A 41,652-nucleotide genomic window follows, 5' to 3' on the forward strand; every position below is an offset into this window, starting at 1 on the left:
CGCGGGGACCAGCGGTACGTGGATGTGCCGGATCGCCAGCGCCCGTGCCACCTCCCACACACCGACGGCGGCGAAGAGCGCCACCACGGCCACGAAGGCCACCGGGAAGAACAGCAGGCCCACCAGCACCGGTGCCAGGAGGGCCGCGCCCACGCCGATCGCGGCCGGGAGGTTCCGGCCGGCCCGGGACGGCGCACCGGGTTCCCGGCGGGGGCGGCGGCGCAGGGGCCACCGGCGGGCGGGGGCGGTCGGGGGGGGGAGGGGGGGGGATGCGGGGCGGGGGCCGAGGCGGGACCGGCCGTTCCCGCGGGGACCCGGCCGGCCGTCGGCGCCCCGCCGGGCCGGGCCTGCACCCCCCCGGGGGGGTCGAGATCCGGCATCAGACCTCGAGCAGCTCGGCTTCCTTGCGCTTCAGCAGATCGTCGATCAGCTCGACCCGCGACTTCGTGAGGGCGTCGAGCTCCTTCTCGGCACGCGAACCCTCGTCCTCACCGGAGTCACCGTCCTTGACCGTCCTGTCGATCCCGTCCTTCGCCTTCCGGCGGATGTTGCGGATCGAGATCTTGGCGTCCTCGGCCTTGGTCTTGACGAGCTTCACGTACTCCCGGCGGCGTTCCTGGGTGAGCTCGGGCAGCACCACCCTGATCACGTTGCCGTCGTTCGAGGGATTGGCACCGAGATCCGAGTCGCGGAGCGCCTTCTCGATGTCGTTGAGGGACGCGCGGTCGAACGGGGTGATGAGCAGGGTGCGGGCCTCGGGGTTCTGGAAGGACGCCAGCTGCTGCAGCGGCGTCGGCGCGCCGTAGTACATCACCACGACCTTCGAGAACAGGGAGGCGTTGGCCCGGCCGGTGCGCACCGTGGCGAAATCGTCCTTCGCGACCTCCACGGCCTTGTCCATCTTGTCGGTGGCTTCCAGCAAGGTCTCTTCGATCACAATGTCTCCTTCGCTCCGCTGTCGGCTGCCCGGCAACCGTTCCAGTGTTCAATGTCCCGCGGTCAATCCTAGTTCAACCGCAGGGAGCCGCCCCGCGGTGGGCGGAGGACCGTCCGCCCACCGCGCGGTGCGTGCTATCTGCTGACCACGGTGCCAAGTCTCTCGCCGCGGATGGCCCGGGTCACGTTGCCCTCGCCCTCCATGCCGAACACCACCATGGTGAGATCGTTGTCCTTGCACATGGTCATGGCCGTCTGGTCCATGACCCGGATGTCGCGCCGCAGTGCCTCGTCGTAGGAGAGGGTGTCGAGCTTCTGCGCCGTCGGGTCCTTATGGGGGTCCGCCGTGTACACGCCGTCCACGCCGCTCTTGGCCATCAGCACCTCGTCCGCGTGCACCTCGAGCGCCCGCTGCGCCGCGACGGTGTCGGTGGAGAAGTACGGCAGACCGGCCCCGGCACCGAAGATCACCACGCGGCCCTTCTCCAGGTGCCGGATGGCCCGCCGCGGGATGTACGCCTCGGCAACCTGACCCATGGTGATGGCGCTCTGCACGCGCGTCTCCACCCCGGCCTGCTCCAGGAAGTCCTGGAGGGCGAGGCAGTTCATCACCGTCCCGAGCATGCCCATGTAGTCCGCCCGCGAGCGGTCCATCCCGCTCTGCGACAGCTCGGCGCCGCGGAAGAAGTTGCCACCGCCCACCACCACGGCCACCTCGACGTCCTCCACGGTGGCCGCGATCTGCCGGGCCACGGAGCGCACGGTCTCGGGATCCACACCGAGCTTGCCCCCGCCGAAGACCTCGCCCGAGAGCTTCAGCAGTACGCGGCGTCGGCCGGTGTGGCCCGTCGGAGCAGTGGAAGTGGTGTCCATGAGATGCCTCCCGGGCATAGAGCTGTCGGCCGTCCAGGATGGGCGGCCGGTGGTGCGGGTGTGGGTCGGTGCCGGACCCGAGAGCCAGGATACGGCGCGCCTCCCGGGCGCGGAAAAGGGCGGCCACCTCATCGGCGGCCGCCCTTCACCTTGGTGCTGTGGCCCTGGCGGGAACCTATGCTCCTACGCGGAACCGTGCGAAGGCGGTCGCCGTGGCGCCGGCCTCCTGGAGCACGGCGGCCACGGACTTCTTCGCGTCCTTCGCGAACGCCTGGTCCACCAGGACGCCCTCCTTGAAGAACCCGGTGAGTCGTCCCTCGACGATCTTCGCGAGCGCCTGCTCGGGCTTGCCCTCGGCGCGGGCGGTCTCGTCGGCGATGCGACGCTCCGACTCCACGAGCTCGGCGGGGACGTCCTCGCGGGTCAGGTAGGTGGGCGAGTACGCGGCGATGTGCACGGCGACGTCGTGGGCGGTGGAGCTCACGGCCTCCCCGGAACCCTCGACGGCGAAGAGGACACCCACCTGCGCGGGGAGGTCCTTGGAGGTCTTGTGCAGGTACGCGTCCACCACCGGACCCTCGACGCGGGCGATCCGGCGGACGTCGACCTTCTCGCCGAGCAGGGCACCGGCTTCGATGACGTGCTCGGAGACGGGCTTGCCGTCGAGCTCGAAGGCGAGCAGGGTCTCGACGTCGGCAGCACCGGACTCGATGGCTGCGCCGAGCACCTTGTTGGAGAACTCGATGAAGGGGCCGGCCTTCGCCACGAAGTCGGTCTCGCAGTTGACCTCGACCATGACACCCACGTTGCCCTCGACGCGAGCGGCGACGAGGCCCTCGGCGGTCGAGCGGCCCTCGCGCTTGGTGGCGCCCTTGAGACCCTTGATACGGATCAGTTCCAGGGCCTTGTCGGCATTGCCGTCGGCTTCGTCGAGGGCCTTCTTGACGTCCATCATGCCGGCACCCGTGCGCTCGCGCAGGGCCTTGATGTCAGCGGCAGTGAAATTTGCCATGTGAACTCCTAAGTTGAGGTGGATCTACGAGAGGGGTCGTGGGCCGGGCCCACGACACGGGATCACCCGGTGACCACGTGCAGGAGGAGCGCGGGAACACCCACGCTCCTCCTGTCACGGGTACTACTGGGCGTCGGGCGCGGGAACGTCCTCGGCGGGCACGTCCGCTGCCGCGGGCGTCTCGGCTGCCAGTTCCTCGGCCTCGGCAGGTGCCTGGTCCGCGGCGGGGGACTCCGAGGTGGCGGGTGCGGCCGCCTCGGTGGTGCTGCCCTGGAGCAGTTCGCGCTCCCACTCGGCCATGGGCTCCTCGGCCGCTGCGGCGTCGTTCCCATTGGCGCGGTTGTGGCGCTCCATCAGGCCCTCGGCGACGGCGTCGGCCACCACGCGGGTCAGCAGGTTGACGGCGCGGATGGCGTCGTCGTTGCCCGGGATGGGGAAGTCGACCTCGTCGGGGTCGCAGTTGGTGTCCAGGATGGCGACCACGGGGATGTTGAGCTTCTTCGCCTCGTCGATGGCGAGGTGCTCCTTCTTGGTGTCCACGACCCAGATCGCCGAGGGCGCCTTGGTCAGGTTGCGGATACCACCGAGGTTGCCCTGGAGCTTGGTGAGCTCACGCTTCAGGAGCAGGAGCTCCTTCTTGGTGTGACCGGATCCGGCGACGTCGTCGAAGTCGATCTCCTCGAGCTCCTTCATACGCTGGATGCGCTTGGAGACCGTCTGGAAGTTGGTGAGCATCCCGCCGAGCCAGCGCTGGTTGACGTAGGGCTGGTTCACGCGGTTGGCCTGGTCGGCGATCGCTTCCTGCGCCTGCTTCTTGGTTCCCACGAAGAGCACCGTTCCGCCGTGGGCCACGGTGGCCTTGACGAACTCGTAGGCGCGGTCGATGTAGGACAGCGACTGCTGCAGGTCGATGATGTAGATGCCGTTGCGCTCGGTGAAGATGTAGCGCTTCATCTTCGGGTTCCAGCGGCGGGTCTGGTGGCCGAAGTGGACGCCGCTGTCGAGCAGCTGGCGCATGGTTACGACTGGCATGTTCTGCCTTTCTTCAGCTCCGGTTCCGGCGCAGCGCGCCACCCGGGGCTTGTTGACGGTTGTCTTCGTACCCATCGGGGTGGTGGGTACGTCCTGGCACCTGGTCGTCGCGGTGGACACCCCCTCCCCACCGGATGGGTCCGGACCGCGGGGTGGGTGCTCGGGCGTCCGTGGAGGACGCTCGATCGCAGGCACGCGTAGTCAGCCCACCGGCTCCACGACCCGGCGACGCCGAGAGCGTGCGGAGCGGGAAGCAGCGGACTGCTCGTGCCAGTGTACTACAGCGGTGATGCCTGCTCCTGCGCCTGAGTGGATCACGGGAGTGGATCACGGCGGCGGCCGGGGGTTGTCCACATGGTCCTCCCCCGGAGGTGAACCTGCCCCGCGGCGAGGAAGACTCGGGCCATGGACAGCGACAGCGCACGACCCCGCCGGGACGGGGTCCCGATCCCCTGCTCCCACGCCCACCGTGTCCGGGCGGGCCGACGGGCGGGGGCGCGCCGTCGGGCAGCCGCCGGACGCGGCGGCGCCCGTGCACGGCCGTCACCGATCACGGAGGCTCCGGACCGCGGAGCCGGTCGGCGTGCCGGTCGGCGTGCCGGGCGGCTTCTCCGGTTGCTTGTCGTACTGGCACTCCTCCAGCCGGGAGCCACCGCGCCGTCGGCAGCGGGGCTCCCGGAGGGTGGGGGGCCGTCCACGGGTGGGGAGTACCGGAACGCCGCAGCGGGCACCGGCTTCGTCGCGCCCTGGTCCTGGCCGCTCGAGCCGGTGCCGGAGGTCCTCCGGCCCTTCGACAAACCTGCGCAGGACTGGAGACCGGGGCACCGCGGTGTGGATCTCGCACCGGCCGGGGCGGTTCCCGGGATCGTCTCGAGTCCCGCCGCCGGGGTGGTCTCGTTCGCCGGGACGGTGGTGGACCGGGGCGTGGTCTCGATCGACCACGGCGACGGGCGGATCAGCAGCTTCGAACCCGTGGACCCCTCGGTGACCCGGGGTCAGCGCGTCGAGGAGGGTCAGGCCGTGGCCACGGTGGCGCGCCCTTCCACGGAGGGCACCCGGTCACCCCACTGCACGGCCTGCCTGCACTGGGGCGTCCGGGTGGACGGTGAGTACGTGGACCCGCTGGGATTCGTGACGGATCGCCGGCCCTCGGTGCTGCTGCCGCTGCACGGGTGAGATCCACCCGTACCCGACGGAGAGGTCGGGTACAGGTCAGACGAAGGCGGCGATACCGGTGATCGCCCGGCCGGTCACCAGCGTGTTGATCTCCTGCGTGCCCTCGTAGGAGTAGACGGCCTCGGCGTCGGCGAAGATCTTCGCCATCTCGTAGTCGGCCACGATCCCGTTGCCGCCGAGCACGTTCCGTCCCGCGGCCACGCTCTCGCGCATGCGCGCGGTGGTGAACGCCTTGGCGAGCGCCGAGTGCTCGTCCTTGGCCCGGCCGGCGTCCTCCAGCTGGGAGAGGCGGACCATCATGCCCATCGAGCTCATCGCGTTCCCGAGGATCTGGACGAGCTGCTGCTGGACGAGCTGGAAGCTCGCGATGGGGCGGCCGAACTGCTCGCGTTCCACGGCGTAGCGCCGTGCCACGTCGAAGGCGGCCAGCTGCTGGCCGACGGCCTGCCAGCCGACGGCGAGGCGCGTGACCTTGAGCACCTTGTTGGTGTCACGGAAGCTGTTCGCGCCGGCGAGGTGGTGGTCGTCGGGGACCACGACGTCCTCGAGGACGATGTCCGCGTTCTCCACCGTGCGCAGGGCGATCTTGTTCTCGATCTTGGTGGCGCTGTACCCGGGGGTGGTCGTGTCCACCAGGAACCCCTTGACCTGGTCGTCCGCGAGATCGCGTGCGTAGACGACCACCCAGTCGGAGAAGGTGGCGTTGCCTATCCAGCGCTTGGCGCCGTTGAGCACCCAGCTGTTGCCGTCGCGGCGGGCCGTGGTGCGCGTGCCCCCGGCCACGTCGGAGCCGCCGAGGGGTTCGGTCAGGCCGAAGGCACCGATCTTCCTCATCGCGTAGATGTCGGGCAGCCATTCCTCCTGCTGCTCCTTCGAGGCCAGCGCCTCGATGGAGCCGGTGAACAGTCCGTCGTGCACCCCGAGGAAAGTGGCGATCGAGGTGTCCGCGCGGCTGAACTCGGCGTGCGCCATCCCGGCGAAGAGGTTCGAGTAGCCCTGCCGGCGCACGGGGCTCATGGGATCCAGCTCGGCCACCTTGGGGATCAGCTCCTGGGGGAAGCTGCCCTGGTTCCACCAGGTCACCGCGTGGGGGCGTACCTCACGGGTGAGCCAGGTCCGCATCTCCTCGAGCCTGGAGCGTTCCTTGTCGGAGAGGAGTTCCTCGAAGGCGTAGAAGTCCCCGTCCGGGTACGGGAGGTCGTTGACATCGATCGACGTCCTGCTCATCGGTTCCGCCTCACTCCGGTCATCGGCGACCGGCCATCACTGGATCACATTCTCGAGGAGGGCTGGAGCACCCTCCCCCACTATGTTACCCACCGGTAACTTAGCGCGCCAGAGGCGATCGGCGGAGATGTCCACCTCCGTACCACTCGCACGGGAGGCATCCGGGTCAAGACCACGGAGACGCTCGCGCGGATCGGTGGAGGGTCGAGGCAGGGGTGATCGATCGTCCGGGACGCATCAGGCGCCACCCGCGCTGCGGATGACGCCTGATGCCGGATCGCCACGGACCCCGGGGGTAGGGCTGCTGGGGCTTGAACCCAGGACAAACGGATTATGAGTCCGCTGCTCTAACCGGCTGAGCTACAGCCCCGCAGGGTCACCCCTGGCACACGCTCGCCCTCCTCCCCGGAACCGCTCGGGAGGGCCGTGCGCAGCTCCCAGTGTAGACGGACATCCCCCGCGGGATCACGAGCGCTGCGCGGCCCCCGTATTCCCGGTCGACCCCTGCCGCACCGGACGGGAGCCGTAGTACAGGGCCTCGAAGGTGTCCAGCGTGGTGCGGATGTCGTGGTGGTCCACCAGGGCCCTGCTCGCACGGCCCATCGCCTCCCGGCGCTCCTCGGGCAGTTCGAGGATCTGCGTGATGCGCCGTGCGAGTTCCGCGGCGTCGCCGGGCCGGAACAGGAAGCCGTTCTCCCCCTCCACCACCAGGTGGGGAAGCGCCATGGCATCGGCGAGGAGCACGGGCGTCGAGGCGGACATGGCCTCCAGGGTCACGAGGGACTGCAGTTCGGCGGTCCCGGGCTGGCAGAACACCGAGGCGCGGAGGTAGCTCAGGCGGAGTTCGGTATCGTCGATCAGCCCGCGGAACCTCACGCGGTCCGCGATGCCGAGCCGGGCGGCCTGTGCCTGCAGTGCCGCTTTCACTTCGCCCCCGCCCACGATCTCCAGGTGGACACCCAGGTGCTCCGGTGTGCGTGCCACGGCGTCGATCAGCACATCCACGTGCTTCTCCTCGGCAAGCCGCCCCACGAAGAGCACGGTGGGGTGCTCGGGGTCCTCCAGCACCTCCCCGGGCCGGGGTTCGTAGCCGGCCGAGTCGATCCCGTTGGAGACGGGCAGCACGCCGTCGAGTCTCGCGTGCGTGCGCATCGCTTCGGCGGCGAGCGGCGTCGGGGTGGTCACCGCGGCCGCCCGTCCCATGATCTTGCCCATGTCGCGCCAGGAGTTCCGTGCGATGACGCGCTTGAACCACTCCGGGAAGGGCAGGAAGGGGTTGATGTTCTCGGGCATGAGATGGTTGGTGGCCACCACGCGGATACCCCGCCGCACGGCCTCGTCCAGGGTGTACTGCCCCACCATGTAGTGGCACTGGATGTGCACCACGTCCGGGCGCACCCGGTCGAAGAGCATGCTGATGTCACGCCTGATCTCCCAGGGATAGCACAGGCGCCAGTAGTCGTGGGTGGGGACGCCGTGGGAGCGGAGGCGGTGCACGGTCCACGCGGCGCGGCCCTCCGTGAAGCTCGGGCCGTCGGAGGCGCGGGGGGCCAGCACGTGGACCTCGTGCCCCCGGCCCGTCATGCCGCGCGCCAGCCGGTAGCCGAACTGGGCTGCACCGTTCACGTTGGGCGGGTAGGTGTCCGCGGCGATCAGGATGGTCAGTGGCTCGGTGTCAGCCGGGTAACTCACGCGTTGCTTCCCTACGTCGATGTGCTGGACTCGTGCCGGGTGTCAGCGCGTCCGCCCGGCGATGTCCGGGTGGTGGCGCGAGAGCGCGACGACCCCCACGATAGCAATGAGCGCAGCCCCTCCCATGGTGAGGGCGATCGCGGTGCCGACCGCCGGCTGGAGCTCGTCGAGGATGGTGATTCCCACGGCGATGCCCACGATCGGGTCGATGACCGTGAGGCCGGCGATCACGAGATCGGGGGGACCCGTGGCGTAGGCGCTCTGCACGAACCATGCGCCGAGTGCAGCGGCGGCGGCCAGGGCCAGGAGCGTGGGGACCGGGACGTTGAGGAGGAAGCGACCATTGGGGTCCAGGAGGTGCCCGACCACGATCTTGGTGAGCACGGCGACGAACCCGAAGAGCACCCCGGCGCCCAGGATGTAGGCGAAGGCATTCAATCTGCGCCTGCCGATCAGGGCCAGTGAACCGAACAGGACGACGGCGGCCGTCAGCAGGAGCACCACGGAGAGCTCCTGCCGGGGATCGATGAGATGGTTCTCCCTGGTCACCCGGACGGCGAGCAGGACGAACAGCGCACTGCCGCTGACGCACGCGGTGATCGCCCCGACGGTGAGGCGATTGAGCCGGATGCCCTGGTCGCGGGAGTTCACGACCGTGGTGATCACCAGGGCGATCGCCCCGACGGGCTGGATCACGGTCAGGCTCGCCAGGTTCAGTGCCATGACGTTCAGCACGGTGCCCACACCGAGGAGCGCGAGCCCGACGAGCCAGCGCGCATTGGTGAGTAGCTTCCTGAATCCGGCGGAATCCAGCGACCGGCCGCCGGTGCCTGCACGGACGGCGGTTCCCTGCCGTTGCGCGCCGAACGCCAGGAAGACCGCGCCCAGCAATGCCAGCCCGATCGCTACGAAGGACACGACTGCTGCTCGAGGGGATCTGCGGGGACGGAGGTGAGGGCGGGGACGGAGGCGACGACCGATGTGCGGCGCTCACCGCCGGGCCGTACTGCACCCCTGATCGATCCCATGCTCTCCGCCTCCCCACTCATTATGCAGTACGGCGGCCGCCCTCCCGTGGCACGCACCGGCGAGCGGTGGGGATCACGGGCGGACGGCCGCCGGGAGGTGGTGCTACTTGGTCAGGAGCCTGCGCAGCATCACAATCATCGCCGCGACGGAGGCCACGAGGACGCTGAGCGGCTTCCAGCGATCCACCACGGTGGTGTTCAGCGGGACCTCACGCCGCACCGCGACGGCGGCGACGTCCTGCTGTCCGCGTGCACTCTGCTTCGACGACCCGTGACCGCCGGAACGGTTCCTGGACTTCTCGAGACGGGTCTTGACGTCCACGCGGCCCCCCAGGGAGTCCCTGGCGTCCGCGATGTGGGTGCGGCGCTCGCCCGTGCGTCCGCGCAGCTCCTCGTAGGAAGGCTTCGGCTCCTTGGGCTTGCCGTCCTTGTCCTTGCCGTCCTTGTCCTTGCCGTCCTTGTCCTTGTCCTTCGGCTTCTCGTCGAGGGTGGCCGGGTCGAAGCTGCGACCCTCCTTCAGCACACCGAGGTCGTAGCGGAGTCCGCGGATGGCGTCCTGCGGTACCAGCGGGAGCTGCTTCTTGAGCCGGGAGACCCCGATCAGGGCGAGCACGCCGCCGATCACGAGGAAGAGGACGGCCACCGCCAGTGCCGCCAACCAGCCGGGCATGACCTCCGCGAGGCCCAGGACGGCCGCCACCACGAGGGCGACGGCGAAGAACAGCACCAGGATGAGCGCGACGACGAGGAAGGCCGCGGCGATGCCGGCCTTGATGCCCTTCTGCTTCATCTGGTCCAGGGCGATCGAGAACTCGTCGCTGATCTGACGCGGGGTCAGGCGTGCGAGGAGTTTGATGAGTCCGAGGAGCGAGAGCGAGCCCGTGGACCGCTTACCGCGTGTACTAGCCGAGCTGTTCATAGGCCCTGCCTCCATTCGTGAGTTTCTGCTGTGAAGTCGCTGGATCAAAATTACCATCGGGCGCTGTCCCGGGTTCCGCTTCCCCTCGGGAGCAGAATGGCGTAGCGCGCCGTCGTCGTTCCTGGTGTGTGCGCGGATCAGGACCGGTCGGCGCCGCTCAGCTGTGCATTGTCCTCGAGGTCCCGGCCCGCGAACTCCGGCAGCTTGGTCCGGACGAACACGAAGGACAGCACGGCGAACACGGTGAAGGCCGCGTACATGATCCACAGCCCGAGGTTCTCGCTCACCCAGGGGAAGCTGACGGTGACCACGAAGTTGAAGATCCAGTTGACCATGGTGGCCACGCCGAGGGCGATCGAGCGGATGCGGTTCGGGAACATCTCGCCGAGGGTGACCCACATGACGGGGCCCCAGGTCGCGGCGAAGAAGATCACGAAGAGGTTCGCACCCACGAGGGCGATCGGGCCCCACGCGCCGGGCAGGGCGATGTCCGCACCCGTGCCGTCCGCCTGGGCGAACGCCAGGGTGGCGGCCGCCAATCCGACGGTCATGCCGATCGACCCGGCCAGCAGCAGCTTGCGGCGACCGATGCGGTCCACGAAGAAGATGGCCACGAAGGTCATCACGAGGTTGATGACGGAGGTGATCACGGAGGTGGTGAAGGAATCGCTCTCGCTGAACCCGACCGACTGCCAGAGGGTGGTGGAGTAGTAGAAGATGGCGTTGATGCCCACCAGCTGCTGCAGTGCGGCGATCGCCATCCCCACCCACAGGATGGGCTGCAGCCCGAAGGCCGGGCCGCGCAGGTCACGGTAGCTCGCGCGGTCCTCACGCTCGAAGCTCGCCCGGATCTGGCCGATCTTGGCCGAGGTGTCCCGGACGCCGGAGACCCGCGACAGCACGCCCGCGGCCTCCTCGTCCCGACCGGCCCGGATGAGGAACTGGGGGGACTCGGGGATGATCAGGGCCAGGACGCCGTAGATGACGGCGGGGGCCACGCCGACGAGCAGCATCCAGCGCCAGGCCGTCAGCCCCCACCAGAACTCGTTGCCCGCACCGCCGGCCGCGTCCGCGAAGGAGGCGTCGGAGAGCAGCGCTGCGAAGATCCCCACCGTGATGGCGAGCTGCTGCACGGATGCGAGGGCGCCCCGCCACTTGGAGGGCGCGATCTCCGCGATGTACCCGGGGACGATCACGGAGGCGAGCCCGATGGCGAATCCGCCCACCAGGCGCCAGAGCATGAGGTCCCACTCGGAGAAGGCGTAGCCGGAGCCCACGGAGTTGACGGCGAAGAGGATCGCCGCCAGGACCATCACCTTCTTGCGTCCCCACCGGTCGGCCAGGCCCCCGGCGAACCAGGCACCCGCGGCACACCCGAGCAGGGTGATGGCCACCGTGAACCCGAGCACGCCGGCACTGAGCCCGAAGTCGGCCTGGATGGAGTCCACCGCACCGTTGATCACCGCCGTGTCGAACCCGAAGAGCAGACCACCCACGGCCGCCGCGATGGTGATGCCGATCACCTTCGCGAGGTGACGGGGCGGTCGGGTCCCTCCCGGGACGGCGTCGGTTCCACTCATGGTTCTCTCCCTGCTCCAGTACGACTTCGATCACCCTACGTCCATCGGAAGCATGCTGAGCAACGGGATCCCCCACCACCTCCCCGGTCCCGGGGTTGACGCCGCCCGTAGGATGGGATCGGCTTTGATTCACTCCAGCAACCATCTGCTCACGCACCTGCATGCGGGCGGCGCTGCTGACGTCCCGCCGCCGTCGCCGGGACCACCCGGAGCACCGCCCCTGCGGCCTCCGGACGACGATTACCACCACCCCACGTCCCGTTAGGCAGCACCGTGAGCACCAGCACCCACCCCGGCGACGCCCTGTCCCGCCGGGAGAAGATCGTCTACGTCGTCGTCCTCGGCGCACTGACCGCGCTCGCGCCGTTCACCATCGACCTGTACCTCCCGGCGTTCCCCGCCCTGCAGGAGGACTTCGGGGTGGCCGAGGCCGCCGTGCAGCTGACCCTCACGGGAACCATCATCGGCTTCGCGAGCGGTCAGCTCCTGGTGGGTCCGCTCAGCGACAAGATCGGCCGGAGGTTGCCCCTGATCCTCGCCACCGTGCTCCACGTGGCGGCCTCGATCGGCGCGGCGTACTCCGCGGACGTCAACATGCTCATGCTCTTCCGCGTGCTGCAGGGTGTGGGGGCGGCCGGTAGCGGGGTGGTGGCCATGGCCATGGTGCGGGACCTGTTCGGCGGGTACACGCTCGTCCGGATGCTCTCCCACATGGCGCTGGTCAACGGGATGGCCCCGATCTTCGCGCCGGTCATCGGCTCCCAGCTGCTCCGGATCTTCCCCTGGCCCGGGATCTTCTGGTTCCTCGCCTGCTACGGCGTCCTGGTGATCGTCGCGGTCTCCCTGTTCATCATCGAGACCCTGCCGAGGGAGAACCGTCGGCGCTCCGGGCTCACCGCGCTGCAGCGGTACCGGACCGTGCTCGGCGACCGGATCTTCGTGGGGGTCCTCCTGGTGGGCGGCATGAACTTCTCGGGGCTCTTCTCCTACCTCTCCGCCTCGCCGTTCCTCTTCCAGGGCCCCTACGGGCTCGACGAGCAGCAGTACGGGTGGCTGTTCGCGATCAACTCCCTCGGGATCGTGGCCGGGGTGCAGATCAGCGCCCGCCTGCTGCAGCGCGTGGGCCCGCAGTGGGTCATCGCGGGCGCCACGATCGTGCAGCTCGTCATGGCGCTGCTGATCGTCGCCTTCGACCAGCTGGGCCTCGGCCTCCTGGGCACGGTGGTACCGCTGTGGTTCTACATCATGGGCACCGGGTTCATCTTCCCCTGCGTGCAGGTTCTCGCGCTGATCAACAACGGCGCCCAGGCCGGTACCGCGGCATCGCTCCTCGGGGCGGTGACGTTCGGGACCGCGGGGCTGATCTCGCCGCTCGTGGGTCTGCTCGGTGACGGGATCGACTCGGCGACGCCGATGGCCCTGGTGATGGCCTCCTGCATCTTCCTCGCCGTGGTGTTCCTGTGGGTGGTGGTGCGGCCACGCCGCGTCCCCGCCCTGCAGTAGCTCCGGTGTTCGCCTGCGCTCAGGCCGCGGGGGCCCCGACGGCGTCGGCACGGGCCTCGGCGGTCCTCGCGATGTTCCGGGCCATGGCGGCGAAGATGAACCCGTGGAACGGCAGCACCGCGAACCAGTAGAGCCGCCCGGACAGACCGTGGGGGAAGAAGACCGCGCGCTGGTAGTAGGAGCTGCCGGACCCCTCCGGTTCCACGCGCATCTCCAGCCAGGCCCTGCCGGGGACCTTCATCTCGGCGCGCAACCGCAGCCGCTCACCCCGCACCAGTTCCTCCACGCGCCAGAAGTCGAGCGCCTCACCCGTCAGGAGCCGGTCGGGATCGCGCCGACCGCGCCGTAGCCCCACACCGCCGGCGATCTTGTCCATCCACCCCCGGGCGGCCCAGCCCACCGGCCAGGAGTACCACCCGTTCTCCCCGCCGATCCCCTCGACGACGTTCCACAGGTTCGCCGGCGACGCCGTGGAACTGTACGTCTGGACGTCGGTGAAAACGGTGTGCCCGGCCCACTGGGGATCCGACGGCAGCGGATCGGCCTCCGTGTCCACTACCGAGGCACCGGCCCAGCTGGTCTCCACCTCTCCCCCGCGCATCTTGCCGAGGGCCAGGTCCACCGCCCGGCGGTACCCGGTGAGTCCGCCCTCGGGCAGGGGCACGTACCGGTCGATGTCGTGCTCCGAGGTCACGGCGTCGTGCTGGAGCGACTCGATCAGCGGCATGGCCATAGCGCGCGGGATGGGGGTCACGAGGTTCACCCAGTGTCCGGCCAGGCGCGGGGTGAGCACGGGAAGTGCCAGGATCTTCCGGTGCGGGAGCCCCGCCGCCGCGGCGTACTCGTTCATCATGTCGGCGTAGGTGAGCACCTCCCGCGACCCGATGTCGAAGGTGCGGTTGAGGTCCTCCGGGAGGTCGAGGGCGCCCACGAGGTAGTGGATCACGTCCCGGACGGCGATCGGCTCGATGGTGTTGAGCACCCAGCGCGGCGCGGGCATGACCGGCAGGACGTCGGAGAGGTGGCGGATCATCTCGAAGGACGCGGAGCCGGAGCCGATCACCACGCCGGCCTGGTACGCGATGGTGGGCGTCCCGGACTCCAGGAGCACCCGGCCCACCTCGGTGCGCGAGCGCATGTGGGTGGAGAGCTCCACACCCTCCGGGTGCAGTCCGCCGAGGTAGACGATGCGGCGGATCCCCGCCCCGGTGGCGGCCTCGGCGACGGTCCGGGCGATCTCCGCCTCACGCTGGTCGAAGTCCTTGCCGGAGCCCATGGAGTGCACCAGGTAGTAGAGCGTGTCCACGTCCCGGCTGACCTCGCGCATGGTGTCCGCGTGCTGGAGATCGCCCTGGACGATCTCGACGTCCGAGGCCCAGGGGACGTCCTTCAGCTTCTGGGGAGACCGGACCACGACGCGCACGGTGTGCCCGTCCGCCACCAGTTTGGTGACCAGCCGTCCGCCGATGTATCCCGTGGCTCCGGTGACCAGAATGCGCTTGCCGTCAGTGTCCATGGGGTCAGCGTACGCCGGGGCCCTGACACCGCGGTCCAGGATGCCGCCGCCGGTGTCCGGGCCGCATCTGACGTCCACGGGAACAGCACCCGGCTCCCGTCCACGATGCCTGTTCCGGGTAAAGGAAAGGGCCCTTCCACCTGCGTCGCCGCGGGTGGAAGGGCCCTCGTTGCTCCTCCGACTGGACTTGAACCAGTAACCCTTCGATTAACAGTCGAATGCTCTGCCAATTGAGCTACGGAGGAAAGCGCAGGACTTACTCTACAGACGATGCGGGGGTAAGTGAAATCGGCCCCGGGTCACTCCGAGCGGAGCTCGCGCCGCTGCATCTCGAGCCCCATCGGGTCCCGCTGCAGCGCCGTGTAGAGCTCGGGATCGGACGCCGGGTCCATGCGCTGGAGCTGCCCGAGCTTCTCGGCCTTCTGCTGGGTGATCCGCAGTTCGGTCAGCCGGTTCAGGATGTCGCGGCAGTAACTCACCATGGCGTCGGCGTCCTTGGCGGGCAGCGGCCGGACCGCGAGTTCGCTCACCAGGGGGCGCAGGACGTCCGGCACCCCCTCGCGCACGGACTCCACCCAGCGCGACAGCTCGGCACCCGCTGCACCGGCGGCCAGCACCGCGGTGTGCAGCGCCTCGTAGACGGGCGTGGAGAAGCGGGAGGTCGAGAAGCTCTCCCACTGCGGGCGGGTGAGCATGGTGGGCTGCTGGAGCACCACCTCGAGGGCCTCGCGCTCCATCCTGGCGATCGGGTCCCGCGGGTCCGGGCGCTCGTAGTACGGCTCGCCGGCGTCCGCGGCCTGCCCGTCCACAGCACCGTCCTGCTGGTGCTGCACTGCCTGCTGGTGCTGCTGCCGCCCGCCGGCAGCCTTCGCGGACCCGCCCTCGCGCCGCGCCGCCGCGGCCACGGCCCGGGCCACCTGGTCCTCCCCCACGTACTGCATGCCGAGCCAGCGGGAGAGCTCCCGCGTGTAGGTGGAGCGCAGGGAGACGTCCCGGATCTGGGCCACGATCGGGGCGGCGTGCCGCAGCGCCTTGACCTGCCCCTCCCCCGAGGAGAGGTCGAAGTTCTCGAAGGACGCCTTGATGGCGAACTCGAACAGCGGGCGGCGCTCGGCGATCAGCGCGCGGACGGCGTCGTCGCCCCCGCTCTGGCGCAGATCGCACGGATCCGCGCCCGAGGGATCCACCGCCACGTAGGTCTGCGAGGTGAAGCGCTGGTCCTCCTCGAACGCGCGCAGCGCCGCCTTCTGCCCGGCGGCGTCGCCGTCGAAGGTGAACACCACCTCGCCCCCGGTGCCGTCGTCGGAGAGGAGCCGGCGGGCGATCTTGATGTGGTCGGCGCCGAACGCGGTGCCGCAGGTGGCGACGGCGGTGCCCACGCCGGCGAGGTGGCAGGCCATCACGTCCGTGTAGCCCTCGACCACCACGAGCTGGCGGTTCTTGGCGATCTCCCGCTTGGCCAGATCGATCCCGTACAGCACCTGGGACTTCTTGTAGAGGGAGGTCTCGGGGGTGTTGAGGTATTTCGGCCCCTGGTCCTCCTCGTAGAGCTTCCGCGCACCGAAGCCCACGGTCTCGCCGGTGATCCCGCGGATGGGCCAGATCAGGCGGCCGCGGAAGCGGTCGTAGAAGCGATTGGCGTTGCCGGAGGAGGCACTGAACATGCCGGTCAGCTTCAGCTCGTCGAGGGTGAAGCCCCGTCCGGTCAGGTGGTTCAGGAGCGTGTCCCACCCCTGCGGGGCGTAGCCCACACCGAAGTGCTCGGCGGCCGCGCGGTCGAAGCCGCGCCCCTGCAGGAACTGCCGTGCGGGGCCGGCACCGGAGGTGAGGAGCTGGTCGCGGAAGAACTCCGCGGCGATCTTGTGGGCATCCAGCAGGCGCTGGCGCTTGCCGACGTCCTCGCGGCGCGGCCCGGTGCCGCCGTCCTCGTAGTGCAGTTCCATGCCGATCCGGGCGGCGAGCTTCTCGACGGTCTCGGAGAACGTGGTGTGGTCGAGCTTCTGCACGAAGGAGATCACGTCGCCGCCCTCACCGCACCCGAAGCAGTGGTAGGAACCCATCTGCGGCCGGACGTGGAACGACGGCGAGCGCTCGTCGTGGAAGGGGCACAGGCCCTTCCACGAGCCGATGCCGGCGGACTTCAGGGTGACGTAGGCGTCCACCACCTCCTTGATGTCCGTCCGCTGCCGGACCTCATCGATGTCTTCGCGCTTGATGAGTCCGGCCATGGCTCCCAGTTTAGGCCCGTGCTCCCCCGCCCCCGACCGGCACGGGCCCGATGTGCGCAACGCGCACCGGCGCTCACCAGAGCGAGGGCACGGGTCCCACGATGCGCTCGTGCAGGCCGAGCGCCGAGGCGTCCGTCAGCGAGGCCACCTGGTCGACCACCACGCGGAGCCGGGCGTCGTCGTCGTCCGCCGCGCGCCAGTCGGCGGCGAACATCGGTTCGAGGTAGCGGTCGCCGTCGGCATGGATCTGCGCCACGAGGGACGCGAGGATCTCGCGCTGCCGTTCGTAGAGCGGCTGCCGCTGGTCGGTGGTCATCACGTAGGTGGTGGCCAGGCCCTTCATCACGGCGATCTCCAGGACGGTCTCCTCGGGGACCACCATCTCCGCGTTGTAGCGGGTGAGGGCGTGGGGCCCGTAGATGGAGCGGGTGGCTTCCATGGCGCTCAGGCAGAACCGCCCGATCAGCTGGCTGGTCATGTTCTTCAGTGCCGCCATGGACGCGCGCGTCCCGTCCGCGTACCGCACCCACACGACGGTGTCCTCCAGGCGGGACAGGGCGGCGTCGACGGCGGCGGGGGCGCTGCCGGGCAGGGACCACTGCTGCGTGTAGCCCACCACGCGGGCACGGGCATCGGGACTGTCCATCCAGCGCAGCTGCAGGTGACCGGCCACGATCGCGTCCTCGACGTCGTGCACGGAGTAGGAGATGTCGTCCGCCAGATCCATCACCTGCGCCTCGAGGCAGGAGCGGCCCTCGGGCGCCCCGTCGCGGAGCCAGTCGAACACGGGCGCGTCGTCCTCGTAGGCACCGAACTTGGTGGTGCGGTGCCCGGCGATCACCGGTGCTGCGGCGGCCGTCCACGGGTACTTGCAGGCGGCGTCGAGGCTGGCCCGGGTCAGGTTCAGCCCCGCGGGGCCGCCGTCGGCGCGCAGCACCTTGGGTTCCAGGCGGGTGAGCAGACGCAGCGTCTGGGCGTTGCCCTCGAATCCCCCGATCGCGTGCGCGATGTCGTTGAGCGCCGTCTCCCCGTTGTGCCCGAAGGGCGGGTGCCCGAGGTCGTGGGCCAGGCACGCGGTGTCCACGATGTCGGGGTCGCAGCCCAGGGTGCGCCCGAGCTCCCGCCCGATCTGCGCCACCTCCAGCGAGTGGGTGAGCCGGGTGCGCACGAAGTCGTCGGTGTCCGGGGCCACCACCTGCGTCTTGGCGCCCAGCCGGCGCAGTGCCGAGGAGTGCAGCACCCGGGCGCGGTCGCGTTCGAAGTCGGTGCGGTGCGAGTTCTTGGGCGGCTCCTCCACCCAGCGCTCGGTGTCCGCGGGGCTGTACCCGGGGGTGGCGGACAGTTCGGTCGGGCTCATGGTGCCTTTCTGGCGCGGGGGACGGCGGTGCCGGCGCGAGCACGGGGACATGCCGGTCGGCGGGACGGGGACGGCGGGCGCCCCCGGGAGGTCTCAGCCCCCGGAGACGTCCACCTCCGCGGCGGCGATGTCCGCCTGCTGCGCCTCGTTGAGCACGCGCCCCTCGAGCCAGTGCTCGGGCAGGGCGGTGCGCTTGGGCGACCCGGCACGGCCGCGCGGGCCCTCGGCGTCGGAGCCCGGGTACGGGGAGTCGGCGTCCAGTTCGGCGAGCAGACCGCGGAGCACCTCGAGGGTGGGCACGGTGGCCAGCTTGGCGCGCAGCTCCCCGCCCACCACGTAGCCCTTGAAGTACCAGGCCATGTGCTTGCGGATGTCGCGCAGGCCCATCATCTCGCTGCCGAAGGTCTCCACGAGCAGTTCCGCGTGCCGGTACACGGTCGCCGCCACCTGCCCGAGACCGGGGCGGTGGCGCGTGGCGCTGCCCTCGAACGCGTTCATCAGGTCCCCGAAGAGCCAGGGCCGTCCCTGGCAGCCACGGCCGATGACCACGCCGTCCACACCGGTCTGGCGCACCATGCGCACGGCGTCCTCGGCGCTCCAGATGTCCCCGTTGCCCAGCACGGGGACATCCGGCAGCGCCTCGCGCAGTTCGGCGATCGCGTTCCAGTCGGCCTGCCCGGAGTAGAACTGGGAGGCGGTGCGGCCGTGGAGGGCGACGGCGGCCACGCCGCTGTCGCGGGCGATCTTCCCGGCCTCGCGGAACGTGAGGTGGTCCTCGTCGATGCCCTTGCGCATCTTGATGGTCAGCGGGACGTCCCCCTTGGAGGCCTCGCGGACGGCGGTCTGTACGATCCCGGTGAACAGGTCCAGCTTCCACGGCAGTGCGGCCCCACCGCCCTTCCGGGTGACCTTGGGCACGGGGCAGCCGAAGTTGAGGTCGATGTGGTCCGCGCGGTCCTCCTCGACCAGCAGCCGGACGGCGGCGCCCACGGTCTTCGGGTCTACCCCGTACAGCTGCACGGAGCGGACCGCCTCGTCGTCGTCGTGCGGGATGATGCGCATGGACTCGGGGCTGCGCTCCACGAGTGCGCGGGAGGTCCCCATCTCGGAGACGTGGAGGCCGCCGCCGTACTCGCGGCAGAGCCGGCGGAACGCCTTGTTGGTGATGCCCGCCATGGGTGCGAGGATCACCGGGGTGTCCACGGTGATGTTCCCGAGCGTGAGCGGCGGGGGGTCGAGCTTCAGGGCGTCGGTCGAGTGGGTGCGCGGGTCCGTGCACGGGTCCACGGACGGGTCGGCGGGCGCGTCGACGACGGCGGGGGCGGGGTATGCGGGAGCTGCGGTCACACCCCCATTGTCGCAAGGACCGGCAAATCGGGTGCCGGTGTTCGCTGTGCGCCTGCGCTCCTTGGCTGCTTTCCGCCAGGCGTTCGTCATCGCTCCCACTTCCCGTCGGTCGTCCCGGACACCGGGTCCGGGAGAGCACGTTCTGGATTGTACGCACCAGGAGCGTGCCGGCGGCATCGGGGGCATCGGGATCCAGGACCGGCGACGGACGCCGCGCGGGGCAGGATGATGGGGTGCACCCGTGCACGGAGAGGACCACCATGACACGCAGAGCCGCCGTCCCGGCGTCGGACCGGGACCCCACCGTCACCGTGAGCGGCGCCGTCCGCGACGTCCGCGGCGTGGCACTGGTGCTGCACGGCGGGAGCGTGCCGGGGATGACCCGCGCCCGCCCGTACCAGCCCGGACCCCTGCGGATGCGGCCGTTCACCACGCGGCTGTCGCACGAGGGCGGCCCCCACGGACTGTCCGTCTGGACCCTGCTGAACCGGGTGCGCGGCTGGAACGGGGAGCAGCGCTCCGCCCTGCAGGACGCCCGGTGGGCCCTGGAGCGCATCGGTGAGCAGTTTCCCGGGGTGCCGGTCTACCTCCTGGGGCACTCGATGGGCGGCAGGACGGCGCTCGCGGCCGCCGACCACCCGCAGGTGCGCGCCGTCGCCGCCCTGGCACCGTGGCTCGGTGCGGCGAGCGCCGTGGAACCCGTCCGGGGCAGGGGTGTACTGATCCAGCACGGCGACGCCGATCGCACCACCAGCCCGACGGCGTCGCTGGCGTTCGCCCGGCGGGCGCGGGGCGTCGCCGAGGACGTCCGCTACGTCCGCATACTCGGGGCCGGGCACTTCATGGTCCGCAGCATCGCCGACTGGCACGGCCTGAGCACGGCGTACCTGCTGCGTCGCTTCGCCGAGGACACCGGGGCCGCGGTGGACGCCGCGGTCACGGCGCGCGCCGACGTCCTCCGGGCAGCGGAGGATCCGCTCGGGATCACCCGCTGACCGATGCCCGGCGGCCTCCGGCCGGGTGGCCGCGTGGCGGGAACGGTGCGTGTGCGGGGCGTCACCGTGCCCGTCACCATGCCCGACTTCATGACGTGGTGCACCCCGACGAGCACGGACGGCGCGCTTTCGGGGTAGAAAGGTACACGAGCGGGGACGGCGCGGACCGTACCCACCGCAGGGTCGAGGAGGAACCGGGTATGGGCTGGAAGCCGCGGCAGAGCGATCGCATGTACCGGTTCGTGGTGCACACGGGCAAGACGGCCATCGCCGCCCTGCGCCTGCCCGTCACCGTCTCGGGCACCGAGAACCTCCCGAGCCCAGATCCGCTGAACGGGCGCTCCCGCCGGGCGGTACCGGGCCGCGGTGCCGTCGTGGCCGTCACCCACTTCGGGTACCTCGACTTCGCCTTCGCCGAACTGGTGCTCTGGGACTACGCGCGCATCCAGGCGCGCTACCTGATCTCCAAGCGGGCCACGGACCACTGGTTCGTGAGCCCCTTCGTCCACTGGCTCGGGCATGTGGTCACCGACCGCAGCGCGGGCGCCGAGGCGTACCAGGACGCGCTCGCGCGGCTGCGGGAGGGCGAGTACGTGGCGATCCTGCCCGAGGCCGGGGTGTCCCGCAGCTACAACGTGCGTGCGCTCAAGACCGGCGCGGTCCGGCTGGCTGCGGAGGGCGGGGTGCCCGTGATCCCGATCTCCGTATGGGGTGCGCACCGCCTCCTCACCCGCGGCCACGGTTTCCCGCCGAAACGCGCGTGGCGCGCACCCGGGCGCGTCCACACCGGGCGGCCCCCCCGCCACTCCCCCGACGACGACGTCGCGGAGGGCACCGAGGAGCTGCGCCGTGCACTGCAGGCCGGCATCGACACCTGCATCGCCGATTTCCCGCTCACCCCCGCACCCGGGGCGTGGTGGATGCCGGAGCGGCTCGGCGGCGGGGCCCTCCCGGACGCCGCGGGCGCCGCCGCGGCCCCCGCGGACAAGGGGGCCGGCCGGCGCGACCGCGGCTGATCGTCCCCCGGTACGGGGAACGACGCAGGGCCGCTCCCCCCGGGGAGCGGCCCTGCGTCATGCCGGCCCGGGGCGGGCGGCGCTCACCTCGTCGCGACCACCAGGGTCTCCGGCGCGGCGAGCAGCGCCGCTCCCGTGGCGAGCAGCGGGTCGACGACGGCGGCGAGCGCCTCCATGGAATCGTCCACCTCCAGCTGGATCGGGTACTGGTGCACCAGCATCGCGATCATCGTGGCCACCGCCGCCTGCTGCTCCTGCGCAGGGAGCGTGGTGTCGTAGCCCAGCAGCACGTCCGCGGGGTCGTCCGTGCGGGCCGAGGTGTAGCTGACGGCGAAGGCCGCGATCGTCCCGCCGTCGGCCTTCGGGCGGTCCCGCAGCACGATCGCCCCTCCGGCGCCGCTGGCGTCCCCGAGGAACAACTGCTGCGCGCGCCCCACGCCGAGGTCCGCCCGGTCCCAGCCGTGGACTGACTCGTAGAAGGACGCCAGGGCCCGGGTGAGCTCCACCGACCCGGTGGCGGCCTCCTCGAGCTGCGGGCCGGAGGCGTCCTCGAACCCCGGGGCGGCGAGCGCACCCGGCGCCACGGTCACGAGCCGTGAGCGCTGCAGCGTGCCGAAGCCCGTGGCCCCGGCGAAGGCGGCGCCGGTGGTCCCGGGGGTCACCTTCGAGCGCAGCGCCGTGACACCGTCCGGTGACGCGGCGGCCTCGTGCTGGAGCATGGTCAGCAGCGTGGACCCGATCCCGGAACGCCGGTGGTCCTCGGCGACCTCGATGTAGCACCAGAGCCGGTCCGGGTGCAGTGCCGCACCGTAGACGCACCCGGCCGCCACGGGCACACCCTGGTCCACCACGGTGATGCAGCGGTTCCAGGGACTCTCCGACGCCGTGCGGAAGGAACCGCGGAACTGCTCGGCCACCGCGGATTCCGGGCCGCCCCAGAGCTGGAGCAGCTCGAGGTCGTCACCCTCCTGCCAGGCGCGGTACTCGAGGGCCATCAGGCCCCGACCAGGCGCGCGGCGAGGTATCCCTGCACCTGGTCCAGGGCCACCCGTTCCTGCGCCATGGTGTCGCGCTCGCGGATCGTGACGGCCTGGTCCTCGAGGGTGTCGAAGTCCACGGTGATGCAGAACGGCGTACCGATCTCGTCCTGGCGGCGGTAGCGGCGGCCGATGGCCCCGGCGTCGTCGAAGTCGATGTTCCAGCCCCTGCGCAGCTGGGCGGCGAGGTCCTTGGCCTTCGGGGAGAGGTCCTCGTTGCGGCTGAGCGGCAGCACGGCGGCCTTCACCGGGGCGAGCCGTGGGTCGAGCTTCAGCACGGTGCGCTTGTCCACGCCGCCCTTGGCGTTCGGGGCCTCGTCCTCGGTGTAGGAGTCCACGAGGAACGCCATGAAGGAGCGCGTCAGCCCGGCGGCGGGCTCGATCACGTACGGGGTGTAGCGCTCGTTGGTGGCCTGGTTGAAGTACCCGAGATCGGTGCCGGAGTGCTTCGAGTGCGTGGAGAGGTCGAAGTCCGTGCGGTTGGCGATGCCCTCGAGCTCGCCCCACTCGGAGCCGGAGAAGCCGAAGCGGTACTCGATGTCCGTGGTGCCCTTGGAGTAGTGGCTGAGCTTCTCCAGTGGGTGCTCGAAGAGGCGCAGGTTCTCGGCGGCGATCCCGAGGCCCGTGTACCAGGAGAAGCGCTCGTCGATCCAGTACCGGTGCCACTCCTCGTCGGTGCCCGGCTCCACGAAGAACTCCATCTCCATCTGCTCGAACTCACGCGTGCGGAAGATGAAGTTGCCGGGCGTGATCTCGTTGCGGAAGCTCTTGCCGATCTGGCCGATGCCGAACGGCGGCTTCTTCCGCGCGGTGGTGAGCACGTTGTTGAAGTTCACGAAGATGCCCTGCGCGGTCTCGGGGCGCAGGTAGTGCATGCCCTCCTCCGACGCCACGGGGCCGAGGAAGGTCTTCAGGAGCCCGGAGAACTCCTGGGGTTCGGTCCACTGGCCCCTGGTGCCGCAGTTGGCGCAGGTGATGTCCGCGAGCCCGTTCTCCGGGGCGCGGCCCTTCTTCTCCTCGAACTCCTCCTCCAGGTGGTCCGCGCGGTAGCGCTTGTGGCAGGAGAGGCACTCCACCAGGGGGTCGCTGAACACGTCCACGTGCCCGGAGGCCTCCCACACCTGGCGGGGCAGGATCACGGCGGAGTCGAGCCCCACGACGTCCTCGCGCCCGCGCACCATGGTCTGCCACCACTGGCGCTTGATGTTCTCCTTCAGCTCCGCCCCGAGGGGCCCGTAGTCCCAGGCGGAGCGGGATCCGCCGTAGATCTCCCCCGACTGGAACACGAAGCCGCGCCGCTTGGCGAGGGAGATGATGGGATCGAGTGCTGACTTGGCTGCTGCCATGGGGTTCTTCTCCAGTTCTGTGCTGGCCGCTGGGTGCGGTCCGCAGATGGGCGCGCGGTCCACCACGGGTGCGCGGGTACGGGTGGGATGCGGCCGCGGTGCGGGGCGGATCCACCGTGCAAGCCTAGCGCTTCCCGTCGTCGTCCCGCGGGTGGGTGCGGGTGACGACGGCGCCGCCGCGGGCCCGCCCGGACGGCTCCCCCTTCAGCCGTTCGCCCGCCCGTCCACCCGCTCGTCCACAGGATCCCCGGTCCGTGTCCGGCGGGGCCAGGGCAGGGTGGTGAGCACGATCGCGCCCAGGGTGAGCAGCGTCCCGGCGACGGTGGCGAGTACCACGACGGTCCCCGCCGCCGGGAACAGCAGGTCCAGCAGGAGCGAGCCGATGAGCTGCCCGCCGATCATGCACAGCCCGGTGAGCAGCACGCCCAGGCTGCGCACCAGGAGCGCACCGAGGCCGATGAAGACGCAGCCCATGGGTCCACCGAGGTAGTACCACCACTCGGTGGGCAGCGGGTTGCCCGGCCCGGCGACGGCGAGCTTGATCAGCCACGCGACGAGCAGCACCGCGGTGCCGGCGATGAAGTTCATGAGCGTCGCGGCGAGCGGTGTGCCGTAGTGCAGGGCGGCTGTGCCGTTCATGGCCTGCTGGAAGCTCATCAGGACACCCGCCAGCACGGGCAGGAGCACGGGGAGCAGCCACGTGCTCAGCTCCCCCGCGGCGCCGAAGCGCGGTGACACCGCCCACACCACGGACAGCACCGTGAGCACCACGCCGATGATGCGCATGGGCGTCGCAGGCCGCCTGCCCCCCGGGCCGATCCCCGCGCGGTCCACGAGCAGGCCGCTGAGCGTCTGCCCCATGACCGCCGCCACGGTGAACAGGGCCACCCCGAGGAGCCCGATGGTGAGCGACTGCGAGAAGACGAAGAACGCCCCGATGGCACCGGCGGCCACGTAGTAGGGCGGGAAGCGTCGCTCGCGGACCGAGGGCAGGATCTGCCGGGCTCCGGCCCGCGCCCCGGGGAGCACCAGGGTGACGACGATCATCACCACGAGCCCGGTACCGAAACTGATCAGTGCGGCCGCGAGACCGTCGCCGAGCACCACGCCGAGGGCACCGTTGATCCGGCCCTGCACGGGGACGGCGAGTCCTGCGGCGAGGGCCAGTGGGAGTCCGACGACGGCGGGGAGGGCGGGGGTGGTCGACACCCATCCAGCCTAGTGGCCCGGGGCCCGGCCCTCGGCTTCCGGGCACCGTGCGGATCTCGGGCAGAATGGGGGCATGAGCGCCGAACCCTCCATCACAGAGCTCCCCATCCGGGACGAGATGATCCGCCTCGGTCAGCTGTTGAAGCTGGCCTCCCTCGTGGAGGACGGCGTCGAGGCGAAAGCCCTGATCGACAACGGGCTGGTGCAGGTGAACGGCGAGATCGAGGAGCGCCGCGGACGCCAGCTGCACCCGGGCGACACCGTGGGCGTCAACGGGGTCACCCTCCGGATCACCCGGGCGTAGTCCGGGACGCTCAGCGGCGTCCGAGGACCGTCATCTCGAGGAACTGGCGCACGTGCGCCAGTTCCTGCTGGTTGATGCCGTGCAGCATGTTGGAGTACAGGATCTTGGTCAGGGCCGTGTGGGTGGTGAGCCAGGCGTGCGTGAACTCGATCTTGTCGGGGGTGATCACCTGGTCCTCCTGGTCACGGCCCCAGAAGAACGTGACCGGCGTGGCGGCCGCCTCCTCGTCGCGGAAGAAGTCGGAGCCCTCGGCCGGTACGCAGAACCCGGACAGTCCCACCACGCAGGTGAAGTCGGTGGGACGGTGGCGCAGCAGCGAGGTGGCCACCGCCATGCCCTGCGAGAATCCGAGGATGCTCACCCCGGAGTGCCGGTGCCGTACCGAGTCCAGCCACGCCGCGACCGCACCGACGCTCTCCACCACCCGCTCCACCGAGTAGTCGGGGTCGGAGGCCAGCGGGAACCAGGAGTACCCGGGTCCGACGGCGTGCGGCGCCCGGACGGACGCCACCGTGAAGTCGGCGGGCAGGTGGTCCGTGAGGCCCATGAGGTCCGCCTCGTCGGCCAGGTAGCCGTGGAACAGGACCAGCAGGGGGGTTCCGTCCCGTTCCGCCTCCGGCTTCGACCAGAGCACCACGGGGTCCCAAGACGGCGCGGGCGTACCGGGAGCAGATTCAGTCATGGTCCCATCTTGGCACGGACCACGCCCGTGCCCGGGCACGGGACGGCGGCACGGCAGGAACGGCTCCGGCGGGCGGGCGCCTCCTCCCCCGGGGTTGGCGCGGCATGCTCGCCGGGCGGAGAATGACGTGGTGAGTTCCTCCGACACCGCACCCTCCGCTCCCGGCACGGACCCGCAGACCGGAACCGTCCCCCCGGCGGATCCGACGCTGAACCCCGAACCGCACCCCTGGCACCGGTACGTGGCGCTGGGGGACTCCTTCACCGAGGGGATCGGTGACCCGGACCCCGGCAGCACGGGCGGCAACCGCGGATGGGCGGACCGCGTGGCCGAGGAGCTCTCGCGTGGTCAGCACGACTTCGCCTACGCCAATCTCGCCGTCCGTGGCCGGTTGCTGCAGCAGATCGTGGACCAGCAGGTGCAGCCGGCCCTGGAGCTGCACCCCGATCTCGTCAGCATCTCGGCCGGCGGCAACGATCTGCTGCGTCCCGGCGGTGACCCGGATCTGCTCGCCGGGCGCCTCGACTCCGTGGTGGCCACCCTCGCCGCCTCGGGTGCCACCGTGGTGCTGTTCACCGGACCGGACGTGCGGGAGACCGTGCTCGGGAGCATCCGCTCCAAGACGGCCATCTACAACGAGAACCTGAGGACCGTGGCGGCCCGGCACGAGGCCGTGATCGCGGACATGTGGGCGCTCCGTCAGCTCACCGACCCGCAGATGTGGTCCTCGGACCGCCTGCACTTCTCCCCGCTCGGCCACCACACCATCGCGGCGATGGTGCTGGACACCCTCGCGGTACGGCACACGCTCGAACCCCTGCAGCCCAAGGAGCGGACGGTGAGGACCTGGCGGGAGGCGCGCGCGGAGGACCTGGTGTGGGCCCGCGAGTACTTCGTGCCCTGGGTGCTGCGGCGCCTGCGGCACCGGTCCTCGGGTGACGGCGTCCTGGCCAAGCGGCCGGAGCCCGCCCCGATCTTCGGCCCGGGGATGCCCCCGGGCTCCTCGGCCTAGCGGTGGGTACTCGGCTCCTCCGTCTGCACATCGAGGTCTTCCCACCGGGTTCCGCGTCCGGGAGCAGTAGGGACCAGTGCGGCGGCGACGATGTTGCCGCTGCGTGAGGGTGACCTGACGCGGGGCGGACCAGCGTCGGGTGGGTAGCGCGTCGGCGCACTCTCCGCTCCGCCCGTCACCCCGGTGACGGAACCTCACCGAAAGAACAGAAATGACCCGCCAGAATGTCTCTGACGGGTCATTTCTGTCGTTTCGGGTGACACTCAGCTGTCCAGCGAGACCTCGCCGTTCGCGACGGCGTCGGCGCACGCTCCGACGTCGGGCCCCGGCTTGAAGTCCACGAACTGCGGCTTCAGCGTGGAGAACAGGAACTCGTAGATGTCGTCGCGGGACTTGCCGTCCATCGTCTCGGCCGCTTCCCGTACTGCTTCCTGCAGTGCGCGGTCAGCGTCCAGCAGGATCTTGTCGCGGGCTTCCTGGTTCCAGCCAATGGTGCTCAGGTCCATGAACAGCTCCTCTTCAGCTCTCGTCGAATGCTCGATCCGGACCAGGGATCCCGGTCCGGGCCGCCCCGCAGGTGGATACTCAGCAGGCTTAGCTCCTAGCGTAGGGGTACGCCCGGGGAAACCCAACTACGTTCCGCGCGCCCCGTAGAACGCGGTGCGCAGCCGGGCGTCGAGCTGGCGGATCTCGGTGAGGAAGGCGTCGTGGCCCACCGGTGAGGAGATGACGTGCACCGGCACGTGCCCCGGGAGGGCCGCCGCGAGACGCTCGGACTGCTCGGGCAGGTACAGCCGGTCGGTGTCCACGGCCGCCACGAAGAACTCCGACGTCGACCCCGCCAGCGCGGCCCCCAGGCTCCCGCGGTCCCGGGCGGCGTCGTGACCCATGAGCGCCTCGGTGAGGATCACGTAGCTGTTGGCGTCGAAGCGGTCCACGAGCTTCTCGGCCTGGTGGTCGAGGTAGCTCTCCACCTGGTAGCGACCGCGATCGGCGGGGAGCACTGCACCGAAGGGCCGCTCGGTGCCCTGCTCGGCCCGGCCGAACCGCGCTTCGAGTTCATGCTCCGAGCGGTAGGTGATGTGCGCGATGCGACGTGCGAGCCCGAGGCCGGCCACCGGGTGCGCGCCGCCGTAGTAGTCCCCTCCCCGGTACGCGGGGTCGAGGCGGATGGCCTGCAGCTGCGCCTGCCCGAACGCGATCTGCTCGGCGGAGCTGGCCGCGGTGCAGGCGATGACGGCGCAGCGCTCCACCCGGCCCGGGTGGGTCAGCGCCCACTCCAGGGCACGTGCACCCCCCATCGACCCGCCGATCACGGAGTGCCACCGGTGCACGCCGAGCCGGTCCGCCAGCAGCGCCTCCGCCCGCACGGAATCGCGGATGGTCACGAACGGGAACCGGGAGCCCCAGGGGGCGCCGTCGGGGGCGAGGCTGGCCGGCCCCGTGGAGCCGTAACAGCCCCCGAGCATGTTGACGGACACCACGAAGTACTCGTCGGTGTCCACCGTGCGTCCCGGCCCCACGAGGGTGTCCCACCAGCCGTCCTGCCCCGAGTCACCGCGCGCCACGTGGGAGTCACCGGTGAGGGCGTGCAGCACGAGGACGGCGTTGGAGCCCTCCGCGTCGAGCGTGCCCCAGGTCTCGTAGGCGAGCTGCACCTCGGGCAGCTCTCCCCCCGTCTCCAGGGTGAGGGGTCCGAGTGCGGTGATGCGCAGCTGCCCGTCGCCCGAGGGATGCACCGGGGTGCCGGGGTGCAGCGGAGCAGGAGGGGAGGTGATCACGTGAGGTCAGGCTCCTTCGGCGGCGCGGAAGCCCGCCTCGAGGTCAGCGAGGATGTCGGTGATGTTCTCCAGGCCCACGGACAACCGGACGAGACCCGGACGCACCCCTGCGGTGAGCTGCGCCTCGGCCCCGAGCTGACTGTGCGTGGTGGACGCCGGGTGGATGACGAGGGAGCGGACGTCCCCCACGTTCGCCACGTGGGAGTGCAGCTCGAGCCCGTCCACGAAGCGGCGACCGGCCTCGAGACCACCGGCGATGTCGAAGCCGACGATCGCCCCGGTCCCGGCGGGCCCGTACTTCCTGCCGCGCTCGTACCAGGGGCTCGAGGGCAGCCCGGCGTACACGACGCGCTCGACGTCGTCGCGCTCCTGGAGCCACTCGGCGACGGCCAGCGCGTTCTGCACATGGCGTTCCATGCGCAGGCTCAGGGTCTCGAGGCCCTGGGCGATGAGGAACGCGTTGAAGGGGGACACCGCGGCTCCCAGGTCCCGCAGGAGCTGGACGCGGGCCTTGAGGACGTAGGCGAGATTGGCGCCGAGCTCGCTGCCCACCCCGAGGTCGCGTGCGTAGACCAGGCCCTGGTAGCTCTCGTCCGGGGTGTTGAACCCCGGGAACCGGTCCGGGTACTGCGCGAAGTCGAAGTTCCCCGAGTCCACGATCACTCCCGCGATGGCGTTGCCGTGCCCGCCGAGGTACTTCGTGGCGGACTGCACGACGACGTCCGCCCCCCATTCGATGGGCCGGATCAGGTACGGCGTGGACAGCGTGTTGTCCACGATCAGGGGTACACCGTACTCGTGGGCCACGGCGCTGATGCCCTCGAGATCCAGGACGTCCTGCCGCGGGTTGGAGACCACCTCGCCGAAGAACAGCTTGGTGTTGGGCCGGATGGCCGCCCGCCACTGGTCGAGATCGTCCGGGTCGTCGACGAACGTGGTCTCGACGCCGAACTTCCTCAGGGTGTGCTTGAAGAGGTTGTAGGTGCCGCCGTAGAGGCTGGGGCTCGCCACGATGTGGTCACCGGCCTCCGCGATGTTCAGGACCGCGAAGGTCTCCGCGGCCTGCCCGGAGGCGAGCAGCAGGGCACCGACACCACCCTCCAGACTGGCGATCCTGGTCTCCACCGCCTCCTGGGTGGGATTGCCGATGCGCGTGTAGATGGGGGCGAGCTCCGCCAGGGCGAAGCGGTCGGCGGCGCTCTCGGCGCTCGGGAAGACGAACGAGGAGGTCTGGTAGATGGGGAGCGCACGCGCTCCCGTGGTGGGGTCCGGCACTTGGCCGGCGTGGATCTGTCGGGTCTCGAAGGACCAGCTCTCGGACATGGTGCTCCCTTGTCAGGGGCTCCACGGAGGGGCGGCCTCCCGGTCGGTGGCTGCCACCTGAGGGGACCGGCTCCAGCGGAACCCGCGCTTGACCGGCGTCGTCGCGACACCGGACCTGGTCCTCACCCGGGGCACCCCACCGCGGAAGGAGGGTTGCCGGCCAGCAAGCCGGGGCTCCGTGCTGGCACTCATGACCTTCCTTCATCCAAACCCATGCCCGGTGATCCGGCAACCCCGATGTCGTCCCGTGAACAACCGAAACGGCCTCGCGGAAGGTAAGGCGAGCCTAAGTCGAGAGGCGTTTGACTTAGTGCCAAGATGTCCGCATGCGCCTGGACCACGTTTCATATGCCTGCGAACCAGATGGACTCGCCGCGACGGCCGACCGCATCGCGGCCAAGCTCGGTGTGGAGCCCGTGAAGGGCGGTGTTCACCCCCGCTTCGGTACCCGCAACATGATCTTCCCGCTGGCCAACGGCCGGTACCTCGAGGTGGTGGAGGTGCTGGAGCACCCGGCCTCGGACAAGGCGCCCTTCGGTCAGGCCGTGCGCGCCCGCTCGGAGGCCGGTGGCGGCTGGATGGGCTGGTGCGTGGCGGTGGACGACCTCACCCCGTTCGAGGAACGGCTCGGCCGCAGCGCGGTCCCGGGGAACCGCAAGTTCCCGGACGGCCAGGAGCTCACCTGGCGGCAGATCGGCATCAAGGGTCTGATCGCCGACCCGCAGGTCCCCTACCTCCTCCGGTGGGACGACGGCACCGAGGCCCTGCACCCGTCCCAGGCCCGCCCGGCCTCGGTGGAACTCGCCTGCCTCACCATCGCCGGCTCCTACGAGCGGGTGTCCGAGTGGCTCGGCACCGAGGTGGAGCAGACCCTCGACGGCGTCCAGGTGCAGTGGATCGCCCCCAACGGCACACCGGGTGTGATGTCGGTGAGCTTCACGACGGACAGCGGACGCGTGGAGATCTGATTCTTCTCGGAGGATGACGAAGGTCGCAGGATGCGGGAAGGGCCGGACGAACGTCGTCCGGCCCTTCCTCTTCCCTCCGGGAAGTGCACGGGATACTGCGGCATCGACGCATGGATCCGCTCCCGGAATGCCCCGCGTGGTCTCGTCGACCCCGTACCGGCTCAGGCGTGCGCGTAGGTGAGGCAGTCCGCGGCCTCCGCGCCGGGGCCCACCTTGACGGCGGGAGCGCTGCACAGCAGATCCGTGTTGAACCGGCACTCCGACCGCTGGCAGGCTCCCACGTGCGCGAGCATCTTCGGGAGCCCGCCACTGACCGAGGTGTCGATGAAGGTGGCGCAGGAGGCGTGGTCCGCGGATCCGGAGACCGTGATGGCCACGGCGGTGCAGCCGTCGTGGTTGAACGAGCAGTTGTTCACGCTGCATTCGGAGACACTGGTGACGGTACTCATGATTCCTCCTGGCTGATGCGGTGGCGCCTCCGGCCGGGGGCCGCTCTTCTACCGTGAAGTCACGATAACCCCGCGATCACCGGATAATTTAGTCATGATCCCGGTGCGCAAAGAGCGAAGGGAAGCCTTCCCTCAGCCGCCGATCCCGATCGCCGGCCCGAGCAGCGCGAATCCCACGAAGCCCGCGGTGTCGATCAGGGCGTGCGCGATCACCAGCGGCATGACGCGGCCGGTCCTCGTGTAGAACCAGGCGAACAGCAGCCCCATGAGCACGTTCCCGATGAACGGGCCGAACCCCTGGTACAGGTGGTAGCTGCCCCTGGTCACCGCGCTCACCACGATGATGGCCGGTGCTGACCAGCCGAGTTCCCGGAGCCGGGTGACGAGGTACCCCACCACGATCACCTCCTCGAGGATCCCGTGCCGGATCGCGGAGAGGATCAGCACCGGGACGGTCCACCAGTAGGCGTCGAGGGCTGCGGGGACGATCGCCGTGGTGATTCCCAGCGCCCGTCCGGCCGCGTAGACGCCGAGGGTGCCGACGGCGATCACCGCGGCGAGCCCCATCCCGAACCCGACGGTCCACAGGGGCCTGGTGAAGGTGAACCCGAGGCGCTCGAACGCGGAGACCCCGCGCCCGCCGAGGAGGAACAGCACCAGGGCCACCGGGACCAGCGCGAAGAGGATCCCGAGGAGCTGGTAGGCGAGGTCGAAGTACTCCCGGTTGTTCAGCACCGGGTTCAGCGTGCTGGTCTGCGCGCCCAGCGGTCCCCGCGACAGCTTCTCCGTCAGGTTCAGGATCGCGTACACCCCGGACTGCCCGAGGGAGAGACCGAACACGATCAGCAGCTCCGCCGTGATCCTTCGAGGTGGAGCGGGGTGACCGGTGGCGGGGAGGCTTCCCGGCGGACGCGGGGCGGAGGTGGCCGGCATGAGCACATCCTCCCAGCGGGAGCTGGCGATTCCCAGCAGGGCCGCCCCCGGACACCGTCCGGACCCCGCGAGTGTCCCGGGCATCGGTGGGGATGCGTCAGAGCAGGTCCTCCAGGACGTCGGCGAGCGCCACCGCCCCGGCGTCGGCGTCCTCGCGCTCCACGAACTCCTCCGGGGAGTGGCTGATGCCGGTGGGGTTCCGCACGAAGAGCATGGCGGTGGGTGCGACGGCGGCGAGGATCCCGGCGTCGTGCCCCGCACCGGTGGGCAGGGTGGGGGCGCCGGGGAAGGAACGCGCCAGGGAGTTCCCCAGGGTGCGCCGGAGCGCGCCGTCGAAGTGCACGGTGCCGCTCGTCGACTCCTCCGTGAGGGTGGCACGGCAGCCCTCGAAGGCGCTGATCCGCTGCGCCTGGCCGTGGATCCGCTCGAGCAGCGCGGCCTTCACGGCGTCGTCCTCGTGGCGTACGTCGAGCCAGAGGTCCACGCGGGAGGCGATCACGTTGGTGCCGCCCGGCACCGGGGTGAGGCGTCCCACGGTGGCGCGTGCGCCGTCCTGCTCGGAGGCGAGCTTCCGTACGGCGAGGACCACCTGGGCGGCGGCGATCATCGGGTCGGCGCGATCGGCCATGAGCGTGGTGCCGGCGTGGTTGCCCTGCCCGCTGATGGAGAGCCGCCAGCGGCCGTGGCCCAGCATGGTGGAGCCGACGGCGATCGCGGAGTCGAGGTCGATCAGGCCGCGGCCCTGCTCCACGTGGAGCTCCACGAAGTCGCCGATGCGCCGGACGGCCTCCTCGTCGCGGCCGAGGTGCGCGGGGTCGATCCCGGCGCGTGCGGAGGCCTCGGCGAACGTGGTGCCGTCGTCGTCGGTCAGGGCGCGAACGGCGTCGGGGTCGATCGACCCGGTGAGCAGGCGCGAGCCGAGGCAGGAGACCCCGAAGCGGGAGCCCTCCTCCTCCGGGAACACGGTGACGGCCAGCGAGCGCTGCGGGGTGACGCCCCGCTCCCGCAGCAGGTCGACGGCCGCGAGCGCGGAGGCGACGCCGAGGGGGCCGTCGTACGCCCCGCCGCCGGGCACGGAGTCGAGGTGGCTCCCCGTGACCAGGGCGCCGTCCCGGCTCGCGGTCGCGTCCCACCACGCCCAGAGGATCCCGTTGCGGTCGGTCTCCACCGCGAGTCCACGGGCGTGGGCCTCGGCGGCGAACCACTCGCGCAGGGAGCGTTCGGCGGGCGTGTGGACGCCGCGGGAGTACCCGCCGCGGGCGGTGTCGCGCCCGATGTCGCTGATGGCATCGAGGACTGAGGAGACGGTCTGCACGGGGAGCACCCTCCGGTGGTGGCGGTCGGCTTACCAGGATGGCACGGATCCTCCCCACGCCTGCGGCCGGGACCTGCCGGGGGTGCTGGTTGTTAGGCTGGCCTTACTGTCACCCACGGAAGAAGTAACGCGTCATGACCACCAGCACGCCCGGAACCACCCGCAAACCTCCCCGCCCCCAGGCCGTGCTCACCGTCGAGCAGACGCAGTGGCTGAGCCCGCACCTGGTCCGGGTGATCGCCGGCGGGGAGGGCTTTGTGGATCTGCAGGAGTGCGTGGCCACGGACATGTACGCGAAGCTGCTGTTCGCGCGGCCGGAGCTCGGGCTGCAGCCGCCCTACGATCTCGGGGCGCTCAAGGAGGAGCTGCCCAAGGAGGACCGCCCGGTCAAGCGCACGTACACCATCCGCTGGATCGACCGTGACACCCGGCGCCTCGCGATCGACTTCGTGGTCCACGGGGACACCGGGATCGCCGGGCCCTGGGCCGCCGCGGCCGTGCCGGGCGACCCGCTGGTGCTGATGGGCCCCTCGGGTGCCTGGTCGCCGGACCAGGCCGCCGACTGGCACCTGTTCGCAGGCGACGCCTCCGCCCTCCCCGCGACCGCCGCGGGACTCGAGGCGCTGCACGCCGGCGCCGTGGGGCACGCCTACCTCGAGGTGGACACCGCCGCGGACATCCTCGCCCTCCGGGCCCCGGAGGGCGTGGAGCTGCACTGGCTGCTGCGCGACGGCCGGACCCCGGGCACCACCACCCTGCTGGCCGACGCGGTGGCCGCCGGGCCGTGGCCCGAGGGTCGCGTGGACGCGTTCGTCCACGGCGAGCGCGGCGCCATGAAGGCGCTGCGGGACATCCTGTTCAAGGAGAAGGGGCTGGCCCGCTCCCAGGTGTCCCTGTCCGGGTACTGGGCGTACGGCCGCGAGGAGGACAGGTTCCAGGCGGAGAAGCAGGACCCGATCGGGAGGATCCTCGAGGACTAGACCACGCGTCCCGCCCCCGCCGCGGACCGGCGACCGGCGGCGAGGAGTTCGAGCCGTTCCATGACCGGCTCCGCGAGACGCGCCAGGACGGGCCCGACGACGGCCATCAGCAGCACGTAGGTGGTGGCGAGCGCCGCGAGTTCGTCCGGCACCGCCCCGGAGGCCACGGCCAGGCCGGCGATGACGATGGAGAACTCCCCACGCGCCACGAGCGCGGTCCCCGCCCGGGCCCGTCCCATCCGCCCGATGCCCTGGCGGCGCGCCGCCCACCAGCCGGTGGCGATCTTGGTGCCCGCCGTGACCACGGCGAGGAGCACCGCGAACCCGAGCACCGGCGGGATGGACGAGGGGTCGGTGTTGAGGCCGAACACCACGAAGAAGATCGCCGCGAAGAGGTCCCGCAGGGGCTCGAGGACACGGGTGGCGTTCTCCGCCGTCGCCCCCGAGATCGCGATCCCGAGGAGAAAGGCGCCCACGGCCGCGGAGACCTGCAGCGCCGAGGCCAGACCGGCCACCAGCAGAGCCGCACCGATCAGCGTGAGGAGGAAGACCTCCCGGTCCTTGCTGTCCACCACGGCGGACACCACGGTGCCCCAGCGCAGGGCGATCACCAGGACGAGGGTCACCACGAGCAGGGAGATGCCCACGGTCCCGAGGCCGCCGGCGAAGCTGAGACCGGCCAGCACGGCGGTGAGCACGGGCAGGTAGACGGCCATGGCGAGGTCCTCGAACACCAGGATCGCGAGGATGGTGGGGGTCTCCCTGTTGCCCAGCCGGCCGAGGCCGCCGATCACCTTCGCGGCGATCCCCGAGGAGGAGATGTAGGTGACGCCGCCCATCACCAGGGCGGCCACCGGCCCCCAGCCGAGCAGCAGGGCCACGAGGACGCCCGGCGTGAAGTTGAGGGCGAAGTCCACCCCCCCGGCGAGCCAGGACTGCCGCAGCCCCGTGACCAGCTCCTTCGCCGTGTACTCGAGACCGAGCATCAGCAGGAGCAGCACCACGCCGATCTCGCCGGCCACCTCGCTGAACTCGACGGCCCCGTGGAGCTCCCCCAGCCCGCCCTGCCCGAAGAACAGGCCGCCCACGAGGTAGAGCGGGATCGGGGAGAGGCCGATCCTGCCGGCCAGACGCCCAAGGACGCCGAGGAACAGGAGGATCCCGCCGAGCTCGATCAGGGTCAGGGCGGTGCCGTGCACGGGTGGCTCAGCCGTGGGAGAGGATGTCCGCCGCGGCGTCGAGGCCCTCGGAGGTACCCACCACCACCAGCAGGTCACCGGCAGCGAGCGTGAAGTCCGGAGTGGGCGAGGCCTGCACCTGGCCCGAGCGCAGGACGGCGACGAGCGAGGCCCCGGAGCGAGAGCGCAGGCGGGTGTCCGCGACGCGTCGGCCGTCGAACGGGGACCCGTCCTCGACGAGGATCTGGCGCGTGGACACCCCGGGCAGGTTCCGGTGCTCGTCGGTGAGCTGGGCCACGAGCTGACGCAGCCCGAGCAGCTCCCCGATGGCGGTGGCCTCCTCCGGGGTGAGCGGGATGGACGCCACGCAGGCGTCCGGGTCCCCGGCCCGCGAGATGATGAGGTCGAGGTCTCCGTCGCGCTGCTCCACGATGCCCACGCGCCTGCCCGATCCGGTGACGATCTCGCGCCGTACCCCGATGCCCGGGAGGCGTGTCTCGATGACGTTCATGCGCTCATCGTAGACCCGACGGAGTGCTCCCCCGGCGGCAGTGCACGCGGGTGCCGGTCCCGCTCGCTGACGGCGTCACGCCGCCGGTGAACCCACGCGTCACCCGGGCCGCAGCGCGGTGGCGGCAGCGGCGACCGCTGCGGGATCGGCACCGAGATCCGCGGGGTCGGCACCGGTGAGCAGCACCGCGGCCAGCTCGGCGATGCCCGACGACGTCTGGAAGCCGTACCCGCCCTGCCCGGCCAGCCAGAAGAACCCCGGATGTGCGGGGTCGGGACCGACGACGGGCAGACCGTTCCCGCGCTGGGTCCGCAGCCCGGTCCAGGACCGCAGCACCGAGGTGATGCCGAGCGTGGTGACCGACCCCAGGTGCTTGATCAATCGCTCGACGTGCCCCGGATGCGGCTGGGCGTCCCCGGGCTCGGCCGGTTCGGCCTCGCTGGGCGAGATGAGCACGCCGTCGGGATCGGGACGGTAGTAGAAGGAGTCGTCGGCGGCCGCCACCAGGGGTGTCCCGACCGGTGGTGCGTTCTCCGCCGTGACGATCGCGGCGGTGCGCCGCAGCGGCACGAGCCCCTGCGGTGCCACTGCGCACAGCGTGGCGACGTCGTCGGCCCACGCCCCGGCGGCGTTCACCACCGTCTCCGCACGGATGCTCCGGTACCCGGCGCGGACGCTCCAGTGCGCGCCGTCGTACTCGGCGGCGGTGACGGGCGCACCGGTGAGGATCATGACGCCGTCCTCGCTCGCCCTGCCGCGGTGGTACTCGAGGAGCAGGTCCGTGTCCGTGCCCATGCACCCCGTGTCGATCATCGCGGCCTCGAACGCCTCCGGGCGGAGCTGCGGGCAGAGGTCCAGGGCCTCGGCGTGGGTCAGCTGCCGCATGGTGGCGTTGGCCTTCGCGGCGACGTCGGCCTCCGTGCCGACGAGCAGGAAGGAGCGCGGCACGGTGAGCGGCAGCCCGGTGGAGGACTGGACGCCGTCGAGGAGCTCCAGGGTGCGGCGGGTGAGTTCCAGCACGGGCTGCGGGCCGTAGCCGGGGATGAGCTGCCGGGCCGAGCGCGACGACGTGTGGTACCCGAGCGTGGCCTCCGACTCGACGAGCACCACGCTGGAGAACGGGGCCAGCGCGGACGCCAGCGAGAGACCGGCGATCCCGCCGCCGATGATCAGGACGTCGCACTCGAGGGGGCTCATGCCGTCATCCTAGGGTGGTGCTCCCCGTCCCGGCGCGTCCGGTGCGGCTCCCCCGTCGATCGGGTGGACCCCGGAGCCGGGGAATACCGTCCGGGCGTCGACGGTTCCGGTTGGTCGTGAAAGCAATCGTCTACTCCTCCACCGGTCCCTCCTCCGTTCTCTCCCTCGTCGACCGCGACGTCGCGGCACCCGGTCCGGGCGAGGTACGGGTCCGCATCGTCACCTCCGGCGTGAATCCCACGGACTGGAAGGCCCGCGCCGACGGCGACCTCCCGTTCCCCGAGGTGGTCCCCAACCAGGACGGCGCCGGGATCGTCGACGCGGTGGGCGACGGCGTCACCGAGCCGCAGGCGGGCGACCGCGTGTGGATCTACCTGGCGGCCCACGGCCGCCCGACGGGGACCGCCCAGGAGTTCACCGTGATTCCCGCCGAACGGGCCGTCCGGCTGCCGGACGGCGTCGACCTCGACGTGGCAGCCAGCCTGGGTGTGCCGGCGATGACGGCGCACCGTGCCCTGACCGTCCACGAGTCCGGGCCGTCGCGGCTGGCTCCCGGCGCTCTCGAGGGGCGCACGGTCCTCGTCCAGGGAGGCGCCGGAGCCGTCGGCCACGCGGCGATCCAGCTCGCCACCTGGGCGGGTGCCACCGTCATCGCGACGGTCAGCAGCGACGCGAAGGCCGAGCTCGGCCGCGCCGCGGGGGCCCATCACGTTCTCCGCTACCCCGACGACTCCCTCGCCCGGCGCATCCGCGAGATCGCTCCGGACGGCGTCGACCACGTCGTGGAGGTGGCCCCGGGGCAGAACGCTGCGCTCGACGTCGAGGTGATCGCCAACCATGGCTCCATCGCGTACTACGCGAACAACAACGGGGACGACTTCACCGCCCCCGTCATCGCGAGTTTCGCGAAGAACGTCCGCTGGCAGGGCCTGTTGCTCTACACCGTGGGCCAGGCACCGCTCGCCGCCGCGGCGGAGGACATCACGGCGGCACTGCGCAGCGGGGCGCTGCCCGTCGGGGAGTCCGCCGGACTCCCCCTCTCCTCGTTCCCGCTCGAGGAGACGGGCGCCGCCCACGACGCCGTCGAGAACGGCGCGACCGGCAAGGTCCTCATTCGCGTCTCCGACGAGAACCCCTGAGCGATCGATCGTCCCCGGCCAGGAAGGGAGTCCTGTGACCTACGAGGGCTGCCCCTGCGGGTCCCAGCTGACGTACCAGGAATGCTGTGAGCCGCTCCACCGTGGAGCGGGGGCCCCGACGGCGCTCGCGCTGATGCGCTCACGGTTCTCGGCCTTCGCCCTCGGTCTCGAGGGATACCTGCTCGATTCGTGGGACCCCTCCACACGTCCCGACACCGTCGATCTCGACGGGGACGTCGAATGGCGGCGGCTGCAGATCGTGGACACGGCCCTCGGCGGCGCCTCCGACGACACCGGCGTGGTGGAGTACAGGGCGTCGTTCCGCAGAGCCGGGCGACCAGGGCTCCTGCAGGAGCGCAGCCGATTCGTCCGGGTGCGGGGGCGCTGGAGGTATGTCGACGGGGACGTCCGCCCCTAGGACCTCCAGCACCCCGCGAGGTGGTCCGGGATCACGCTCCGCCCACGTGCCCGCCGGCGTCGGTGGTGCCCATCCCCGCTGCTGCCGCATCACCGGCGTCGAGCTCGGACCGCGCGGCGACGAACGCCTGCACGCACGCCTCGATGTCCTCGTCCGAGTGCGCCGCGGAGAGCTGTACCCGAATCCGGGCAGCCCCCTTCGGCACCACGGGGTAGCTGAAGGCCGTGACGAAGACGCCGTGCGTGAGCATGGCATCGGCCGTCCGGGCGGCCAGCACCGCGTCGCCGAACATCACCGGGATGATGGCGTGCTCGCCGTCGAGGAGGTCGAAGCCCTCCTCGGTCATCCGGCGGCGGAAGAGGGCCGCGTTGCGAGCGAGGGTGGAGCGCAGGTCGGCGCTGTTCTGCACGAGGTCCAGCGCGGTGAGGGTCGCGGCGACGATCGACGGCGCCAGCGAGTTGGAGAACAGGTACGGGCGGGCGCGCTGACGCAGCAGGGCCACGATCTCCGCGCGTGCCGCCACGTACCCGCCGGATGCTCCGCCGAGGGCCTTCCCGAAGGTCCCGGTGAAGATGTCCACGCGCTCCGCCACGCCGGCGTGCTCCGGGGTCCCGGCGCCGGTGGCCCCCATGAAGCCGACGGCGTGCGAATCGTCCACCATCACCATGGCGTCGTACCGTTCGGCGAGATCGCAGATCCCCTCCAGCGGTGCGAGGTAGCCGTCCATGGAGAAGATGCCGTCCGTGACGATCAGCCGACGGCGGGCGCCTGCGGTCTCCTGCAGCTTCGCCTCGAGGTCCGCCAGGTCGCGGTTGGCGTAGCGGTACCGCTGGGCCTTGGAGAGGCGGATGCCGTCGATGATGGAGGCGTGGTTCAGGGCGTCCGAGATCACGGCGTCCTCCGCCCCGAGGAGGGACTCGAACACGCCGCCGTTCGCGTCGAAGCAGGAGGAGAAGAGGATGGTGTCCTCGGTGCCGAGGAACCGCGAGACCCGGTGCTCGAGTTCCAGGTGCAGGTCCTGGGTGCCGCAGATGAACCGGACGGACGCCATGCCGAACCCGCGCTCGTCCAGGGCGGTCTTCGCCGAGGCGATGATCTCCGGGTGGTCGGCGAGGCCCAGGTAGTTGTTGGCGCAGAAGTTGAGCACCTTCGCGCCCTCGGCGTCGAGCGCCCCGGCCGTGATGGCGCTCGATTGCGGGGAGGAGATCCGGCGCTCGTTCTTGAAGAGGCCGGCACTGCGGATGTCGTCGAGTTCACCGGCGAGCTGGTCGCGGACTGCTGAGTACATGATGTTCCTTACGTCTAGAAGGTGGTCCAGTCGAGGACCACTTTGCCGCTTCCGCCGTCGCGCGCCGTCGCGAAACCCTGCTGCCACTCGGCGGCCGGCAGGCAGTCGGTGACCACGGACGCCACGGCTTCCCGCAGCGTCCGGTTGGACTCCAGCATGGCGCTCATGGCGTACCAGGTCTCGAACATCTCGCGTCCGTAGATGCCCTTGAGGGTGAGCATGTGGGTGACCACGCGCCCCCAGTCCACGGCGATGGGGCCGGAGGGCAGACCCAGCATCGCGATCCTCCCGCCGTGGTTCATGTTCTCGATCATCTCAGGCAGGGCCGTGGCGTGGCCGGACATCTCCATGCCGATGTCGAAGCCCTCCTTCATGCCGAGTTCGCGCTGCGCGTCGGCGATCCGGGTGCGGCCGACGTCGATCGCGAGGTCCGCCCCGACACCGCGGGCCAGTGCCAGCCGGGGGGCGGAGACGTCGGTGACGGCGATCTTGCGGGCCCCGGCGTGGCGGGCGGCGGCGGCGGCCATGAGGCCGGTGGGCCCGGCACCGGGGATGAGCACGTCCTCCCCCACGAGCGGGAAGCGGAGCGCGGGGTGCACGGCATTGCCGGAGGGGGCGGACACGGCGCCGAGCTCCGGGGTGATCGTGGAATCGTGCACCCACACGTTGGTCTCGGGCACGACGACGAACTCGGCGAACGCGCCGTCGCGCTGCACGCCCACGCTCGAGGTACGGATGCACATCTGGCGGCGGCCCGCGCGGCAGTTGCGGCAGATCCCGCAGACGATGTGGCCCTCACCGGACACGCGGTCCCCGACGCGGACGTCGCGGATGCCCTCGCCGAGCGCCACCACCTCGCCGTAGAACTCGTGGCCGGGGATCAGCGGCGCGGTGATCATGCCCTGCGCCCACGCGTCCCAGCTCTCGATGTGGAGATCGGTGCCGCAGATACCGGTGGTGATCACGCGGATCTTCACCTCGCCCCACCCTGCCTCGGGTTCGGGGCGGTCCACGAGTTCGAAACCGGGGTGCCCCCCGGCCTTGTACAGCGCCTTCACTGGTCGGTTCCTTCCCTGCCGCACCTGGGCCTGCGGCGGGATGGGCCGGGGGCTGGCTCCTCTTCCCATCTCCCGCGGCCGGCGGCA

The 41,652-nt window shown here is 70.9% G+C and carries 38 protein-coding genes, 2 tRNA genes and 1 riboswitch; of the genes, 10 read left to right on the top strand and 30 right to left on the bottom strand.

What is annotated here, in order from left to right; genetic code table 11:
* Positions 1–379: 379 nt before the first annotated feature.
* The 4 genes from frr to rpsB form a co-directional block, all read right to left on the bottom strand.
* Entirely contained in the window at positions 380–937 is a 558-nt protein-coding gene (gene frr, locus AC792_RS12825; protein WP_049830898.1) for a ribosome recycling factor, read from the bottom strand.
* Between the two features lie 134 nt (positions 938–1,071).
* Positions 1,072–1,809, bottom strand: coding sequence for a UMP kinase (gene pyrH, locus AC792_RS12830; RefSeq protein WP_049830899.1), 738 nt, complete (start codon positions 1,807–1,809; stop codon positions 1,072–1,074).
* 175 nt (positions 1,810–1,984) lie between these two features.
* On the bottom strand, positions 1,985–2,821 hold the full coding sequence (gene tsf, locus AC792_RS12835) for a translation elongation factor Ts (RefSeq protein WP_049830900.1): 837 nt from the start codon (positions 2,819–2,821) through the stop codon (positions 1,985–1,987).
* Positions 2,822–2,944: 123 nt separating this feature from the next.
* Positions 2,945–3,853 carry a 30S ribosomal protein S2 gene (gene rpsB, locus AC792_RS12840; RefSeq protein ID WP_049830901.1) on the bottom strand — a complete coding sequence of 303 codons (909 nt, stop codon included), beginning with the start codon at positions 3,851–3,853 and terminating at the stop codon, positions 2,945–2,947.
* A gap of 615 nt (positions 3,854–4,468) precedes the next feature.
* Here rpsB and AC792_RS16570 point away from each other — a divergent pair.
* The gene (locus AC792_RS16570; RefSeq protein WP_235436729.1) at positions 4,469–5,029 is read left to right on the top strand and encodes a murein hydrolase activator EnvC family protein; all 561 of its coding nucleotides are present in this window, start codon (positions 4,469–4,471) and stop codon (positions 5,027–5,029) included.
* A gap of 36 nt (positions 5,030–5,065) precedes the next feature.
* Here the strand turns inward: AC792_RS16570 and AC792_RS12850 are convergent, their stop codons facing one another.
* The 6 genes from AC792_RS12850 to AC792_RS12875 form a co-directional block, all read right to left on the bottom strand.
* On the bottom strand, positions 5,066–6,256 hold the full coding sequence (locus tag AC792_RS12850) for an acyl-CoA dehydrogenase family protein (protein ID WP_049830902.1): 1,191 nt from the start codon (positions 6,254–6,256) through the stop codon (positions 5,066–5,068).
* Positions 6,257–6,552: 296 nt separating this feature from the next.
* Positions 6,553–6,626, bottom strand: a tRNA-Ile gene (locus AC792_RS12855).
* Positions 6,627–6,721: 95 nt separating this feature from the next.
* On the bottom strand, positions 6,722–7,948 hold the full coding sequence (locus AC792_RS12860; protein WP_049830903.1) for a glycosyltransferase: 1,227 nt from the start codon (positions 7,946–7,948) through the stop codon (positions 6,722–6,724).
* 42 nt (positions 7,949–7,990) lie between these two features.
* Entirely contained in the window at positions 7,991–8,866 is an 876-nt protein-coding gene (locus AC792_RS12865) for a DMT family transporter (RefSeq protein WP_049830904.1), read from the bottom strand.
* A 213-nt stretch (positions 8,867–9,079) separates the two neighbouring features.
* Positions 9,080–9,895, bottom strand: coding sequence for a phage holin family protein (locus tag AC792_RS12870; RefSeq protein ID WP_049830905.1), 816 nt, complete (start codon positions 9,893–9,895; stop codon positions 9,080–9,082).
* A gap of 137 nt (positions 9,896–10,032) precedes the next feature.
* On the bottom strand, positions 10,033–11,475 hold the full coding sequence (locus AC792_RS12875; protein WP_049830906.1) for a sugar porter family MFS transporter: 1,443 nt from the start codon (positions 11,473–11,475) through the stop codon (positions 10,033–10,035).
* A 273-nt stretch (positions 11,476–11,748) separates the two neighbouring features.
* On the opposite strand from AC792_RS12875, the gene AC792_RS12880 reads away from it, so the two are divergent.
* Entirely contained in the window at positions 11,749–12,978 is a 1,230-nt protein-coding gene (locus AC792_RS12880; protein WP_049830907.1) for a multidrug effflux MFS transporter, read from the top strand.
* Between the two features lie 19 nt (positions 12,979–12,997).
* Here AC792_RS12880 and AC792_RS12885 read toward each other — a convergent pair whose 3' ends face one another.
* The 5 genes from AC792_RS12885 to dusB all read right to left on the bottom strand — a co-directional run bounded on the left by AC792_RS12885 (position 12,998) and on the right by dusB (position 19,426).
* Positions 12,998–14,494: an SDR family oxidoreductase gene (locus AC792_RS12885; protein WP_049830926.1), complete on the bottom strand. Its 1,497-nt coding sequence runs from the start codon at positions 14,492–14,494 to the stop codon at positions 12,998–13,000.
* A 172-nt stretch (positions 14,495–14,666) separates the two neighbouring features.
* Positions 14,667–14,739: transfer RNA gene (locus AC792_RS12890), tRNA-Asn, on the bottom strand.
* Between the two features lie 54 nt (positions 14,740–14,793).
* Positions 14,794–16,722 carry a DNA primase gene (gene dnaG, locus AC792_RS12895; RefSeq protein WP_049830908.1) on the bottom strand — a complete coding sequence of 643 codons (1,929 nt, stop codon included), beginning with the start codon at positions 16,720–16,722 and terminating at the stop codon, positions 14,794–14,796.
* Positions 16,723–16,795: 73 nt separating this feature from the next.
* The gene (locus AC792_RS12900; protein ID WP_049830909.1) at positions 16,796–18,079 is read right to left on the bottom strand and encodes a deoxyguanosinetriphosphate triphosphohydrolase; all 1,284 of its coding nucleotides are present in this window, start codon (positions 18,077–18,079) and stop codon (positions 16,796–16,798) included.
* Positions 18,080–18,172: 93 nt separating this feature from the next.
* A complete protein-coding gene (dusB, locus tag AC792_RS12905; protein ID WP_442853622.1) occupies positions 18,173–19,426 on the bottom strand; it encodes a tRNA dihydrouridine synthase DusB in 1,254 nt (417 codons plus the stop codon).
* Between the two features lie 260 nt (positions 19,427–19,686).
* On the opposite strand from dusB, the gene AC792_RS12910 reads away from it, so the two are divergent.
* Together AC792_RS12910 and AC792_RS12915 are read left to right on the top strand one after the other, a co-directional pair.
* Complete coding sequence (locus tag AC792_RS12910) at positions 19,687–20,421, top strand: alpha/beta hydrolase (RefSeq protein WP_049830928.1); 735 nt, start codon at positions 19,687–19,689, stop codon at positions 20,419–20,421.
* A gap of 200 nt (positions 20,422–20,621) precedes the next feature.
* Positions 20,622–21,437 carry a lysophospholipid acyltransferase family protein gene (locus AC792_RS12915; protein ID WP_049830910.1) on the top strand — a complete coding sequence of 272 codons (816 nt, stop codon included), beginning with the start codon at positions 20,622–20,624 and terminating at the stop codon, positions 21,435–21,437.
* A gap of 83 nt (positions 21,438–21,520) precedes the next feature.
* Here AC792_RS12915 and AC792_RS12920 read toward each other — a convergent pair whose 3' ends face one another.
* The 3 genes from AC792_RS12920 to AC792_RS12930 form a co-directional block, all read right to left on the bottom strand.
* Positions 21,521–22,432: a GNAT family N-acetyltransferase gene (locus tag AC792_RS12920; protein ID WP_049830911.1), complete on the bottom strand. Its 912-nt coding sequence runs from the start codon at positions 22,430–22,432 to the stop codon at positions 21,521–21,523.
* A complete protein-coding gene (locus tag AC792_RS12925; protein ID WP_049830912.1) occupies positions 22,432–23,820 on the bottom strand; it encodes a glycine--tRNA ligase in 1,389 nt (462 codons plus the stop codon). The genes AC792_RS12920 and AC792_RS12925 overlap by 1 nt, the downstream gene beginning before the upstream one ends.
* Positions 23,821–24,024: 204 nt before the next feature.
* Complete coding sequence (locus tag AC792_RS12930) at positions 24,025–25,029, bottom strand: DMT family transporter (RefSeq protein ID WP_049830913.1); 1,005 nt, start codon at positions 25,027–25,029, stop codon at positions 24,025–24,027.
* A 73-nt stretch (positions 25,030–25,102) separates the two neighbouring features.
* On the opposite strand from AC792_RS12930, the gene AC792_RS12935 reads away from it, so the two are divergent.
* Entirely contained in the window at positions 25,103–25,333 is a 231-nt protein-coding gene (locus tag AC792_RS12935) for an RNA-binding S4 domain-containing protein (RefSeq protein WP_049830914.1), read from the top strand.
* A gap of 10 nt (positions 25,334–25,343) precedes the next feature.
* Here AC792_RS12935 and AC792_RS12940 read toward each other — a convergent pair whose 3' ends face one another.
* Positions 25,344–26,015, bottom strand: a complete 672-nt coding sequence (locus AC792_RS12940) for an alpha/beta hydrolase (protein ID WP_049830915.1) — start codon at positions 26,013–26,015, stop codon at positions 25,344–25,346.
* Between the two features lie 208 nt (positions 26,016–26,223).
* Between AC792_RS12940 and AC792_RS12945 the strand changes: the two genes are divergently transcribed.
* Positions 26,224–27,027, top strand: coding sequence for an SGNH/GDSL hydrolase family protein (locus tag AC792_RS12945; RefSeq protein ID WP_049830929.1), 804 nt, complete (start codon positions 26,224–26,226; stop codon positions 27,025–27,027).
* Positions 27,028–27,290: 263 nt separating this feature from the next.
* Here the strand turns inward: AC792_RS12945 and AC792_RS12950 are convergent, their stop codons facing one another.
* The 3 genes from AC792_RS12950 to AC792_RS12960 all read right to left on the bottom strand — a co-directional run bounded on the left by AC792_RS12950 (position 27,291) and on the right by AC792_RS12960 (position 30,131).
* Positions 27,291–27,533, bottom strand: coding sequence for a hypothetical protein (locus AC792_RS12950; protein ID WP_049830916.1), 243 nt, complete (start codon positions 27,531–27,533; stop codon positions 27,291–27,293).
* A 126-nt stretch (positions 27,534–27,659) separates the two neighbouring features.
* On the bottom strand, positions 27,660–28,808 hold the full coding sequence (gene metX, locus AC792_RS12955; protein WP_235436735.1) for a homoserine O-acetyltransferase MetX: 1,149 nt from the start codon (positions 28,806–28,808) through the stop codon (positions 27,660–27,662).
* Between the two features lie 6 nt (positions 28,809–28,814).
* The gene (locus AC792_RS12960; RefSeq protein ID WP_049830917.1) at positions 28,815–30,131 is read right to left on the bottom strand and encodes a bifunctional o-acetylhomoserine/o-acetylserine sulfhydrylase; all 1,317 of its coding nucleotides are present in this window, start codon (positions 30,129–30,131) and stop codon (positions 28,815–28,817) included.
* Between the two features lie 79 nt (positions 30,132–30,210).
* A riboswitch (SAM riboswitch) is annotated at positions 30,211–30,327 on the bottom strand.
* Positions 30,328–30,457: 130 nt separating this feature from the next.
* Here AC792_RS12960 and AC792_RS12965 point away from each other — a divergent pair.
* Positions 30,458–31,099 carry a VOC family protein gene (locus AC792_RS12965; protein ID WP_049830918.1) on the top strand — a complete coding sequence of 214 codons (642 nt, stop codon included), beginning with the start codon at positions 30,458–30,460 and terminating at the stop codon, positions 31,097–31,099.
* A gap of 161 nt (positions 31,100–31,260) precedes the next feature.
* Here AC792_RS12965 and AC792_RS12970 read toward each other — a convergent pair whose 3' ends face one another.
* From AC792_RS12970 to AC792_RS12980, 3 genes are all read right to left on the bottom strand, one after another.
* A complete protein-coding gene (locus tag AC792_RS12970) occupies positions 31,261–31,548 on the bottom strand; it encodes a DUF1540 domain-containing protein (protein WP_049830919.1) in 288 nt (95 codons plus the stop codon).
* A gap of 132 nt (positions 31,549–31,680) precedes the next feature.
* Entirely contained in the window at positions 31,681–32,481 is an 801-nt protein-coding gene (locus tag AC792_RS12975) for a CPBP family intramembrane glutamic endopeptidase (RefSeq protein ID WP_082177735.1), read from the bottom strand.
* A gap of 97 nt (positions 32,482–32,578) precedes the next feature.
* Entirely contained in the window at positions 32,579–33,796 is a 1,218-nt protein-coding gene (locus AC792_RS12980) for an allantoate amidohydrolase (protein ID WP_049830932.1), read from the bottom strand.
* A 134-nt stretch (positions 33,797–33,930) separates the two neighbouring features.
* Between AC792_RS12980 and AC792_RS12985 the strand changes: the two genes are divergently transcribed.
* Positions 33,931–34,776, top strand: coding sequence for a siderophore-interacting protein (locus AC792_RS12985; RefSeq protein ID WP_049830920.1), 846 nt, complete (start codon positions 33,931–33,933; stop codon positions 34,774–34,776).
* Here AC792_RS12985 and AC792_RS12990 read toward each other — a convergent pair.
* From AC792_RS12990 to AC792_RS13000, 3 genes are all read right to left on the bottom strand, one after another.
* Positions 34,773–35,975 (bottom strand): cation:proton antiporter, encoded by a 1,203-nt coding sequence (locus AC792_RS12990; protein WP_049830921.1) that lies wholly within the window; start codon positions 35,973–35,975, stop codon positions 34,773–34,775. The two genes, AC792_RS12985 and AC792_RS12990, sit on opposite strands and share 4 nt — an antisense overlap.
* A 7-nt stretch (positions 35,976–35,982) precedes the next feature.
* Positions 35,983–36,465, bottom strand: a complete 483-nt coding sequence (locus tag AC792_RS12995) for a cation:proton antiporter regulatory subunit (protein WP_049830922.1) — start codon at positions 36,463–36,465, stop codon at positions 35,983–35,985.
* Positions 36,466–36,564: 99 nt separating this feature from the next.
* Positions 36,565–37,662: an NAD(P)/FAD-dependent oxidoreductase gene (locus AC792_RS13000; RefSeq protein WP_049830923.1), complete on the bottom strand. Its 1,098-nt coding sequence runs from the start codon at positions 37,660–37,662 to the stop codon at positions 36,565–36,567.
* A 116-nt stretch (positions 37,663–37,778) separates the two neighbouring features.
* Between AC792_RS13000 and AC792_RS13005 the strand changes: the two genes are divergently transcribed.
* Together AC792_RS13005 and AC792_RS13010 are read left to right on the top strand one after the other, a co-directional pair.
* On the top strand, positions 37,779–38,801 hold the full coding sequence (locus AC792_RS13005; protein WP_049830933.1) for an NADPH:quinone reductase: 1,023 nt from the start codon (positions 37,779–37,781) through the stop codon (positions 38,799–38,801).
* 34 nt (positions 38,802–38,835) lie between these two features.
* A complete protein-coding gene (locus tag AC792_RS13010) occupies positions 38,836–39,219 on the top strand; it encodes a YchJ family protein (RefSeq protein WP_049830924.1) in 384 nt (127 codons plus the stop codon).
* Between the two features lie 31 nt (positions 39,220–39,250).
* On the opposite strand, the gene AC792_RS13015 is transcribed toward AC792_RS13010, so the two are convergent.
* Positions 39,251–40,507, bottom strand: a complete 1,257-nt coding sequence (locus AC792_RS13015; protein ID WP_082177736.1) for a glycine C-acetyltransferase — start codon at positions 40,505–40,507, stop codon at positions 39,251–39,253.
* A 14-nt stretch (positions 40,508–40,521) separates the two neighbouring features.
* Positions 40,522–41,565 carry an L-threonine 3-dehydrogenase gene (tdh, locus tag AC792_RS13020; RefSeq protein WP_049830925.1) on the bottom strand — a complete coding sequence of 348 codons (1,044 nt, stop codon included), beginning with the start codon at positions 41,563–41,565 and terminating at the stop codon, positions 40,522–40,524.
* Positions 41,566–41,652: the final 87 nt, after the last annotated feature.

Origin of the sequence: Arthrobacter sp. RIT-PI-e, assembly GCF_001187915.1 — a bacterium.
Lineage (GTDB): Bacteria > Actinomycetota > Actinomycetes > Actinomycetales > Micrococcaceae > Arthrobacter_D.

Excerpts from the sequence above, each read along its gene's own strand:
- pyrH (WP_049830899.1), bottom strand. The coding sequence starts at position 1,809 with ATGGACACCACTTCCACTGCTCCGACGGGCCACACCGGCCGACGCCGC.
- tsf (WP_049830900.1), bottom strand. The coding sequence starts at position 2,821 with ATGGCAAATTTCACTGCCGCTGACATCAAGGCCCTGCGCGAGCGCACG.
- rpsB (WP_049830901.1), bottom strand. The coding sequence starts at position 3,853 with ATGCCAGTCGTAACCATGCGCCAGCTGCTCGACAGCGGCGTCCACTTC.
- AC792_RS12850 (WP_049830902.1), bottom strand. The coding sequence starts at position 6,256 with ATGAGCAGGACGTCGATCGATGTCAACGACCTCCCGTACCCGGACGGG.
- AC792_RS12870 (WP_049830905.1), bottom strand. The coding sequence starts at position 9,895 with ATGAACAGCTCGGCTAGTACACGCGGTAAGCGGTCCACGGGCTCGCTC.
- AC792_RS12875 (WP_049830906.1), bottom strand. The coding sequence starts at position 11,475 with ATGAGTGGAACCGACGCCGTCCCGGGAGGGACCCGACCGCCCCGTCAC.
- AC792_RS12885 (WP_049830926.1), bottom strand. The coding sequence starts at position 14,494 with ATGGACACTGACGGCAAGCGCATTCTGGTCACCGGAGCCACGGGATAC.
- dnaG (WP_049830908.1), bottom strand. The coding sequence starts at position 16,722 with ATGGCCGGACTCATCAAGCGCGAAGACATCGATGAGGTCCGGCAGCGG.
- AC792_RS12900 (WP_049830909.1), bottom strand. The coding sequence starts at position 18,079 with ATGAGCCCGACCGAACTGTCCGCCACCCCCGGGTACAGCCCCGCGGAC.
- AC792_RS12910 (WP_049830928.1), top strand. The coding sequence starts at position 19,687 with ATGACACGCAGAGCCGCCGTCCCGGCGTCGGACCGGGACCCCACCGTC.
- AC792_RS12915 (WP_049830910.1), top strand. The coding sequence starts at position 20,622 with ATGGGCTGGAAGCCGCGGCAGAGCGATCGCATGTACCGGTTCGTGGTG.
- AC792_RS12920 (WP_049830911.1), bottom strand. The coding sequence starts at position 22,432 with ATGGCCCTCGAGTACCGCGCCTGGCAGGAGGGTGACGACCTCGAGCTG.
- AC792_RS12925 (WP_049830912.1), bottom strand. The coding sequence starts at position 23,820 with ATGGCAGCAGCCAAGTCAGCACTCGATCCCATCATCTCCCTCGCCAAG.
- AC792_RS12935 (WP_049830914.1), top strand. The coding sequence starts at position 25,103 with ATGAGCGCCGAACCCTCCATCACAGAGCTCCCCATCCGGGACGAGATG.
- AC792_RS12940 (WP_049830915.1), bottom strand. The coding sequence starts at position 26,015 with ATGACTGAATCTGCTCCCGGTACGCCCGCGCCGTCTTGGGACCCCGTG.
- AC792_RS12950 (WP_049830916.1), bottom strand. The coding sequence starts at position 27,533 with ATGGACCTGAGCACCATTGGCTGGAACCAGGAAGCCCGCGACAAGATC.
- AC792_RS12960 (WP_049830917.1), bottom strand. The coding sequence starts at position 30,131 with ATGTCCGAGAGCTGGTCCTTCGAGACCCGACAGATCCACGCCGGCCAA.
- AC792_RS12965 (WP_049830918.1), top strand. The coding sequence starts at position 30,458 with ATGCGCCTGGACCACGTTTCATATGCCTGCGAACCAGATGGACTCGCC.
- AC792_RS12970 (WP_049830919.1), bottom strand. The coding sequence starts at position 31,548 with ATGAGTACCGTCACCAGTGTCTCCGAATGCAGCGTGAACAACTGCTCG.
- AC792_RS12975 (WP_082177735.1), bottom strand. The coding sequence starts at position 32,481 with ATGCCGGCCACCTCCGCCCCGCGTCCGCCGGGAAGCCTCCCCGCCACC.
- AC792_RS12985 (WP_049830920.1), top strand. The coding sequence starts at position 33,931 with ATGACCACCAGCACGCCCGGAACCACCCGCAAACCTCCCCGCCCCCAG.
- AC792_RS12995 (WP_049830922.1), bottom strand. The coding sequence starts at position 36,465 with ATGAACGTCATCGAGACACGCCTCCCGGGCATCGGGGTACGGCGCGAG.
- AC792_RS13000 (WP_049830923.1), bottom strand. The coding sequence starts at position 37,662 with ATGAGCCCCCTCGAGTGCGACGTCCTGATCATCGGCGGCGGGATCGCC.
- AC792_RS13015 (WP_082177736.1), bottom strand. The coding sequence starts at position 40,507 with ATGTACTCAGCAGTCCGCGACCAGCTCGCCGGTGAACTCGACGACATC.